The sequence below is a fragment of the Agathobacter ruminis genome, assembly GCF_002735305.1.
Lineage (GTDB): Bacteria > Bacillota > Clostridia > Lachnospirales > Lachnospiraceae > Roseburia > Roseburia ruminis.
The window spans coordinates 1-43,357 of record NZ_PDYG01000002.1 but is presented as its reverse complement, the minus strand read 5'-3'; the positions used below and the strand labels follow the sequence as shown (position 1 = coordinate 43,357).

Below are 43,357 nucleotides of genomic sequence, written 5' to 3'. Positions count from 1 at the left end.
ATTTCATATGCAAATCTCTGCGCATCCTCGCGGAGCGTTTATCTCAGTCGGAGATTGTAATCCCGACTGAGATAAAAAAACCGAAGACAAATGATTTCATTTATCTTCGGGTTTATACCAAATCATCCTGTAAACAAAAAAATCTGAAGCAAACCTGTTCGGTCAACTTCAGAGCATGATTACAACAATATGATTGTCTTATCGTTCTTCTCTCATCCAGACTATACTGTCGGCACAGGAATTGCACCTGTTCATGACTGCTATGCAGCCTCGCGGGCTTTACCGCCGGTAGGGAATCACACCCTGCCCCGAAGAATCATTCAATTGTATTTGTGTTTGAATACTTTTATACAGTATCGCACTCCTCTTCCAATGTCAAGGTGAATTTCCTTTTTCTAAATATTTTACCATTTCTGCAAAAAGTGATAGAATATATCAATAAATCTAATCAAACGAATCTGTGATATGGGAGGTATTCGTATGAAACATGAAATTACCATAAACGGACCGGAAGATATCGAAATCCAGCCTTATGAAAGAAAAGCACACTATCATGAAACCGATCAGATGGGCATCATTCACCACTCCAATTATGTGAAATGGATGGAAGAAGCCCGCATTGATTTGATGGATCAGATGGGTCTGAGCTACAAGCAGATGGAGGAAATGGAAATCATCAGTCCTGTATTATCCATCTCATTAAATTATTTAAGCCCGGTCCACTTTGATGATGAATTGATCATCGAAACCAAAATTCAAAAATATAACGGTGTCAAAATGGAGCTCGAATATAAGATGTATGATAAGGAAAGTCACGAAGTGCGCTGCACAGCAACCAGCAGTCACTGTTTCCTGTCCCGTTCCGGAAAACCGATTTCACTGAAGCGGTCATATCCGGAAATTGACACCAAATTCTTTGAGTATTCTTAAAAAACTATCACGGCTCACTGCCCGTTGCTCTCGTAATCCTCGAAAGTTCGGCGGACAGAACGGCCGTGATTTTTTTGCGTTTCTTTCTTATCCAAGTGCCACATCAAGTGTCATCATCAAACTGAATCCAATCATAAATGCCAATGTACCGATGTTGGAATGCTCTCCCTCTGCCATATCCGGCACAAGTTCTTCTACCACCACATAAATCATCGCACCGGCCGCAAAGCTAAGCAAATATGGCAAAACCGGCACAATCACACTCGAAAAAATAATGGTGATCAGACCTGCAATCGGCTCAACAATTCCAGACAGTACACCATACCACCATGATTTTGCTTTTGATACCCCTTGAGATTGCAGAGGCATGGATATAATCGCGCCTTCCGGGAAATTCTGAATTGCAATTCCAAGCGCCAAAGTAAAGGCTCCCATAAGGCTGATATTCTTGCTTCCGCCTACCCATCCGGCATAAAGAACTCCGACAGCCATTCCCTCCGGAATGTTATGTAATGTCACGGCCAAAACCATCATTGTTGTCTTTTTTAAATTTGCATGAGGGCCTTCTATCGTCTCATCAAGATGCATATGCGGTGTCACATGATCCAGTAAAAGCAGGAAAAGCATTCCCAGCATAAAACCGACAACTGCAGGGACAAATGCCAGTCGTCCCATATCTGCTGACTGATCCATTGCCGGAATCAGCAGACTCCAAACCGATGCTGCAATCATGACTCCCGCGGCAAAACCGCTCAACGTCTTGGTGAGCTTTGCGCTCAAATCTCTTTTCATGAAAAATACACAAGATGAGCCCAATACAGTTCCGAGGAATGGAATTAGCAGACCTTGTGTCACTTGTAATACCATTCGTAATACCTCCTATTAATCATTCGGTCTGCCTTTATCATAGAACATTTTCGTTTTCACAGCAAGTTTGCTTTTCCGTTCTCATCTCCATGAATTCCACTGCATGTTTGCGCGTCCAAATTGGATACAAATTCTTCTGGCATCGCTCGTTTTTGCGTTCCTGTATTGCTGTCGTTTCAAAAAAGATTTTCCATAATACTTCCATACGGTCATTGTTCTTTTCTATTTCCATGAGACGCTCCATCTCTTCGGCTGTCAAATCAACAAATTGATAAAATCCGTCTTTCGGATGGACAACAGCCATCCGATTCGTGAGATCCGCTATCATCCATGATTCGGAAGGCATCCGGTCCAGAAACACTTCTGCGAGCGCAGGGATTATCCGGCTGCGTGGCTCAATGATTGCCACATATCTGTGATTTACTTCATGAAACCGTGTGAATTCCCTGAAATGACTGATCTCATTTCCAATGCTGCATCTCATCTCCCTGAAACGCATGATATCTTTGTACTGCACCATTTCAAGCACATACGGTCCATATGCAAAGCCAAGCAGCAGCACACGAAACAGCACATCAGCCACATCCGGTGCTTCATACATCCCAACATGTGCAATCTCATAATAGAATTGCGGACTCAGCTTTCGATTCACTGCATCCACAACCTTTTCCGCCAACGCGGTATCCGCTTTTACATGGATATATTCGTCAAACAATGTGTACTGCACCACCGGTTCAAAAATCAATTGGATATTTGCCTGTCCCCGTTTCTGTGTCCATGCCTCATAGATGCAGGTCAGCACAGATTCCCAGTCTTTCTCACAACAATAATAGATCATGCCTGCCCCTCCATATGAAAATCACGAAACAGGTTCATCTGTTGATAGGTCACTGTATTGCCTTCTATCTTTGCAATCTCCACTCGATCCAGATCAGTCAGCTGATTGCGGATAAAATTCTGTGAAATTGGAATCGGATAAAGCATTTTCCCGTTGCATGTTATAAAATATTGTGCCCGTTTCAAAGCGATATGCATTTTTTTCAGCATGTCAAAGTTTACCGAGCCATACCTTCTTGCGCTCATGATTTTCTTGACTCCTGTCGGCCCGATTCCGGGCACACGCAAGAGCTGATCGTAAGACGCACGGTTGATTTCGACCGGAAAATCTCCCAAATGGCGCAAGGCCCATTCGCATTTCGGATCGATATGCCGGTCGAAAAACGGCTGCTCCTCTGACAATAATTCATTTGCATGAAAACCATAAAAGCGCATCAACCAGTCTGCCTGGTATAAGCGGTGTTCACGCAGCAGCGGAACCGGCGTCCCGATTTCCGGCAATGCGGTATCGTCATTAATCGGGATATATCCGGAATAAAAAACGCGTTTCAAATCAAATGACTGATATAATTGCTGACTCGTTCGTATCAGTTCAAAATCCGTCTCCTCCGTCGCTCCGATAATCATCTGTGTACTCTGTCCGGCGGGCGCAAAATCGCGATGTAACAGGGCATCCATCCGCTCTGCAGGATATTGGAATCGCATTGTCTGAAGACTCTGCGCTGCATTAGCCTCAATGCGTCGGCTTGTTTCGCCAAAGATGGAATTCTCCAGATGGCGGTTGATTCCGGCGCGATCAAGCCTTGCAGTTTTCCCATGTGCAATCCGGTTCACCGCAATCGTCTCTGAAATACAATTCATTGGCCGTATGATTTGATTCATATGTTTATTAGGACACAGTTTTCCCAAGCTTGCCTGTGTCGGCAGTTCCATATTCAGACTGATACGATCGGCAAGTAGTCCGGCCGAATAGAGCAATTCTGCCGAAGCCCCCGGAATCGCCTTTACATGAATATATCCGTTGAAATGATAGACCGTGCGGAGCAATCGCAGTGTCTGGCACATTTTTTCCATCGTCTCATTCGGATTATTCAACACTCCGGAACTCAAAAACAATCCCTCTATATAATTGCGACGGTAAAACTCTACTGTTAATTCGCAGATTTCCTGCGGCGTAAAGGTAGCACGCGCAATATCATTGGATTTGCGATTGATGCAATACTTGCAGTCATAGACACAATGATTCGACATCAGGATCTTCAATAATGAGATGCATCTCCCATCTGCCGCAAAGGCATGACATACGCCCGCAGCAACAGAATTGCCCAGCATCCCTTTCTGACCTCTGCGATCAGATCCGCTTGAGGTACATGCTACATCATACTTCGCCGCATCCGACAGAATCTTTAATTTTTCCTCTATACTTTTTTCCAAAGTAACCGCAGGTACCGATTGTCCCATCTCTATCACCATCCGAATGTTTGTTCGACTTTTGTTATTTTTATTATACGAACATTTGTTTGCTTTTTCAAGTCTTTTTTCAAAAATGCAAAACAAAAAATCTCTATATCATATCTGCTATGATATAGAGATTCTATTGATCAGATTTGCATGTACCGGTATTGCACATGTTCAATTGATTTCATATGATTCATATAATTCATATAATTAGTATAATTCGACCGGTTTCATATGCTTTTTCCCATCTGCACTATGCGCCAACTGGTTTGCGATGCGATAAAGCGCTTTTGCCACAATTCGTCTGATTGCGCATTTCCGTGGAATCTGCACCAAATTAGACACCCGCCAGATTTGCTCCAACGGATCCGTTATTTCGAGCCCCTCTGCTTTTGCCCAGGCCGGCACGCTTGCAGGCTGTAAGCAACTCGCGTGATTAAACAATTCCATTTTCATCATATCTTTCCTCCATATACATATGCCGTTTCCGTTGACATTTTCATCCTAACACAGGCAGATATGGATTCAAGCGATTCTGACCAACAGGTCAATTATTGGGAACAAGTGGTTTGTTTTTGCAGGTCATTTACAGATCCTCATATTGCACCTGTCCGTTTTTCAGGCGCGGATTGATTTTCCGAACGCGCAGACATTCGCTTTTATAGCCGTTAAAATTGGATACCAGATTTGATAATCTGATAATGGTCTCCTTATTTCGCTCGATTGCACGTCGCATAAATTGATCGGCAGGATCGTCAGAATGCGCCGTGTTATCATATTTTGCAACGCCTCTTTTTAAGCTTTCGATATCCTCTTTTACACAGGTCAGATGCATATCCTGATCCTCTGCAAGCATTCTCAAACACTCCTGTTTTGCATGCGCTTCATCTTTTGCGATAACCAGAAATTCGGAATCCAGTCCCTCTTTTAAATGAAAACTATTTTCCACCAGATAAATATTCAATCGTCCTTCCCCTTTTCCAAATCATTTATAGCTGCGCGAGGACCTGATTCAACGCCTCGAGATTTTCCTCAGTGGTCGACCAGGCTGTTGCGAACCGGATCACCGTATGCGTTTCATCATATTTTTCCCAGAAGCTTGTCACTACATGCTTCTCAAGCTGTCGCGCCTTCTCATCTTCAATTATAACAAACTGTTGGTTTGTTGGGGATTCCAAATAAAAATTCATGCCATGTTTTTTTAAGATTTCTTTTAATTTTTCTGCCATTTCAATTGCATGGCGGCTCACTTGCATATACAGGTCGTCTGTAAACAGCACATCATATTGCAATCCTGTCAGCCAGCCTTTTGCCAGCATTGCCCCGTGCTGTTTTGTCATCGTATAAAAATGCTTCGGCGCATTCGCATGTGTGAAAACCACAGCTTCTCCAAACAAAGCTCCCACTTTGGTTCCACCAATATAAAATACATCGCAATTTGCAGCCAGTGTCTCCAGCGTCAAATCGCTTTCCTTACTCGCCAGCCCGTATCCGAGACGCGCACCGTCCACAAATAACGGAATATCATATTGTTTGCATATTGCATGAATCTGCTCCATCTCATCCTTCGAATAAATGGTTCCGTATTCTGTCGGATATGAAATATAAACCATCCCCGGGAATACCATATGCGTATAATTATCATCCCCATAAAATCCGGCAATGTAATCTTTCAGCTCCTTCGCATCGATTTTTCCGTCATGTCCCGGAATGGTCAGCACCTTATGTCCGGTATATTCCACAGCGCCTGCTTCATGCGCATTGATATGGCCAGTGTCCGCAGATACAACACCTTCGTAATCAGCAAGCATTGCACCGATAATTGTCGAATTGGTTTGGGTCCCACCTACCAAAAAATACACATCCGCATCCTGGCAATGACAGGCATTCTTTATTTTTTCTTTGGCCTGCGCAGTATAATGGTCCGTTCCATATCCCGGCAGCAGCTCCATATTGGTTTCTTCAAGTTTCTTCAAGATTGCAGGATGTGCTCCGGCAATGTAGTCACTGGCAAAGTTCAGCATCTTTCTCTCCTTTGGGGACGGGGGTCAGCGGATAGTCGTGTGTCCCTAAAGGTATAGTACCCCGTCCCCAAAGGAGAGAAGGGTGTCCCCAAAGGCAAAAAAAATCGCGCCAAGTCACCGTCTGTTTTTTATTTTTTTGATAATATATGTCGATATTCCGGTTATTCTGGCCATCTGTTTGACTGGAATACCATGCTTCAGTATTTTTCTTATAATTTGATTTCTTTTCGTCATCGCAATCTGCTGCAATTGAGAAACAGAATCCAGTCCGGAAATTTCCAAAACTTTCGCAATTGCATCTGCATCCTCCAACCGTTTGGAAGATGTATATTCCATGCATTCTGCCTGCTCTTGCTCATGCAGATATTTCATACATTCCTTCTTGTTCTGAAAACAGTTCAATAATTCATATATATCCACGAAAGAGCTATCCATATTTTTCAATGCATGATAGCTGGACCATTGATAATCAGCGATTGAAGCAACCAGTTTTGCCTTATATGGATTTTGCAAAATATAACGAAAAACAGTTAAAAAATACGGAACATCATTTACCGGTTCGCTTTTAAACCGATCCTGAAACAAATATCCATATCGACGATATTTGAAATTATACCATTTCGCATAGTGTCCTGCAATTCTTGCAATAAAGGAATGTAATTCCATTTTCGTTTCCCCTACCAATAAATGGATATGATTATCCATCAAACAATATGCAAACAGTTTAAACCCACATTCCTCCTTATATAGTTTCAGCAATTCCAAAAACTTCTCATAGTCCTCCACAGTTTCAAAAATAATCTGTTTGTTATTTCCGCGTAAAATCACATGGTAAATACCAGTATACGCCTTCTCCCTTGCCTTTCTTGGCATTCTTAGATTCTCCTTTCTCTATTTAATTAACACCACATGAAAAATCGGATAGAAAAATATCCGGCGAAGCTGATCATCCTGTCGTAAAAGATGATTCGAATATGCATTGCAGATCCCTCATATTAAAAGAAGTATGTCGAATAAAAATACAGAAAATAATACTTTATGCTAGATTAGTATAACAACTTCTGATAAAATTGCAAGTGAACGAATTATTTTTTAGTATTATTTAATAAAAATGGATGGAGCATTTGCGGCTAGATTTTACCTTTAGGGACACCCTTCTCTCCTTTGGGGACGGGGTACTACACCTTTAGGGACACCTGACTATCCGCTGACCCCCGTCCCCAAAGGAGAGAAAATGCCAGTATTCGACTTCACATCAACCACCCCGGACAACCAGTCTGTTTGCACCTATACCACATTTCAGTCATCTGCGTCAATTGCAACTGCGGATGCGCCGATTATGGTAATCGATCATTCAAAACGAAAGTGGGCACATCATGCGAACGGAGTCTTTACCAATCCGGTCAAACGAACCTCGTTTGAATTTGAATTGGATGGAGAAGGCATGATATCTGCCGACATTTTGGAAATTGATATCAGATTTGTTGCACTTTTAAAATGGCTCGGTGAAAACCATATCCAGGTCAAGCTGTCGGGTGAAAATACCGACCGTGGATATGCGGTATATAAGATACGCGAGAATGCATTCAATGGAGGCAATAAGCTGTCGGCTTCCGATGGATTCCTGGAATTTATGATGGAAAGACTCCTGGCAAGCGATGCTCCGACAGATGATATGGAAGAGGACGATCCGGAGGCCGAAGGCGACGATATGAAGCTGACAAGCCTGCAAAGCATTACTGATTTTATCACATGCGCCGGGCGGACACTCCCGGACAATATCCGGCTGTGGGCACGCAGAAATCTGGCAGTTGCCAATTCTCATGAAGTCACTGTGGAGGAGCGTCGCCATGCACAGCGTGCGCTTTCAATGATGATGAATATTCAGTGGAAAAATAATTATTTTGAATCCATTGATCCGGTGGAAGCACGCCGGATTCTGGATGAAGAATTATATGGAATGGAATCCGTCAAGCAGCGCGTTATGGAGACCATTATTCAGATCAATCGCACCCATACGCTTCCGGCTTACGGACTATTGATTATCGGACCGGCAGGAACCGGAAAATCGCAAATTGCATATGCGGTTGCCAAGATATTAAAGTTGCCTTGGACCACATTGGATATGAGTTCCATCAACGATCCAGAACAGTTGACCGGAAGTTCGCGCATCTATGCCAATGCCAAGCCGGGAATCATTATGGAGGCATTCGCTTCTGCGGGCACTTCCAATCAGGTCTTTATCATCAACGAGCTGGACAAGGCCAATTCCGGAAAGGGTAACGGCAATCCGGCCGATGTACTTTTGACTTTGCTGGACAATTTGGGATTTACCGACAATTACATGGAATGTATGATTCCTACCAGCGGGGTCTATCCTATTGCCACTGCAAATGAAAAATCCATGATTTCCGCGCCTTTGATGTCGCGCTTTGCGGTAATTGAGATTCCGGATTATTCACCGGAAGAGAAGGCAATCATTTTTGAAAAATATGCATTTCCGAAAGTATTAAAGCGCATCGGCCTCTCCCCGGAAGAATGTGTTCTGACGAAGGACGGCATTGATGCCGTCATCGAAAAACATCGGAATCTGTCCGGCATCCGCGACCTTGAACAGGATGCGGAGCATTTGGTTGCCAATGCGCTCTATACAATTGAAACGGAAAAAATCGAGAAAGTCATTTTAGACCGCGCTCGTGTACTGAAAATATTACACTAATCTATCGTGCACAAATCTGCAGTACTGCGCACTGCCCATCTCATTTTGGTGGATTTTGCACGCGGATTCATACGACATTCCTGTGCGGAAGGTCGTATGACATCCCTGCAGATTTCTGAATAAATACCATTTTGGTATCCCTCTTTAAATGCCCGCTTCACCAGGCGGTCTTCTCCCGAATGAAATGTCAAAATCGCCACTCTCCCTCCCGGTTTCAAAACAGATGGAAGCTTATCCAAAAATGCATAAAGCACTTCAAATTCACTGTTTACATCGATGCGCAGTGCCTGAAAGGTTCGCTGGCATGACTTCTTGACAGCTTCGGCACGCTCGTCTTTTGACAAATAGACCAGCGCTGCCTCGATTGCCTCACGAAGTTCAGTCGTCGTATCCATTGCCGCACCCTTTTGCATTCGGAAGAATACCTTATCGGCAATCTCCTGTGCATAGGGCTCATCGGAGTTTTCAATCAGCATGCCTACAAATTCTTCCTTGGTAATCTCGCGCAGGCGCTGTGCCGCACTGCTGCCCTTGTTCGGATTCATCCGCAAATCAAGCGGTCCGTCAATTTTATAAGAAAAGCCGCGCTGTGGATTGTCAATCTGCATGGATGAAACCCCAAGATCCGCCAGGATGAAGTCAAACTTTCCAGCCTCAGAAGCAACCTCATCGATATTTGCAAAATTGGTCAAGCGGAATTGGAACCGGTTCTCATCAAATCCCAAATCACGCAATCGCTTCGTCGTCTTCTCCGACTCAATCGGATCGACATCCAGCCCGTAAATGCATCCATTTCCGTTCAGTTGTTCCAACATGCGCCTGGTGTGTCCACCATAACCGAGCGTCGCATCAAGCCCCTGCTGTCCCGGCTTTATCTGCAAAAAGTCCAGGATTTCCTGCACCATAATCGAGATATGCATTCCTGCAGGCGTGCTGCCTTTTTCTATGACATGCGCAATCGTATCCGCATATTTCTGTGGATTATGCTCTTTATATTTTTCCTCGAATTTCTTCGGATACTTTCCCGAATAATGAATTCTGCGCTTATGCTTTTGTTCTTCCATGGAACCATCCTTATTCTTATTTTATGGAACCTTTTTGAATATAATAAGTCTGATTGCACAACATCTCAATATCAATCGGATTATGAGAACTTAAAATGATTGTCTTGCCTTTATTGGCTTCCTCATTCAGACGATTGCGAAGCTTCTCCGTCATCTCTGCATCCAATCCGTTAAAAGGTTCATCCATGATTAATATAGCCGGATCCTCCATCAGAGTCTGTGCCACCCCAAGGCGTTGTCGCATACCAAGCGAATATTTGCGAATAGGGCGTCGATCACACGGATCCAATCCGACTGTATTCATACTATCATAAATATCCTGTTTCGAACACTTTTTATTAATCTGTGCGAGAATTTTTAAATTCTTATAACCGGAATAATATGGAATAAAGCCCGGAGTCTCTATAATTGCACCAATATTTTTTCTTTCTTCCTCCGTAGCAGGTTTTCCATCTAATACAATTTCTCCTTCATAAGAAGAAAAGAAACCGCAGATACATTTCATAATTAATGTCTTGCCGGAGCCGTTCGGACCGACAAGTCCGGTGATTTCTCCGCTCTTTGCAACCATGTCAATCTTGTTCAATAATTGTTTCTCTTTAATCGTTAATGATAAATCCCTTACCTCAATCACAATTCATTCTCCTTTAACCGATCCACATCTGTTCGCATGAATTTCAAATATGCCAGTACATGAAATGCAATCCCGACAATGATTAACAACGCCAGCGACAAATATGGATTAAAATAGTAGCGTTTAAAATACTTCTGATAATGTGTGCACAAAATCGAATGTGCCTGTGGAAAGTACCACTTCAATTGAATATCCAAAAATACCATTCCAATACCAACGGCCAGAATCACCATCTGTATCACGCTGAATATCTTTTTGCTGCCACAAGAGAATCCAAGCATTTGAAATCCCAACAGCATTTGTAAATAAGCCCATAACAACACAATACTAAATACAAGTGCCTGTAACGGCGGCATTTGATTATATAATTGAAATGGAATGTATTGAAGCAATCCCATCTGCTTTCCATAATCAGATATATTTAGGCTCCAGCCATTCGCGACAAATACAAGCGGAGCCATTCGAATCAGTACAAACGCAAATACCACTCCTATATAGGTCATAATTGCCAAAAAAGAAAATAGCATCTGCGAGATAAACCATTTTTTACGTCCACATCGCAGGATTAAAAAATACAGATTTGAATCCGAGGATGGATAATCCGACATAATGATTACAAAAACAATTGTGATAAAGAACAAAAACAATCCTGCATTTAATACAACAATTCCTGACTCATATACGCTAAATGGCTCATTTGTTCTCGCATATACGTTATAAAGCTTCGTAATCACAATTGAATTGATTAAAGCCATAAGCACAATTACAATCACATTTTTCGAATTTAAAATCCATTTACTATACAAATAATTTAACATTGCATCCACCGCCTATCCATCAAATATACCGCCGCCACATCTATAATCACTGTCATAATTAACAGTAATACTATCGGCAGATCTTTTGCATAAACAATGTAATTGATTAAAAATGTCAATGTAACCGTAATATAAGGATTCGCAGACAGTGATGCCACAAAGACCAATATTGCAGAAATCCAAAGTGCATACACCAATGAATAGGTGACTCCGACCAGAATCTCTCCATTTAATTCAGGCATAACCCCATTTCTTCTGAAAATAAGAAGCACGCTGATTACAAATATCGCATATGAAGCAATTAAGCAAATGATGGCATTCAGATGGTTTATAATAACCACATCCGCAATATATTTCTTCTTCCCGCTGCGTATCTTCACCATCTTGTAATAACCGACTCTAAGTTCATCACACCAATACGGAATCATGACAATTCCAATCGCAATGGGCAACACAAAATAAAACCAATCAAGAAAGCAGCTTGTAAAAGAAAAACTTTCTCCTACTTGCCTAATCGCTTTTGGATATTTAAAAAGTATCTCTATAAAAGTAATCGGTACCCCTTCCCTTACAATTGTGTCCATAAGGAAATAAGAAAAATATAGCAAACCTATCCCAACGAATAATTTCTTTCTATCAGTTCTCCTCCACATCTGTGCTATCCCCCTGTCCCATTCCATAGCCTTTGTCGCCCAGATTCGTATACACTTCGCCTGTAATCATATCAACATTAACATAAGCATATTCATTTGATTCCAGGATTCCATTCTCCAATTTGTTATCATCCGCACATTGAATCATAAAGGAATACACCGGACGCGTCTCAATCTGTCTTCCTGCCTTTAAATAATATGATGTCTCCTCCTTTTCATAAACCGGTCTCAACATATATAATGGTTCGATTTCAGCCACTTTTAAATCATGAAATGATGCAACTTCATTTTCAAAGATTCTAATTGCAGATGGAAAATCAATTATTCTATCGAATGGTTGTTGCTTTTCAATTTCAAACATTCCCATCATTGAAAAGGCAGCTATCTGACTAATTTTTTCAACAGTGATTTCGGAAAAAGTGCACATTGATTCTATCTGCATACTATCGACATTCTCTTTAATACAAACTCCATAGTAATCTAATATCATTCCATTATGGCTTATTTCATACTCAATTGTTACAACATCCTTCCCATCCGTATTCTTTCGAATGTAAATAGTCCTCGGCTCCAGGTCAAATGCTTTGTTATATTTTACTGATTTTATTGTCTCCGTCATTTGAATTAATAAATCATTGAGTAAAATGTCTCCATCGATCAAATGAATCGTCCGCTCAATTGAATCCCCTCTTTTCAGAAAAATCTTCTCGATTCCCTTAGATGAATCAACTTCACTTTTCTTTTGTTTTAAATACGCCATTTCTCCGCTTGGATTAATCCACATATAATCCTTTTCATCTTCAAATAGATCCGATATATCTCCGTCCCACACTCCTTGATCAACTTTCTTTTCAAGTTTTTTCATACCAAACAAATCCATATAGTATTCATCATATTTTGTATAATCTTTTACAAGGGAATAAGTGACATCATCTATCTCTTTTACTTTGGAGAAATCAACTTTTGTCGGATAAGTGATATTTTGATCTTTATTAGGTATAGAATCCATTGATGCTTTTCTTAAATCTTCGACAGAACAATATGATAGCTCATAGTCTGTTTTTGATTTATTCTCCCCATAATGACTCATATTCTCCTGAACTTTCTGTGGAACTGCATGACATGCAGTTATGCACATTACACAAAAAAACAATAGAGATATGACAGAAATATTTTTCTTTTTATGCATCCGCTTAACAACTCCTTACGATTATTGTATATAAGTGCAGACTAAAGATTGAATATCGCCTAATCTGCACTTATAAAAATCTATTATCGAAAATTAATATTTAAAAGTTCCTTTTGGATAATTAGTGCGATTTCCATTTTTCTTAAAAGTAACCTTCGCAAAAATATTCCTACCTTTCTTTGCTGGAGCAGATACATATATTCCAGAATGATCCGCATAAGCATCAATTCCACTCGAACAATACAGATGAACTTCTGCACCATCTGTTACTCGAGTCGTCGTCATTACAGTTGACGTTTCATTAGTTGTTACATCTTCGGACCATTGCCAAATACTATCTGATGCCAGACCACCTTTTACATAGCGAAGATTCCATGTATCAGTTGTATACGCTGCATACGTAGGAACTGCGTTATAACACAAAAACGAAATACTCAATGCAAAAACTACCCCTAGTTTTACTAATTTTTTAACCATAGCATTATCTCCTTTCGTATATATATGGTTATTCGTTACAATTTCACTCTAAACTTCTTAATCGTTTTCGTCAAGGTGGACAAATTTTAAGATTTTCTTAAGATTTATAAAATATATTCTATAAGCCAAAAAGGCTCTTCTATAACGAAAAAAGGCCTCTACACACTGTGTAGAGACCTTTATCATCAATTATTCTTTTAGACGGTAGGACCTGCAGAAACAAGTGCCTTACCAGCTTCATTGGTTGTATACTTCACGAAGTTCTTGTTGAATCTTGCAGCAAGATCCTTAGCCTTAGCTTCCCATTCAGAAGCATCTGCATAAGTGTCGCGAGGATCAAGAATTGCAGGATCAACACCAGGAAGCTCTGTAGGAACTTCAAAGTCAAACATAGGAATCTTCTTGGTAGGAGCCTTGTTGATATCTCCGCTTAAGATTGCATCGATGATTCCTCTGGTATCCTTAATGGTGATACGCTTTCCGGTTCCGTTCCATCCGGTATTTACAAGGTAAGCCTTTGCACCGGATTTCTGCATCTTCTTAACCAATTCTTCTGCGTACTTGGTCGGATGAAGCTCTAAGAATGCCTGTCCGAAGCAAGCTGAGAAGGTAGGAGTCGGCTCGGTAATTCCACGCTCGGTTCCTGCAAGCTTTGCAGTAAATCCTGAAAGGAAGTAGTACTGAGTCTGTTCCGGAGTCAGGATAGAAACCGGTGGCAATACACCGAATGCATCTGCTGAAAGGAAGATTACGTTCTTTGCTTCCGGAGCAGAAGAAACCGGCTTAACAATATTGTTGATGTGGTTAATTGGATAAGAAACACGAGTATTCTCGGTTACGCTCTTGTCATCAAAGTCAATCTTTCCGTTTGCATCAACGGTAACATTCTCAAGAAGTGCATTTCTCTTGATTGCATTGAAGATGTCCGGCTCAGACTCTTTGTCAAGTCCGATAACCTTTGCGTAGCAACCACCTTCAAAGTTGAATACGCCGTTGTCATCCCAACCATGCTCATCATCACCGATCAAAAGACGCTTAGGATCGGTAGAAAGTGTTGTCTTACCTGTTCCGGAAAGACCGAAGAAGATTGCGGTATTCTTTCCGTCCATATCGGTATTTGCTGAGCAGTGCATAGAAGCGATGCCCTTAAGTGGGAGGTAGTAGTTCATCATAGAGAACATACCCTTCTTCATCTCTCCGCCGTACCATGTGTTGATGATAACCTGCTCACGGCTGGTGATATTGAAAGCTACACAAGTCTCAGAATTCAATCCAAGCTCCTTGAAGTTTTCAACCTTAGCCTTAGAAGCGTTGTAAACAACGAAATCAGGCTCAAAGTTTGCAAGCTCATCCTCTGAAGGAATGATGAACATGTTCTTTACGAAATGTGCCTGCCAAGCTACTTCCATGATGAAACGAACTGCCATACGGGTATCCTTGTTTGCACCACAGAATGCATCTACTACAAAAAGTCTCTTTCCTGAGAGCTCTTTCTTTGCGATATCTTTTACTACAGCCCATGTGTCTTCTGACATCTCATGGTTGTCGTTTGGATATTCAGGAGTGTTCCACCATACGGTGTCCCTTGAATTTGCATCCATAACGATGTATTTGTCTTTTGGAGAACGGCCAGTGTAAATACCGGTCATGACATTTACTGCACCAAGCTCGGTGTCAACGCCAACTTCGAATCCCTCGTTTGTAGATTTTACTTCCTCATCGTATAAAGCTTCAAAAGAAGGATTATAAACGATCTCGGTAGTTCCAGTAATGCCATACTTTGTTAAATCAATGTTTGCCATCTTTCTGTTCCTTTCTCTATATATGTATTTATTTTGATACAAAACCGATTTGCTTCCTATGATACTTTATATCGGTTTCAAGGTCAATAGAAACGCGTGAAAAAATTAACAAGCTTACTCATTTAATTGTATCGTAACATGTTTTATACGAACCTTCAATTATAATTGTGACGGATTTTCCGCCCGTGGCAGGCATTTTTATTGTAATTATCCCCACGGACCTCCATATTCGCAATCGCAAAATTAAATTTTGCAAAATTTATCTTGACACAACTAATTTAATTGTGTACAATGCAATCATAAGGAGGACAAACATATGGTTAATAAACTTTCACAAAATGATTTTTCATCTGCAATCGCGAATGGAGTTAGCGTTGTAGATTTCAATGCAACCTGGTGCGGACCATGCAAAATGCTCGGACCTATCCTTGAAGAAGTTTCAAACGAGATGGACGGTGTTAATTTCTACGCAGTAGACGTAGACGAGAATCCGGATCTTGCAAAAGAATATAAGATCATGAGTATTCCTGCTGTTGGCGTCTTTAAAGATGGCAACCTCCAGGAAATGAATGTTGGTCTTGTTCCAAAGGATGCACTTGTATCTTTCATCAACAACAACAAATAAAAACAACCCAATTATCATAAACAACAAGAAAAACCACCCATTACTCTCTCTTTGAGAATAACGGGTGGTTCTTTTTACAGAATCGTTCTTTTATAAAAGATTGTATTTTTTACATCTTTCAAGCTGTTCGCTTGTTAATTTTTCTTTATGCAAATTAATATATCCGGTTATAAATTGTATTGCGTAAATTTGATCAACCTCATCCAAATTATCAATCCGATCATAGGCATCCAACAATTCATCTACCGAATCTTCACGAGAAGATAATTCTTTGAACTCATCATATTCTTCTTCTAAATGTTCCACCCCTGACTCCATGTCGTTATAAGAAAGCAAATTCACTAAATTGGAACTATCAAGCACCTTGTCAACCACTTGTTTTGTGCTCTCAGTGGCCTTTTGATTATGGTATATAAATATCCCGCCACCTACGGCAACAATAACCAAAATCAACACGATGCCAATCAGCTTTTTCTTCATAGATTATACCTCCATCATTGTAAATACCCCATGAATTAATTTTACAACTACATTATATTCTTAAAAAAAACGAAAAAATAGATGTACTAATTACTCATATTATAAGACTCTCGTCGTCCAGTGGCTGCAGTCCCACACATCGGTGGCAAGTCCTTCATAAAAATCCGGTTCATGGCAGACCATCAGGATGCTGCCCTTATAGTCTATCAGAGCTCTCTTTAATTCCTCTTTCGCATCCACATCAAGGTGGTTTGTCGGCTCATCCAATAAAAGGATATTGGTATCCTTGTTGATTAATTTGCACAGGCGTACCTTTGCCTGTTCTCCTCCGGAAAGGACACGCACCTGACTTTCGATATGTTTGGTGGTCAGTCCGCACTTGGCCAGGGCGCTTCGCACTTCAAACTGGCTCATTCCCGGAAATTCTTTCCAGATTTCTTCGATACAATTGTTGGTCACAGACTGATCCATCTCCTGCTCGAAATAGCCGATTTCGAGGTAGTCGCCCCGCTCTACCGAACCGCCAAGCGGCTGAATCAGTCCCAGAATACTCTTGAGCAGGGTCGTCTTTCCGATTCCGTTTGCTCCTGTCAGAACAATTTTTTGTCCACGCTCCATCGAGAGATTCAATGGTGTGGAAAGCGGATCATCATAGCCAATCACCAGATCATGTGTCTGGAAAATATAACGCGACGGTGTTCTTGCTTCGCGGAATTCAAATTCCGGCTTTGGCTTTTCGCGATCGAGTTCAATCAAGTCCATATTATCCAGCTTTTTCTGGCGTGACATTGCCATATTTCTGGTTGAGACACGCGCCTTATTGCGTGCCACAAAATCTTTCAGCTCCGCAATTTCTTTCTGCTGCTTGTTATAAGCAGCCTCCTGCTGTGCCTTCTTCATCTCATAGACTTCCATGAATTTATCATAATCGCCGACATAACGATTCAACTGCCGGTTGTCCATATGATAAATCAAATTAACCACACTGTTTAAGAACGGAATGTCATGTGAAATCAAAATGAAAGCGCTCTCATATTCATTCAGATAGCGCTTCAGCCATTCAATATGCTCCACATCCAGATAGTTGGTCGGCTCATCCAGCAAAAGGATATCCGGCTTTTCCAAAAGAAGCTTTGCCATTAAGACTTTGGTACGCTGTCCGCCGCTTAATTCCGTCACATCGCGGGATAATCCAAGCTCCGCGATTCCAAGTGCACGCGCAACCTCGTCCACCTTCGCATCGATCATATAGAAATCATGCATGGTCAGCAGATCCTGCAGTGTTCCCGCCTCATCCATCAGACGGTTCATCTCATCCTCATCCACATCGGCAAGTTTTGCATAGATTTCATTCATCTGGTTTTCCATCTCATATAAGAAGTCAAATGCGCTATGCAGCACAGACTCGATGGTCATCCCTTTTTCCAGTACAGTATGCTGATCCAGATAACCCACGCGGACATTCTTTGCCCATTCAATCTTGCCTTCATCCGGCATGAGTTTGCCGGTGATGATATTCATAAAAGTCGATTTACCTTCCCCATTTGCGCCTATCAGGCCGATATGCTCGCCCTTGAGCAGACGGAAGGACACATCATCAAAAATCGCACGGTCGCCAAAACCGTGCGTTAAATGTTCTACATTTAAAATGCTCATAATTCACCTAATCCGATTTTTGTACTTATCCTGAAACGAATCCTATTCTATCATGAGTTTTTCTCAGTTGCAAGCGATGATTTGATCATCAAAAATGCACCAAGATTGCCCCTTTTGCCATGGCTGGCACGGTGCGAAAATAACAATTTCGGATTGCAGCAGGTACAAAGCTGTGTCGTCTCGATTCGCTCCGGTCTGACTCCTGCAGTGGTCAAAACAATCTCATTGGAACGCCACAGATCCAGCAGATATTTCTGCTCAATGTTTACCTCTGCATTCAGCGGCCAAACGACTTCACTGCCGAATTCCTGCACGAAGCGCATTGCAACATCCTCACTGACCTCATAACAGTCTTTGCAGATGCTTGGTCCGATGGCTGCATAGACATCCTGCGGCTGTGTTCCAAATGCATCATGCATTGCCTCCAGTGTCACCTGCCCCATCCGGCTGACCGTGCCTCTCCATCCGGAATGTGACAATCCGATTGCCTGATGCACCGGATCCACCAGATAAATCGGCACACAATCCGCAAAAAAGGTTGCAAGACAAAGTCCCGGGACATCGGTAATCAGCCCGTCAACATCCGTATAATCTTTTGGACATACCACACCCTTTCCCGCGTCTTCCTCCGTCACGCGGCGCACATTGACCGTATGCGTCTGGTCAGAGCAGACAACATGGTTGCTGTCTGTTCCAAGCGCCTGCAGGATACGCCGGTAATTCTCGCGGACGTGCTGTTCCTTGTCACCTCTGGTGAAACTTAAATTCATCGTTGAAAAAATGCCTTCGCTCACACCACCCATGCGTGTTGAAAAGCAATGCGACACAAAATCCAACTGCTTCAACGACGGGAATAAAAGGAGCGGAAGGCTCCCGCAATCCAAAACAGGTTCCCAGCTTACGGGAACCTGTTTTGACAATTGATTTGTATGATATTGATATTCCATTCTTACTGCACCTGCTTGATAATCATATCTGCAATTCCTTTCATGGTACCGTCCTCAAACGGAGTTCCGACACCAATTCTTTCGAGGGTTTCCTTGTATCCGTCTCCCTCGCCGGCGCGGACAATATCCATATAGGTCTTGCAGGCTTTGTCAAAATCGGTCTGTGCAATTTCCCATACCTCAAGTGCAGGTACTACGGAAACCGCATAACTGATATAATAGAGCGGAGACTCAAAATTGTGTGATACCATCACCCAAAGCGTATCTCCCTTTCCTTTTGTATATTCACCTTTAAAATATTCATCCGCAACCTCTACAAAGATTGCATTGATTTTGTCGGTAGAAACACTCGCCTCATCCAGTTCATAGACTCTTCTCTGGAATTCATCAAACATGCAGCCTTCGAGTACACTGTCTACGCGCTGATAAAGTGTATATTCAGAAGCTGCATCTCCAAGCCCTTCGCCGAGCATATCCCCGTAGAAATTGGTGTACAGCAATTCCAAAGCCTGTGATGCAATCTCCGCCAGATCAAGATTCTGCACGGACTGACTCGCTTCTTTGACATTGACACAGAAGGAATTGAAATGTCCGAATTCATGAATCAATGTCATAAAATCATAGAAACTGTCCGACGGCTGACTGTACAGGAACGGTTCATTATAAACCGGAATAAAGGTGGTAAATCCGCCATCGCTCTTCTTCTTGTCATATTCGACATTATAAAGATGAAACTTCTTCATATAGTCAAAATTGGATTCCAAAACCGGATCCACTTTGGCAAGATACTTGCGAATCGTTTCAAGCTTATCGTCCACGCTTTTTGAATTTGACCACATATCCAGCTGCGTGCTTGCCATCGAATTCATATTTTGGGTCAGTGTATGAAATGCCGGAACCATCTCTTTCTTGACCACATCGCAAAATTCCTGCGCATCCTTCGGTGTATAGTCACGGTCATAACTGTCCTTATATGCATATTCATTGTAATTCTCATATCCGGCTTCTGTCGCAATTTTCATACGCACCTTTACGAGATCCACGTAAATCGGTGCAAGCGTATCGGCCATTGCGTTCATACAGCCATAATAGCCTTCGACATACTGGTCATAAGTGATGTTGCCTGCATATACGGCATCAAGCAGACTGTCCATTGTATATGCCTGATTGTTGATGGTATAGGTAAATTCCTTGACTGCAGCCTTATTGTAATCATTCTCCAGGCTCTGTTCCTCTTTGCGAAGCTTCTTTTGATTGTCGGTCATCGCCTGATAATTTTCAAAGAGGTCCACATCATCCTCATCCCACGCGTCTCTTAACACATCCGCGCAAGGTGATTCCAGTGCATCTTTGCCGAGGATGCAATACTGGTCTCTGATTTCATCATATACTTCCGTGATATAAACGAGTTCATCCTGGTAATATTCATCATTTGCATCCAGAGAATTGTATAATTGTGCAAGCGAATACGAGGCTTCCATTACTGCGAGCTCATCTTCGATTGATTCAAAATCCTTTACAATCTGTTCTGCGTTATCCGCATCCTCCATATCCTTGCGGATTCCTTCCATTGTCTTCTTTACCGCGGTCGGATCGAAATGTTCATATTTCATTTCCGAAAAATCGGTACTTCCGAGAATGGTATCACTTAATTCGTATTCTTCATATGAGGTTTCAAAAAAAGAGCATCCCGTATTCAAAAGAAGAACCGTGCAAAGCAGCACCGCCATAATTTTCTTTTTCATTTTCATTCTATAACTCCTTATCCATTTTCTTATCTAACAGTTTAACAGAAAACCCCTGAATAGAAAACCTCCAATTAAAACAGAACAGGCACCTGATGAATCCTCTTGATTACATCAGGTGCCTATTCCTTCGAAATATTCAATTATCCGTTACCTCATCCTTCTTTATCTTCTTTTTACTTCTCATCCGGTTTCCTGTTCTTCATTTTTCTTAGTGGATGGTTGGTGCCAATGTGTTTCATTGCCCATATTCTTTTGTTTGATTAACCACTGTTTTTGAATCATTCTTCCGGGATCAAAGGGGTTGCTTCTTACCAATTCTGAACTATCCCAATGGACTGTACCTCCTTATTGGATTCCTTTTGTTGAGTTTAATATAACATGTCGCCCGTCATTTGTCAAACATTTCTTTTAATTTGTTATAATTGTCAATCTATTAAAGCGTAAAACCGCATTATGTTGCTACAATTTTACAGTAAATATGACATGCCTAATCACAAAAACGGCCGACAATTGTCGGCCTTAGCTTTTGTCCGTATGTACAGAAATTATTTTTGAATATTGCCATGCGCATTCGGATCCGGTTCAAACGGCGGTCGATCAAATGCAGCATATGGTGCTTTGAGTTCTTTTAAATTGGTAATGGTTCCCGCCGGCTGAGCCTGCGTCTTAATCTCAGTGGAATGCTCGAGTTTGCCTGCCCAGCGCAGTCGTGAGCGCTCCATCTCTTCTTTTGTATAATGCATTTCCAGGCGTCCATCCACAATTTCAAATGTGCCATGACTTCCGCAAACAACACAGTCTGCAGTCTTCTTATCATGCGCAATCTGAATCAGACGCGTATGGCAAACCGGACAACATCCTTCTTCATCACCACGCCATTTGATGCGTTCTTCTTCGGTAGTTGCCTCAAGTGAAGCGACAATATTCTGTCCCACCTTTGTCATGCGGTCCATCATCTCCGGATAACCAAGCACAGATTCATGTGCCATCGCGCCCCAATATTCTACGGTATCGATGACATCGATGCCCATCGGGAAAGTGAATTCGTACATCATCGGCATGGTCAATGCAATCCAGTTCTCGGTCATAGCACCGCCGACCGAAATCAAAGCTGCCGTTCTTGGCTTCAGGCAACGCTTATCAGGGAGCTGTTCTTCCGGAATTCCTTTTGCTTCGCCTTCCTCAATTGCAACTTTGCGAAAACTGAAATCATGACTCGGTCCAATACGGTCACAAATGGTCTTGAAGCGGCCGGTGACGGATGTCTCATATGTCGGGCATGCAAGGATGACCGCATCCGATTGCATGATGCATTCATCGAGGATATCAAAATCATCATGCTGTACACAATACCCTCTGCCGCGTCCGCTCATAATACCGATCACGCAGGCAATACAACCTGTACAATTGTTGATTTTCAAATCATCCGCACGAATAAAAGCGGTCTCACAGCCTGCTTTCTCACATTCCATCAGGGCATGTTTTACCATGATGTCGCAATTGCTCATTTTTCTTCCAAAGGAAATTCCAAGAACTTTCTTTGACATATTAATTCTCCTTCTCTCTCTTATTCAATTGCTCTTCTTAAGCATTCCTGGTGACGGCGTACCTGCTCAATGGAATCCACATCAGTATATACACGCAAGTGCTCTCCACCTTCATATTCTGAGCTTAAGAATCCATCATATCCGGCCTTCTTAAATGCTGCAACAACTTCAGGAACGGCAACTGCTGTCTCTACATAATCCTCTGATACATTGTAAAATTTTGCATGGCAATGTGTGATATATTGAATATTGTCAATGATATCCTGCGGTTCTGACCAGGAATAGGTGAAAGAAGATCCTGCATACATCTTGTCTGCATCATTTCCGCCGGCCTTTTCAACCGCTTCCATCATCTCTCTCATTCCGTTTGCCATACGATATTCCATATTGGCTTTTCCAAGATCCAAATCGTATTTGATCTTTACAAATCCGTCAGATACACGTTTTGCATACGCATCATCCACGATTTTGATACATTCTTCATGTGCACCCAGCTGACGTGCCTTATCACGCAATACATCCGGAATATTCCTGCAGAAGATTCCCATATCCGGAATGAATCCGAAATATTTGGTACCGGTGCGGTTGATCATCTCCAGATATCCATCTGCCCATCCCGAATTCAGTGAGAATGGCGCATGTACTTCCAGACCAATCTTAACACCAAGCTCTTCCGCATATTCCAGACTGCCCTCGATGACATCCATCGGTGTGGATACTAGGGTACGGATTTCCGGGAAGCCAAGCAGCTTTGCAAGGCGAAGATCTCTCTTCATCATATTGACCTGCTCTCCGACAGAAAGCATACGATTGCCAAAAATGCGATTCTCCAAAAATGCATCATAGCAGCTTGGGGTCAGATTGTATTTTTTTAATAAAGCAAACCATTCCTCACGGAATTTTTCATCCTCGATTGGATTCGGGAAATGCTTGATCATCTGCTCTGCAAGGAGTTCTACACCGGTTGCTCCTGTCTTTGCAGTCTCCCGAAGGCATCCTTCGAGATCTAATTTTCCTAAATAATATTCATCCTGATAGCTGTATAAAGATACGCTTCGTTTTACCTGACTCATCTCGTTCCTCCTAAATCTCAAAATCGGTCTCGCAAACTGCATCAATCGGGAAAGGCATATAAGACGGTTCAATATGCTGCAAAGCATTGATATGATGTTTACCCTTTGCCAGTCCGCCGTCACGCAAAACGGTCACAGTCGCATATTCTCCGAATTCCCAGCGATAATCCGGATCGATTACCGTAGACATCTGATCCAGAGTAAAAGTCTCTCCATTTACCGTAAAGCGGAGATTCTCACGAGGTTCATCCACGCCATCCACATTTACTTTCAGATCGCGCACGATTGATAATGTCACGCCTCTGTAATATTGTGCCTTAAATTGGAATTGATATCCAATCACTTTTCCATCTTTTTCGACATTGCAAAATCCATCCGGATTGTAAATCGGTCTTGCTGCCATCACTTGTCCTCCTGTTTCGCTTAAATCACAAAATTGCTCATATATCTCTTTGAAAGGCGCAGAGAATCCAATACTTTCTCCTGAGAACCTTCAAAGAATTTATCTTCTATTTCAATACATGTAAATCCGTCATATCCGATATCTGTCAAAGCGGATACATATTTGCCCCAGTCGACATCGCCATATCCCGGAAGCTTCGGAGACATGAAGTCAAGCGGATATGCCATGATACCCACCTGATTTAACTTGTCCGGATAAACCTTGATATCCTTATAATGAACATGGAAAATCTTATCTTTGAATTCATATAACGGCTTGATGTAATCAATCATCTGCCATACGAAGTGGCTTGGATCATAATTGATTCCGAAATTCTTGCTTGGCAGAATCTCAAATACCTTTTTCCAGATTGCAGGAGTGGTAAACAGGTTCTGTCCGCCCGGCCACTGATCCGGTCCGAAAAGCATCGGGCAGTTTTCAATTGCCACTTTTACATTCTGCTCCTCCGCAAGCTTGATGATCGGAGGCCAGATCTCTTTCACCAGTTCCAGGTTTTCTTCTACGGTCTTGGTCTGGTCACGACCGATGAATGTGGTCACCATGCCAACGCCGAGTTTGTTGCTGGCTTTGATCAATGCCTTCAAATGTTCTACTGCTGCATTTCTCTTTTCCAAATCTCCATCCATTGTATTCGGATAGAATGCAAGTGAAGAAATCTGAACCCCTTTCTCCTTCGCATAATCTACAATATGTTTTGCGTAAGCATCATCCTCAAGGACGCGCTCTGCATCAATATGGGAAACACCTGCATAGCGGCGCTCAGCCTTTCCCTGTGGCCAGCATGCCACTTCCACGCACTCGAAACCCATTTCCGATGCAATATCCATCATTTCTTCGTAATTATTCTGATCTAAAATTGCACTGACAAATCCTAATTTCATATCTGAACCCTCCTAGATTCTCTTCTTTTTTCATCTCTGTTACCATTATATGGCTATCACATAAATGATTCTTTTCTGATTTTTCCCAAATTATGATGATTTTTTAACCTTGCTATGGTTCAAAACAATAATTTTTGTCCTCGAAAATAATAATCTTATCTCTTTTTTCGCACCAATAAAAGTTGCAAGCCACCCCGATTCTGTGGCACAATGTCAAAAAAGGATTAAAAAGGCAGGTTTAAACTATGAATGCACCTACAATCCGTGCAGTCCTCTTTGATCTGGACGGCACGCTCATCGATACCGAAAAATATTATCGTCTCGCATGGCCGCAGGCCATGGCACATTACGGATATTCCATGACCGACAGCCAGGCGCTGGATATGCGCTCACTTGGCCGCCCTTATGCGCCGGCTCATCTGAAAGAGCTCTCCGGCGATCCCGATTTTGATTATTTAAAAATAAAAGCCTATCGTGTGAAATTGATGGAAGACTATCTCAAAGACGGCATAGAATTAAAACATTATGCCCGTGAAATTTTAGAAAAATTACGCGCCCGCAATATCATCACTGCAGTAGCCACAGCCAATGATTACGAGCGCGCAAGCCGCTTTTTGAAGCGTGTCGATCTGTTTGATTTGTTTGACGAAATCATCTGTGCAACCATGGTGGAACATGGCAAACCGGCACCCGATCTGTATGCGTATGCTGCAGCGCAGCTGCATCTTAATCCGTGTGAATGCATCGCCGTAGAAGATTCTCCGAACGGTGTCAAAAGTGCCGTTGCGGCCGGTATCCCGACCGTCATGATTCCCGATTTATCCGAGCCGGATGAAGAATTGAGTGCCATGTTGTGGCATTGCTATCCGGATTTGGAGCAATTTTACCAGGATTGTTTTTGCAAATAGGTTAATCGATAAATAATACGCCAAGTGTTCCAGGTCCGCAGTGGCTGCATACCACCGAACCTGCATGCGTCTCGATGATCTCATCAAAATGATGCAGCGATTCCAGATAGGAACGAACCGATTCCACGATTGCAGGATCGGTTCCGGAATGCGTAATAAAGACGCGATCCGGCTTGGCACGGAGCAATTGCTCCTCCATATCCTTTGCATAATTCAATGTTACCGCGGGCAGTTTGCCGCGGTATTTTTTATCCACGAGCATGGCGCCGTCCTTGACAACAATCTTCGGATGCAATTTGAGCATGCCTCCCGCAAGTGCTGCCATGCCGCTGCAGCGACCGCCGCGATGAAGATATACCAGTGTGTCGATAACAAAACTCGCACGCACGCGTGGACGATAGTCCAGAACTGCTTTTTCAATTTCATCCAAAGATGCACCTTTTGCCGCCAGAATGGCAGCTTCCACAACCAGATGTCCGACACCGGTCGACAGGTTCATCGAATCGATGACACGCACCTTGTCCGATGCACCGATCTCTTCTGCCGCAAGGCGCAATACATTGTTGGTTGTCGACATTCCTGCCGAAATGGAAAAAGCCACAATTCCATCATAGTTCTCGAGGATTTCTGCAAATGCAGTTGATGCATCCTCCATGGAAACGGCCGATGTCTTTGGTGTTGTTTTGTTTTTGTCTGCCCATGCATAAATCTCATCGGGTGTGATATTTCTGCCGTCGAGATATTCCTCTGTTCCCAGCAATACATGAAGCGGAATCACTTCAATCTGATAACGCTCCACAAGTTCCGGTGAAAGGTCACAGGTACTGTCCGATACAATTTTGATCATATCCTCTGTCCTCTGTTCTGATGAATCATCCTGATTATAATTCTCTTTCGATTGCGCTCAGCAAATCTTCATAGGATTCGAAAGCTTCCAGCTGCGGATATTCCTTTTTGATTGCATCCGTGCTTCGGAACAAAAATCCCGCTTTTGAATTCAAAATCATTCCAAGGTCATTGAAACTGTCTCCACTTGCAATTGTCTCAAATCCCATTGCCTGTAAATGTTTAACGGTTGTCAGCTTTGACTGTTCGCAGCGCATACGAAATCCGGTAATGGTCCCGTCTTCTGCCACTTCGAGCGTGTTGCAAAAGATGGTCGGCCATCCAAGTTTTTTCATCAATGGTTTTGCAAACTGCTCAAATGTATCACTGATAATCAAAACCTGTGTGCGCTCGCGCAACGCATCCAAAAATTCCTTTGCTCCCGGCATCGGATCGATGGTTGCGATGGTATCCTGAATCTCTTTTAAACCAAGCCCGTGTTCCTTCAAAATAGCCAGTCGATAGTTCATCAACTTATCATAATCCGGCTCATCGCGCGTGGTCTTCTTTAACTCCGGAATTCCGGTTGCTTCCGCAAATGCGATCCAGATTTCCGGTACCAATACACCTTCGAGGTCCAAACAAACTACATTCATGCTGATTTCCTTTCCATAATCTATTAAACTGTTACAAAATTACCGTATTTAATACTACCATTCCTCCGGCGGTGCGGCAAGTTATTCCGCGCTTCCGGCATATTTTTCTTCACAATATTTGCAGCGGTATACTTCCTTTTCCTCATCTGTCAGGATAAAGATATGGTCCAGTTCCTGCTCTATCGAGGTAATGCAGCGCGGATTTTTGCATCGGATGACATTCTTAATCTGCTTTGGAAGTGCCAGCGGCTTTTTCTCCACAATCTTATCTCCTTTGATGACGTTGACCGTGATATTGTGATCGATAAATCCGAGGATATCGAGGTCAAGTGCCTCAATCGGGCATTCCACTTTGATGATATCCTTCTTTCCCATCTTGTTGCTCTTTGCATTCATAATGATTGCGACGGTGCAATCAAGTTTGTCCAGTTTCAGGTCATGATATATCTGAAGCGAACGGCCGGACTTGATATGGTCCAATACAAATCCTTCATGAATTCCACTGATATTTAACATACACTCTCTCCTCTATTCTTTCTCAACATCAATTCCAAGCAGTGTCAAAATCAAAGCCATGCGGACATATACGCCATACTGTGCCTGTTTGAAGTATGCCGCACGCGGGTCATCATCCACCTCAACAGAGATTTCATTGACACGCGGCAATGGATGAAGCACCATCATATCCGGCTTTGCCCGGTTTAATTTTTCCTGGTTCAGTACATAGAAATCTTTTAAACGGACATAGTCCTCCTCATTGAAGAAACGCTCACGCTGCACTCTTGTCATATAAAGGATATCCAACTGCGGGATTGCTTCCTCGATTCGCTCAAGTTCCACAAATTCAATGTTGTTCGCCTCAAGTACATCCTCTCTGATGTAGCTTGGGATGCGCAGTTCTTCCGGCGAAATCAATACAAATTTGACATTCGGATAGCGGATCAGCGCATTGATCAGTGAGTGAACCGTGCGTCCGAATTTTAAGTCTCCGCAAAGACCGATGGTCATATTGTCCAACCGTCCTTTGAGTGAATAAATGGTCAGCAAATCCGTCAGAGTCTGTGTCGGGTGCTGATGGCCGCCGTCACCGGCATTGATTACCGGAATCTTGGATTTCTGCGAAGCCACAAGTGCTGCGCCCTCCTTCGGGTGACGGATTGCACAGATATCGGCATAACATGAAATTACGCGAATGGTATCGGAAACGCTCTCTCCTTTTGCAGCGGATGAAGAATTCGCACTGTGGAATCCCAAAACATTACCTCCGAGATTCAACATTGCAGCTTCAAAACTCAATCTTGTTCTGGTACTCGGTTCATAAAAACAGGTTGCCAGCTTTTTGCCCTCACAGGCGTGTGCATACTTGTCCGGATGCTTCTCGATATCCTGCGCCAGCAGAAGCAGCTCCTGTAATTCTTCCACTGTAAAATCAAGCGGACTCATCAAATGTCTCATATCATACCTCCTGAAATAAATCAAACAAAAGGGACCCTTCGTCCGAAGACGATGGTCCCTTAGAAATCAAATAATATAAAAGATAAAATGAGAAAAAAGCGTCATATGCATATACTGTTTTGGATTCGAAATAGGCATTGTGACAATTCTCCTTTGCATTCATCTTAAGGTATTATAAATTGTTTTTGTATCGGTTTCAAGATGATTCTCCATAAATACATGGAATTCCGTTTTCTTCAAAAAATTTCAGCCATGCAGCATCCGGTTTTTCATCAGTTACAACCATATCCAAATCGCATGGATCACAGATTTTTGAAAATGCCACCTTGTCAAATTTGGTCGAATCCACAACCAGAATTTTTTTCATTCCCGAATTCAGCATTGCCTGCTTTACCTGCGAAAACAATTCATTTGCGTCCGTCACGCCCTTTTGCATATCAAATCCTTTGCAGGACAAAATCACTTTGTCCGCATTCATGGCTTTGATGCCGTCAAGTGCACGCGGTCCTACCAGTGCAAGATATTTGCCGTTGAGATAGCCGCCGGTCGACATAATCTCCCAATCACTCTGGTCGCTTGCTTCCAGCAATACTTCGAGAGAATTGGTGATAATGGTCAGGCCTTTTTTGCCTTTTGCCTGCAACGCATTTACAATGGCAAGACTTGTCGTACTCGGGTCAACAATGATATGCTCGCCGTCTTCCACCATCTCGCTGATGAAATTGGCAATTTTGTTTTTCCCTTCCATATTCTTTTTTCGACGCACCATAAATGGCATCTCGACACCCGGAGTCTCGCATAAAGTTGCTCCACCGTATGTCTTCTTGCAAAGACCTTCCTTTTCGAGTTTGTCGAGGTCTCTGCGGATTGTCTCTTCCGAAACTTCAAATTGTGCGGATAATTCTCCGACAATCACGGATTTTTCGTCCTGTAATTTTTCAAGAATCAGATTTCGTCGCTCTACTGCTAACATGATTCACCGTCCTGTATGGATTTCCTAGACGATGGTCTTGATCAACCTCTCGTCCGGATGAGCAATTACCGAATCACTCAAAAACATACCGGTATCTGCGATTTCTTTTTTTGCTTTTGCGATTGCAGCTTCGCAGGCTGCGACCTCTCCTGTTAAAAGCAGATAACTTTTTCCGCACAAACCTTTGGCGAGGCGTAGTTCAAGCAATTGTATCGCAGCAGTCTTTGCTGCAATATCCGCAGCGACAATGATGGATGCCACATCATAGGTCTCCAAAATGCCCAGCGCATGAATGTCCGTATTCTCAACACATCCGTATATTGCAGGGAAAATGGCTTCATCCGGATTTCCCAGCAAAAAACTGTCAATATAATCTTCACTTCGTGTGTTGCGACCTGCTTCCACAGCAGCTTTTACGGCGCTCAAACTTCCGCAAATCAAAGCAATATATTTTCCCGGACAAACGGCCTGGGCTTCGAGCAGTTCGACATCGGCGGTCTTGACCATTTTGTCGGTTGCCGTAATGCCGGAAGCAATGCTCTTAAATTCAATCAATCCGATTGCTTTTTGCATAATCAATCTCCTTTCGATGCAGCAATGACAACTTCTGCATCGGTTACTTCCCTGACTGTCCCTGAAATGGATGCATGAATATTGACTGATAATCCGGATTGAGCCTCACCGATCATTTGTCCGGCCTTTACTGAATCTCCGACAGCCACGACTGGCTTCGCCGGTGCTCCGATATGCTGAGACATGCGAATCTTTGCGATGTCGCATGCACATCCGGTCTCCTGTAATTCGGCCTTACTATCATATTGCCTCAATCCGAGTCTGATTACAAGTCTTTCTTCCGGAATCCGATGATATTCCCGATGAATCGATACGGGTTTTGCCTCCACTTCCGGCGGCTTCACGCCGCTCTTTCGCAGTCCGTTTTTGAATTCTGCCATAATGCTGCGCGGCGACAGTCCCTGTGGGCAGGCATACATTTCGCAGACATTGCACGAACTGCAAAACAGTGTATTGATATATGGTGCAACCGACTGTGTGTCCGCATTGCTGCATGCTCTCATAAACAAATGCGGCTCAATCGGATGTCCGAGATTATGTCTCGGGCACAAATCCGTACAGGTTCTGCATTGGCAGCAGCTCGACGCAGACCGCCTGATTGCGATTGCGATATTCGGTTTTTTGCGATATACCAGCGGATGATTTTGCGGCAATACAATGATGGCGCTTGTCGTCTTGGTAATCACACCGAATTCATTTCCAAAATTTCCCATCATCGGACCGCCGAGCAGATAAACCGGATCTTCGGTTGTCACGCCCCCGGCCAGCTGAACCACATCATGAATCGACATACCGATTGGGACACGCAGTGTCTGCGGCTCCTGGACTTCTCCTGCGATGGTGACATACTTTTCCGTCACCGGCCGGTTTTCGTATACTGCACGATAAATATTATATAATGTCTCTACATTAAAGACACAAACGCCCTGTTCGATTGGCAGGCCGCCCGGTCTGACCACGCGTCCGGTTGCCTCATAGATAAGGACGACTTCGTCCCCCATCGGATAGGCTCCCGGAAGTTTATGCATGGAAATCACCGGATAGGCTTTCATCGCTTCTTCACAGGCCGCGATTGTATTCGTATATTCTTCTTTAATCCCTATGATTGCCTGCTTTGCAGACAATACAGATGCCACAAGGGCAAATGCCTTTAAAATTTCGGATGCATGCCGGCACAGAAGCTGACGGTGCAGCTTCAAAAGTGGCTCACATTCCGCACAATTCAGCAGAATGATATCGGCGCGCTCACTGAGTTTTCCATAGGTTGGGAACCCTGCGCCACCCGCGCCGACAATTCCGTTTTGTTTTAGTATTTCACTTAATTCTGAAAGATTCATAGATTATTTTTCCAGCTTTCCAATGTCATCTATAATACCAACAATTGCCGCATCAATCGGAGAATCCTGCATGCCACAGCCGATACGGGCCGCAGATCCCTGCGCAACCAATACATATTCGCCGATTCCGGCGCCGATATTATCAATTGCCACAACCTGTGCATTGCTTCCCTTCATGCTGCTGATTGGCTCAACAATCATGAATTTATTGCCGATTAAGTTATCCTGTTTGCGTGTGGAAACGATACTTCCGGTTACTTTTCCTACAATCATTTCGACACCCTTCCTTCCTGTGAACGATTATGCTTTTCGCACAATTTTTACTTTATTGCCGGTACTGATTTCGGCCGCATTGGCTTCATCCGTATCGATATGCATTTCCAAAGTAAAGCTTTCATCGACACGAATCTTCACTTTGTCAAAAGTGGTTCCACGCTCATTGTCCACTGCAACACTTACGTAATCTCCATCTGCCAGTCCCGCCATTTTGGCATCTGCCGGTGACATATGGATATGACGAGCCGCGATGATGCAGCCTTCCTTGCAATAAACGGCGCCTTTTGGTCCGACAATTGCAATTGGTGCCGATCCTTTGATATCGCCCGATTCACGCACTGGAACCGTAATTCCAAGCTTACGCGCATCCGTCTGTGCGATTTCCACCTGCGTTGCCGAACGCGCCGGTCCAAGCACGCGCACATTCTCGATGGCACGCAACTTCAATCCGACAATGGTGCAACATTCTTCACATGCAAACTGACCACCCATCAATTCCTTTTTTGGTGTCAGGACATGGCCTTCGCCAAACAGAATCTCCACGTCCTTTTGTGACAGATGGATATGCCGGTTGCTGACACCGACCGGCACTTCAAAGCCGGTATTGTCTGTGCTCTGTTCCTGTAAACTGGCGAGCACTAATTTTGTAATTGTTTCAATTTCCTGTCTTTCCACTGCGAATTCCTCATCGATTTTTGTGAATCCCGTAATCTCGCACTGCCGGCTTTCCCGGCAGTGCACAAACAATCTGCTTATTTAATCTTTGGTAAGATTGCTTCCACATCGGTATGTGGTCTTGGGATTACATGGCTTGCAACGAGTTCGCCGAGACGTTCTGCATTCTGTGCGCCGGCTTCCACTGAAGATTTCACTGCTCCGACATCTCCGCGTACCATTACGGTTACAAGGCCGGATCCGATTTTCTCAGTGCCGACAAGGGTAACATTTGCGGCTTTGCACATTGTATCTGCTGCCTCAATTGCTGCTACCAAACCTCTTGTTTCTACCATTCCTAATGCTTCCTGTGCCATAATTTTGTCCTCCTGCTATTTTTTCTTTGGCTTTTGTTTTTGATCTGACTTTTTGTGTTCTGTTTTTTTCGTCTCTGTTTTTTTCGTCTCTGTTTTTGGGGTTTCCGGTTCCTCAGGTGCGATGCGCTTTCTTGAAAGTGCAACCATCTTGCGGGTCTCTTCCGCCGGAGCTGCAATCACACCGCTTGATGCAAGGATATGCCGGTTGGCGGCACAGATTGCGCTTGCGGCCTCCACAGCCGCCTTACAATCTGCCACATCACCTTCCACAATCAGTGTGACCAGGCGTCCGCCCAGTTTGCGTTCCCAGGTAACGAGGGATACCTCTGCCGCTTTACACATTGCATCCAGTGAATCAATTGCCGCAACCACACCGGAAACTTCAATCAGTCCATATGAAGTTCCCATACGCATTTACTTTGCAGCCGGGAATCCCGGTAAAATTTTCTCAACATCGGTATGTGGTCTTGGGATGACATGCTCTGCAACCAGTTCTCCAAGTCTCTGTGCACTCTGTGCGCCGGCTTCTACCGATGCCTTCACTGCTCCGACATCTCCGCGAACCATTACGGTTACGAGTCCGGATCCGATTTTTTCTGTTCCGACAAGTACAACTTCTGCTGCCTTTGTCATTGCATCTGCAGCCTCAATTGCTGCGGTTAATCCTCTTGTTTCAATCATTCCCAATGCTTCCTGTGCCATAATTGTTTTCCTCCTTTTAATTCACATCAAATCCGCTGATTCCCAGCATTTTCAGGGTATGTTCCGTAGGTCTTGGTATCACATGACTGGTCACGACTCCGGTGAGTGCTTCCGCGGTTGCGCGTCCTGCTTCGACTGCTGCCGTCACATCATCGACAGTCCCACGGAATTTAATTGTGACCAGAAGCGGTACCGGAAGGCTGTCCGCATTCGCAGGTTTATTTTTATCAAACGGTTCCAGCGTCACATTGGCTGCCTTGCAGCCGCTGTCCGCCGCCATAAATGCACAAACCAGACCATATACTTCCAGCATTCCCACTGCTCTTTCATCCACCATAAGAATTCTCCTTATGCCAAATCTTCACGCATCACGGCGATCTTGAGTCCAGTCATGGATGCCGCTTTCTTGAAGGCTTCGTCAATCCGACTGAGCGGATATTTGTCGGTGATCAGTTCCTTCATCGGCAGGCCGATTGCCTTTGCGCTCTTTAAGAAATCAAATGTGGTCACATAATCTCTTAAGGTATATACCCAGCTTCCCACTTCGGTGATTTCTTTTGAGCAGATATCAAAATGCGGATTGATGGTTGCATCTCCGCCATTGATGAAAAATCCCAGCTCGCAGAGTCCGCCGCCGTTGCGAATGAATTTGTACACATTCGCATGTCCTGCCGGTGAACCCGTACATTGAAATGCAAAATCCGCAAGATGTCCGCCAAAGGCTTCTTTGACTGCATTCGCAAGATTTTCGATTCCATCATGCTGTGTGAAATTCACATGACCGCTTGCGCCAAGTCTGTGTGAGAATTCCATTCTCTGCTCATTACCATCCACAGTAACAATATTCTGAATTCCCATAGTCTTTAATACTGCCACGCAAATCAGTCCGATTGGTCCGCATCCCTGTACCACAACACGGCTGTTGAATCTCAGAATTCCAGTCGTCTTTGCACGCTCAACTGCGTGAATCAAAACCGCACACGGCTCAATCAGGATGCGTGAGTCCAAATCCAGATCGCTGACATTAAAGAATGTAGATCCCAGTCCACCACGGACCAGAATATAGTCCGAAAACCATCCGTTTGCATGAACTTCATCATCCGGAAGCAATCCGTATACATCGGCGCCACCAACATTCTTTTTGTTCAGGTCAAACATCGTGATATCCGGATCGTCCTTAAAAATCATACAGGTTACAATCTTATCTCCGACTTTGACCGGTTTGCCTGCGCTGTCTGTCTTTACATTTTTTCCCATTTTGACGATTTCTCCGGTGCCTTCGTGTCCGAGTGCAACCGGAATCAATGAGAATGGGTCTCTCTTGTATTCATGAGAATCTGTTCCACAGATGCCGCATCCTTCCACACGCACCAGCAGGTCATCATCACCAACCTGCGGCATCGGGAATTCTTTGACTTCCATCTTGCCGAGTTCTGTCAGCATTCCGACCTTTACGGTTTGCGGAATCTCTGCAGACGGCGAAGATACAGACGGAATTCCGGATACATTTGACAATACCTGTTTCACGATCTCCTCAATCTGAGAAGCATTCATCTCCATCTTGTTTCCTCCTTTTTAGCGGATGCACAAACTATCCGACATTGTACATCTGCGTCTCTTTGTAAATGTTGCAGCACTGGTCAGTCCTTCTCCGGTACGGCTTGCAATCGTAAAGGTCGGGAAGCCTTCGCCTCCGAATCCCAATGCGGCATAGCTTGGTCCGTTCTTGACCAGAATTGCGGTATCCATCTCCCTTGCATAATAAGTGATGCGATCCACATTCTTGGAATGGATATGTGCGCTATGGCGGTTGCCATGCTCAAGCCATACAGCCTGTTCTACTGCATCTTCAAAATTCTTTGCGCGAACCACACCAAGAATCGGCATCATCAGTTCCGTTGCAATCAACGGATGCTCTTTTGGTCCTTCAAATGTGATGCAGCGGATGTTGTCCGGTACCTCAATGCCCACCATTGCAAGCAATGCCTTGGCGCTGCGTCCGACGCATTTGCGATTGAGGCGTCCTTTTTCATCCATCACAGTATGCACAAGCTTATCCTGCACTTCTTTGGAAGCGAGATAACATCCCTGTTCCTGTACCATATCACGCATCAGTTCGTCGCAGATACTGTCTACTGCAACTACTTCCTTTTCGGCAATACATGGCAGGTTGTTGTCAAACGTACATCCGTTGACGATATCTGCCGCAGCCTTTGCGATATCCGCCGTCTCATCCACAAGCGCCGGTGGATTTCCTGCGCCTGCTCCGATTCCTCTCTTGCCGCTGGATAAAACTGCGGTGACCACGCCAGGTCCGCCGGTTGCGACAATCAACGGAATATCTTTGTGTTTCATCATGATCTCGCTTGTCTTTAAGGTTGGCTGCTGTACCGTCACTGCAATGTTATCCGGCCCGCCGGCTTCGAGCGATGCTTCATTCAACAGATTGATTGCAAACATCGATGTACGGATTGCCTGCGGATGCGGATTGAAGACCACGGTATTGCCTCCTGCGAGCATTCCCATCGTATTGCATAATACGGTTTCCGAAGGGTTGGTACATGGTGTGATTGCACCGATGACGCCGAATGGTCCCATCTCAACAAGTGTCAGTCCACGGTCTCCCGACCACGCCTCTGTCCGAATATCTTCCGTACCCGGTGTTTTTTCTGCGACAAGCATATGCTTTAAAATCTTGTCGCCGACATTGCCCATTCCGGTTTCCTCCACGCCCATTCTGGCGAGGGTTTCTGCATTTTCTTTGATTTTGCGGCGAATGATGGAAATAATCTTTTCACGCTGATCCATCGACAGGACACGCACCTGTTTCTGTGCCCTCTTGGCCTGCTCAATTGCCTCGTTCATATCCGAAAAGATACCATGCATATTTCCGGTATCTTCACCCAGCTGCATCTTTGCCATCACTGCACCGACTATGCTTTTAATCTGACTTTCGGTAATTTCCACGATATGCTCTCCTCTATTTCATTTCTGCGATGACTTTCTTTACAATCTCTGCAATTGCATTCTCTTCACTTCCGCAATTGCCGCAAGAGCTGCCTCCGCCAAAGTTGTACTGATAACCCGGCATTCCTGCATACTCGTCTGCGCAGGATCCGCAATTGTGGCAGTTCATCTTCTCGGTCTTGTTCAGACATACATTTGCCGGATGCTTACCCGGCATGCCAAACTTCTGACGAATCTCATACAGTCTCTTGATATTCTTCTCATCAAATTCCTTCGGTCCGCCGAGCATCTTTGACTGATACAGAAGCTGTGCATAGAATTCTACGGATTCCATCTTGTGATATGCAGCAAGCAAATCGGTGCTCCAGGTTAATGCACCATGGCTCTCAAGCAATACTGCATCGAAATATGGCAGATACTTTTCCAGATTGTCCGGAATTTCGTTGGTCGATGGTGTACCGTATTCTGCAATCGGTACACATCCGAGCGCAATGACTGCCTCCGGCATAATCGGCTGTGTCAGTGGAATTCCTGCGATTGCAAATGAGGTTGCATAAACAGGATGTGCGTGAACGACAGATCCGACATCCGGTCTCTTCTGATACACACGCATATGCATCTTAATTTCGGAAGATGGCTTAAATCCCTTGTTTGCCTGCAATACATTTCCGTTTTCATCTACCTTGCAGATGTATTCCGGAGTCATAAATCCTTTTGACACACCGGTTGGTGTACAAAGAAATTCATGATCGTTCAATTTAACAGAAATATTGCCATCGTTTGCCGCTACCATGTTGCGGTTATAGATGCGCTTTCCGATCTCACAAATTTGTTTTTTGATTTCCAATTCATTTACCATAAAAAATGTCCTCCTGCTGTATATGAATTTCAATTACTGACTCTGTAAATAATCAAGGATTTCCTGAATCCCGACGCCATGCTTGGAATCGACATGAAAAATTGTTCTGCAACCTGCATTGCGAAGCCATCTGTCTGCGAGTGGCACATTGGCATTCGGCAGATCAATTTTGGTCACGATTCCGATGCATTCCCGATTGGCCTGACTGGTACAATTCGGGGAAAAAATTGAATATGGTTCGGTCGCCGAACAAAGGATTCCGACCACATCCGCCTCATAGGTATAAAGCGCAAGCGCTTTTGCCAGGCGGTGACTCTGCGCATATTCTCCCGGTGTATCAATGACGCTTTCGTAATGTTTGACATCCTGCGTCTTGTAATACCGGATTTCCTCACCGCGCAAGGCCTGCGTCAATGTCGTTTTTCCAGCCATGCTCCGTCCCATCAGAATTAATTTTTTCATGTCTTTGTAATCGGGCAGACAGTATATCCGAGTTTTTCCCTGACATAGTCCTCCATCGCTTCCATTGCTGAAAGCACTTCGCTGACTGTGCCGGTGATGATGAGCGAACCGCTGAAGCGGTCCACAAAACCAAGTGTCACACCGCTTGCCTTCAATGCGATGTCAGCCATGATGATGGCCGTCTCCGACGGTACCACGGTGCTGACTCCGATGGCAGCTTTTGCGTAATCGATTCGCGGATCCAGTCCGAGTTTCTCATAGAGGATTTCATCCGGACTGGCAATCACATGTGCCAGCGTCACCTGTCGACCCGGAACACTTTCCTGTATAATCCTTGTCCTGTTGTCGAATTGTTCCAACTCTGACATTTCAACCTCCTATCCGGCAGTCCAATCCTGAGACTGATTCCACCGTTTTTTTCAACATTTCCATTTTTTCCTGATCCGGTGGAAGGATTTCTCCCATCTCGTATTTCCTGCCGAGCCATTGATATTTGTCCTGCCCGAGCCTGTGATACGGAAGCAAATGCAGCCTCGTCACATTCGGCAGTTTATCTGCGAATTCCGCGATGGCTCTGATTTCTTCCACCGTATCGTTGAAGGTTGGAATCACTGGGGTCCGGATAATCAGATTTGTTTGTCCGGATTGGGCAACCTTTCTGGCATTTTCAAGCATCAGTTCATTGGTTCTGCCGGTGAATGCCTTGTGCTTTTGCGGATTCATATGTTTGATATCCATCAGATAGGTATCCAGATAAGGCAAAACAGATGCAATCACCTCATAATCCACACATGCCATACTCTCAAGCGCTGTTCCGATTCCATAATCCTTTGCAGCCATCAAAAGGCCTTTTGCGAATTCCGGTTGCAGTAGACTCTCGCCTCCCGACAGGGTCAGTCCGCCTCCGCTCCTGCGGTAATAATCCGCATCGCGCATCACGGTTTCCATCACCTGTGCCACGGTCACATCTTCTCCGTAAATTCGGGTTTTGCCATTTGCATTTACCGTCTGGATGTCATATTCCTGTGACTCCGGATTGCAGCACCACCTGCATCTGAGCACACATCCCTTTAAAAAGACAATGGTCCTGATTCCCGGCCCGTCATGAATGCTGTATCTTTGAATATCAAAGATACGCCCCCGAATCAGATTGTAATCTTCGATAAGCCTCACATCCTTTCCTGTTGTACAGTCCCTGCTATAGTCCCTGCTCGGTTCTGCTGATGATGTCATCCTGCAGACTCTTCGAAAGACCTGTAAACAATGCACTGTAACCTGCCACACGGACAATCAGTCCTTTATAATTTTCCGGATGTTGCTGCGCATCCAAAAGGGTCTCACGCGAAACCACATTGAATTGCATATGCATGCCTTTCCGGTCAAAGAATGTGCGGATCAGATCGATAAATTTAATCAATCCTTCCTGTCCCGCCAATGCTGTCGGATGGAATTTCTGATTGTACAGCGTACCGTTTGATGCGATTCCGTGATCCAGCATCGCAACGGAATTGGCTGCCGCCGTCGGTCCGTTTACGTCGCGTCCCTGTGAAGGGGAAACTCCGTCAGCCACAGGCTGTCGGGCCAGGCGTCCGTCCGGCGATGCGCCGGATGTGAATCCAAGCGGTACATTGGCAGATACCGGATATAAGCCGGCCTGGAATATTCCGCCGCGCGGATTCCTGTATTGCAGGAGCGGCCTGGTATAACAGTAAGCCGCTTCGCGACCGATTTCGTCCACTTCCGGAATGTCATTGCCGAATTTCGGCAAATCCAGAATCATCTCATAGATTTCTTCCATTCGTTTTCTGTCCTGCTCCGATACCGATGCAATCACCTGCTGAGTGGTTTTTGCAACCAGCTCCGGTTCCGGTGTCACATGCTGTGCCAGGAAACTGTTTGTCACATCTCCTGCAATCTGCGCGACAATAAATGGATTGATTTCTTTTCCGAAATTGTATCGTAATGCCTGCTTTAATTCTGCAAGCGTACATCTGTGATCTTCAAAGACCAGCTTCTTGACGGTGTAGAGCGAATCTGCAATATTCGCCACGCCAAATCCCTGCGGTCCCGTGAAATTGTAAATTGCGCCGCCCTGTTCCGGCGTCTTGCCTCTCTTGATGCAGTCGTCCATCAGAGTCGAGATAAAGGCAAGCGGTGCGCGTTCTCTATGTGCAAGATCCACAGCGTTGTCCGCATTGACCAGCAACCCGATAAAGTAATTCATCTGCTCCTGATATGCATCAAAGAATTCTTCGAACGATTGCATTTCTTCCACCGGTTTGGTCTTTGGTCCGATCTGTTCTCCCATATCCACGCCACCGGTAAATACCAGTTCCATCGGGCGAACCATATTAAAGAATGCCGCATCATGCCATCCGAGTGTCTTGCCCATCACCTGCGGTTCCACACATCCGATAATGCTGTAATTTCTGGCCTCTTCCAATGGAATTCCCCGACTCATCAGGGATGGAATAATCACTTCGTCATTGTAATAAGCCGGCAGTCCGATTCCCGTTCTCGTCAGTTCCGCCGCCCGCAACAACAATTCCTGCGGACTTTGATTCCAGACACGAATCGAAAGCGATGGCATCGGCAGAAATACATGCATGGAAGCGTCGATGCACATAAAGGACAAATCGTTTGTCGCATCGCGTCCCTGCTCATCCTGTCCTCCGACAATCAGATTCTGAAACAGACTGTATCCGGCAAATCCTTTTGCCGATTCCGCATCTCTGCATTTGTTTAAATCATTTAATTTCACCCAGATGCAGTCGAGCAATTCCTGTGCATCATCATGATTGATTACTCCCGCTTCGAGATCTGCCCGATAATACGGATACATATATTGGTCGAATCGTCCCGGCGAAATCGAATGTCCGGATGATTCCATCTGAATCAGCTGCTGTACGAACCAGAAGCTTTGGCATGCTTCATAAAAATTGCGTGCCGGCTTTTCAGGAACCTGTGTGCAATTCTCTGCGATGCGAAGCAGTTCCTCTTTGCGTGTTTTGTTCGTCTCCTTTGCCGCGAGTTCCTTCGCCAGCGCTGCATAACGGTTTGCATATCGAATAATACCGGCACAGGCAATCAGACACGATTCGAGCATACGGCTCTTGGTTCCGTAATCTGCATCGGACGGTTTCACGGTATCCAGTTCCGCCTTGACTTCGCGCATGATTCCCTCAATGCCAAGTTCAAGCACCTTCCAATACTGCACGGTGAAATGTCCTACACCATTGTAAAAATAATTGCCGACCGTAAAAATGTTATGGTTTTGCGCCCGAATCGCTTCCGGCGACATGTAGCTGAGCGCCAAATCGCTGGTCGTGCGTCCTTTCCAGTATTTGTCAGCTTCATGTAATTGTTTTTTTGTCTCTTCCGCAATAAAAAAAGGATCTGCCTCACGATTCGCGACCGTGTCAAATTCCTGCTCGAGCCATTCAAATGAAAATTCCGGAAAAGTCTGGCATCCTCTCGGCGCCAATGTCGAACTTCCGACAATCAGTTCATTTGGGCGGATAATAATCGGAATCTGATCCAGCACATGCGCAAACGCTTTTGCTTTGCGCAGCACCATCGGCTGGTTCTCGGTCTGTCGGAATGATTCTGTATAGAGCACTGCTCTTGCAGATTCGATTTCCGGCATCTTCGCGTACAAATCCTCTACCAATCTTGCAATTCTCTCCGTCTTCGGAGATCTTGATAAATCAAAGTTTTTCATTTTTACAACCCCAAAATGTCATATAAAACAACATTTTCCAACACATTCATACAACTTTAATGTTATTATAGTGTGGCTTTTTGTGGATGTCAAGTCTTTTATGTGGTTTTATGTGGTTTTTTATTGTGGGATTGTGTTTTTTTGTTAAAAAACGCGTTCATGGCGCGCAAACAAAAAAGAGGACATATCATAATTGATATGTCCTCAAACATTTAAATCTTATATCCATGCCATGCAGAATAATATTTCTTTCCATTCACAACCTTATAGGTTCGAATTCTGACATAATATTTCTTTTTAGCCTTTAATCCGGTCACAGTTTTAGAAGTGGTTTTGGTTCCTTTTACGGTCAATGTTTTCACATTGCTCGCATAAGTCTTACTGGTTGAATACTGAATCTGATATCCGGTCACTTCCGCAGTCTGCTTTTTCCAGGTAATTTTGTATCCTCCGCGGATTGCTTTGACCTTACTGATATCAGTCGCTTTCGGCAAAATCTTAAATGTTTTCTTAACGGTACCTGAATATTTTCCGCTGAATTTAACAGTAACCGTTGCAGTTCCAACCTTTTTATTATTTGTATATGTTACCTTGTAGTTCTTGCTGCTAATGGTTTTACCGTTTGCATCCTTAACCGTAACGGAAGGAGTCTGACTCTTTCCGTTATAGGTCACACTGGTCTTAGAAAGTGCAACGGATTTAATCTTCTTAATCACAACGGTCTTTGTACTCTTATCACCATTATAAGTCGCTGTATATACGATTTTACCATTGCTCTTTGTTGTTGCAGCTGTAACCTTTTTCGTCACTTTTGCCGGATAAGTTACAGTATGATCTGCATCATTTGTACAGGTATAAGTCACGGTACATTTGCTATAATCACTGCTCCATTTAAATACCGGATTTGCAAAGGTATGCGTATGCACTGCATAATCTCCGGTTCGATACAATGTCACATCATCAAATGAGCCCCAAACACCGGCTGTAGTATTTGCCAAAGATAATGTCACAGTAAGAACTGTCTGATCTTCTGTAACCAAAATATCATTCACTGTTGGATTTGACCATACCTTCCAACCGGACAAAACTGCATCACTATTGGAATAAACCTCATCTCCAACGGTTGCAGAAACAGTGATGACATCCACATTCTCTGTGCTTCCGCCGCCCTGAACAAAAGCTGATAAACGATAGATTCCCGCATCTACAGTCACCTGGTAGGTTGCAGTCATTGTAGCACCTGCATCTGCAGTATAGAAATGCATGCAACCTCTTCCCGTACGCGAATTAGATGAAGCATCCGAAGTATTAAAACCTGTTACTGACCAGCCATCCAATCCGGACTCAAAGCTTCCGTTTTCGATCAGATTATTTGGTGTAATTGTCAAATTCAATACCACATCAAAATTTTTATTCAATGCAGTGACACTACCTTTTATCTGATAGGTTCCGACTCCGCTTGCAATTGCTGCCTCGAGTGCACCCTCTTCCCATGTCACAGCAACACTTTCTGTCGTTCCTGTACTATAGGTAACAGTTGCTGTCTCAGGAAGTGCCAACTCCGATGCATCTCCGATTTCGATTGTGATATCATCCACCTTAACAGAGGATACATTCACCGGTGTTGTTGCTCCGGTTCTGATCAAATGATAGATTGAGGCGGTTACAATCGGATGTCCCGTGAAATCAAACCAAGCCTGATTATCCACTGCCGAACCGC

47 protein-coding genes and 1 riboswitch are annotated in these 43,357 nt (G+C 44.0%); of the genes, 4 read left to right on the top strand and 43 right to left on the bottom strand.

From position 1 onward, the window contains the following. Positions 1-200 precede the first annotated feature (200 nt). A riboswitch (FMN riboswitch) is annotated at positions 201-320 on the bottom strand. Between the two features lie 160 nt (positions 321-480). Then, positions 481-930 carry an acyl-CoA thioesterase gene (locus CSX02_RS00760; RefSeq protein WP_031546433.1) on the top strand — a complete coding sequence of 150 codons (450 nt, stop codon included), beginning with the start codon at positions 481-483 and terminating at the stop codon, positions 928-930. 87 nt (positions 931-1,017) lie between these two features. Here the strand turns inward: CSX02_RS00760 and CSX02_RS00755 are convergent, their stop codons facing one another. From CSX02_RS00755 to CSX02_RS00720, 7 genes are all read right to left on the bottom strand, one after another. Beyond that, positions 1,018-1,797: a ZIP family metal transporter gene (locus CSX02_RS00755; RefSeq protein WP_099385262.1), complete on the bottom strand. Its 780-nt coding sequence runs from the start codon at positions 1,795-1,797 to the stop codon at positions 1,018-1,020. Positions 1,798-1,834: 37 nt separating this feature from the next. Further along, complete coding sequence (locus CSX02_RS00750; protein WP_099385261.1) at positions 1,835-2,635, bottom strand: TIGR03915 family putative DNA repair protein; 801 nt, start codon at positions 2,633-2,635, stop codon at positions 1,835-1,837. Continuing rightward, on the bottom strand, positions 2,632-4,095 hold the full coding sequence (locus CSX02_RS00745) for a putative DNA modification/repair radical SAM protein (protein WP_099385260.1): 1,464 nt from the start codon (positions 4,093-4,095) through the stop codon (positions 2,632-2,634). The genes CSX02_RS00750 and CSX02_RS00745 overlap by 4 nt, the downstream gene beginning before the upstream one ends. A gap of 207 nt (positions 4,096-4,302) precedes the next feature. After that, positions 4,303-4,551, bottom strand: a complete 249-nt coding sequence (locus CSX02_RS00735; RefSeq protein WP_099385258.1) for a hypothetical protein — start codon at positions 4,549-4,551, stop codon at positions 4,303-4,305. A gap of 127 nt (positions 4,552-4,678) precedes the next feature. Further along, positions 4,679-5,056 carry a hypothetical protein gene (locus CSX02_RS00730; RefSeq protein ID WP_099385257.1) on the bottom strand — a complete coding sequence of 126 codons (378 nt, stop codon included), beginning with the start codon at positions 5,054-5,056 and terminating at the stop codon, positions 4,679-4,681. Positions 5,057-5,081: 25 nt separating this feature from the next. Beyond that, entirely contained in the window at positions 5,082-6,116 is a 1,035-nt protein-coding gene (locus tag CSX02_RS00725) for a threonine aldolase family protein (protein ID WP_099385256.1), read from the bottom strand. A 114-nt stretch (positions 6,117-6,230) separates the two neighbouring features. Further along, positions 6,231-6,989, bottom strand: coding sequence for a transposase (locus tag CSX02_RS00720; RefSeq protein ID WP_099385255.1), 759 nt, complete (start codon positions 6,987-6,989; stop codon positions 6,231-6,233). Between the two features lie 361 nt (positions 6,990-7,350). Between CSX02_RS00720 and CSX02_RS00715 the strand changes: the two genes are divergently transcribed. Continuing rightward, a complete protein-coding gene (locus tag CSX02_RS00715) occupies positions 7,351-8,835 on the top strand; it encodes an AAA family ATPase (protein WP_099385254.1) in 1,485 nt (494 codons plus the stop codon). Here the strand turns inward: CSX02_RS00715 and rsmH are convergent. The 7 genes from rsmH to pckA form a co-directional block, all read right to left on the bottom strand. Continuing rightward, positions 8,832-9,899 carry a 16S rRNA (cytosine(1402)-N(4))-methyltransferase RsmH gene (rsmH, locus tag CSX02_RS00710; RefSeq protein ID WP_099385253.1) on the bottom strand — a complete coding sequence of 356 codons (1,068 nt, stop codon included), beginning with the start codon at positions 9,897-9,899 and terminating at the stop codon, positions 8,832-8,834. The two genes, CSX02_RS00715 and rsmH, sit on opposite strands and share 4 nt — an antisense overlap. Before the next feature lie 16 nt (positions 9,900-9,915). Further along, positions 9,916-10,533: an ABC transporter ATP-binding protein gene (locus tag CSX02_RS00705; RefSeq protein WP_242970384.1), complete on the bottom strand. Its 618-nt coding sequence runs from the start codon at positions 10,531-10,533 to the stop codon at positions 9,916-9,918. Next, positions 10,530-11,351 carry a hypothetical protein gene (locus CSX02_RS00700; protein ID WP_099385252.1) on the bottom strand — a complete coding sequence of 274 codons (822 nt, stop codon included), beginning with the start codon at positions 11,349-11,351 and terminating at the stop codon, positions 10,530-10,532. The genes CSX02_RS00705 and CSX02_RS00700 overlap by 4 nt, the downstream gene beginning before the upstream one ends. Continuing rightward, a complete protein-coding gene (locus CSX02_RS00695; RefSeq protein ID WP_189281253.1) occupies positions 11,345-11,935 on the bottom strand; it encodes a hypothetical protein in 591 nt (196 codons plus the stop codon). Before CSX02_RS00695 ends, CSX02_RS00700 begins: the two co-directional genes overlap by 7 nt. Before the next feature lie 52 nt (positions 11,936-11,987). Beyond that, on the bottom strand, positions 11,988-13,193 hold the full coding sequence (locus tag CSX02_RS00690; protein WP_099385250.1) for a hypothetical protein: 1,206 nt from the start codon (positions 13,191-13,193) through the stop codon (positions 11,988-11,990). Between the two features lie 93 nt (positions 13,194-13,286). Next, positions 13,287-13,670: a hypothetical protein gene (locus CSX02_RS00685; RefSeq protein ID WP_099385249.1), complete on the bottom strand. Its 384-nt coding sequence runs from the start codon at positions 13,668-13,670 to the stop codon at positions 13,287-13,289. 197 nt (positions 13,671-13,867) lie between these two features. Continuing rightward, positions 13,868-15,472, bottom strand: coding sequence for a phosphoenolpyruvate carboxykinase (ATP) (pckA, locus tag CSX02_RS00680; RefSeq protein ID WP_099385248.1), 1,605 nt, complete (start codon positions 15,470-15,472; stop codon positions 13,868-13,870). Positions 15,473-15,788: 316 nt separating this feature from the next. On the opposite strand from pckA, the gene trxA reads away from it, so the two are divergent. After that, positions 15,789-16,097, top strand: a complete 309-nt coding sequence (gene trxA, locus CSX02_RS00675; RefSeq protein ID WP_099385247.1) for a thioredoxin — start codon at positions 15,789-15,791, stop codon at positions 16,095-16,097. A gap of 90 nt (positions 16,098-16,187) precedes the next feature. Here trxA and CSX02_RS00670 read toward each other — a convergent pair whose 3' ends face one another. From CSX02_RS00670 to CSX02_RS00635, 8 genes are all read right to left on the bottom strand, one after another. Continuing rightward, positions 16,188-16,577, bottom strand: a complete 390-nt coding sequence (locus CSX02_RS00670) for a hypothetical protein (protein WP_099385246.1) — start codon at positions 16,575-16,577, stop codon at positions 16,188-16,190. A 99-nt stretch (positions 16,578-16,676) separates the two neighbouring features. Then, positions 16,677-18,233, bottom strand: coding sequence for an ABC-F family ATP-binding cassette domain-containing protein (locus CSX02_RS00665; protein WP_099385245.1), 1,557 nt, complete (start codon positions 18,231-18,233; stop codon positions 16,677-16,679). 50 nt (positions 18,234-18,283) lie between these two features. Next, a complete protein-coding gene (gene pgeF / locus CSX02_RS00660; RefSeq protein WP_099385244.1) occupies positions 18,284-19,180 on the bottom strand; it encodes a peptidoglycan editing factor PgeF in 897 nt (298 codons plus the stop codon). 2 nt (positions 19,181-19,182) lie between these two features. After that, positions 19,183-20,925 carry a gluzincin family metallopeptidase gene (locus tag CSX02_RS00655; RefSeq protein ID WP_143248108.1) on the bottom strand — a complete coding sequence of 581 codons (1,743 nt, stop codon included), beginning with the start codon at positions 20,923-20,925 and terminating at the stop codon, positions 19,183-19,185. 548 nt (positions 20,926-21,473) lie between these two features. Further along, a complete protein-coding gene (locus CSX02_RS00650) occupies positions 21,474-22,475 on the bottom strand; it encodes a flavodoxin family protein (protein ID WP_099385242.1) in 1,002 nt (333 codons plus the stop codon). Between the two features lie 20 nt (positions 22,476-22,495). Beyond that, entirely contained in the window at positions 22,496-23,548 is a 1,053-nt protein-coding gene (locus CSX02_RS00645) for a sugar phosphate isomerase/epimerase family protein (protein ID WP_099385241.1), read from the bottom strand. A gap of 10 nt (positions 23,549-23,558) precedes the next feature. Next, positions 23,559-23,951, bottom strand: coding sequence for a C-glycoside deglycosidase beta subunit domain-containing protein (locus CSX02_RS00640; RefSeq protein WP_031546380.1), 393 nt, complete (start codon positions 23,949-23,951; stop codon positions 23,559-23,561). A gap of 20 nt (positions 23,952-23,971) precedes the next feature. Beyond that, complete coding sequence (locus CSX02_RS00635) at positions 23,972-24,892, bottom strand: sugar phosphate isomerase/epimerase family protein (RefSeq protein WP_031546378.1); 921 nt, start codon at positions 24,890-24,892, stop codon at positions 23,972-23,974. A gap of 245 nt (positions 24,893-25,137) precedes the next feature. Between CSX02_RS00635 and CSX02_RS00630 the strand changes: the two genes are divergently transcribed. Beyond that, positions 25,138-25,800 carry an HAD family hydrolase gene (locus tag CSX02_RS00630; protein WP_099385240.1) on the top strand — a complete coding sequence of 221 codons (663 nt, stop codon included), beginning with the start codon at positions 25,138-25,140 and terminating at the stop codon, positions 25,798-25,800. Position 25,801: 1 nt separating this feature from the next. Here the strand turns inward: CSX02_RS00630 and CSX02_RS00625 are convergent, their stop codons facing one another. From CSX02_RS00625 to CSX02_RS00525, 21 genes are all read right to left on the bottom strand, one after another. Next, complete coding sequence (locus tag CSX02_RS00625; RefSeq protein WP_031546373.1) at positions 25,802-26,647, bottom strand: DegV family protein; 846 nt, start codon at positions 26,645-26,647, stop codon at positions 25,802-25,804. A 34-nt stretch (positions 26,648-26,681) separates the two neighbouring features. Continuing rightward, a complete protein-coding gene (gene thrH, locus CSX02_RS00620) occupies positions 26,682-27,281 on the bottom strand; it encodes a bifunctional phosphoserine phosphatase/homoserine phosphotransferase ThrH (protein ID WP_031546370.1) in 600 nt (199 codons plus the stop codon). 81 nt (positions 27,282-27,362) lie between these two features. Further along, positions 27,363-27,797 carry an aspartate carbamoyltransferase regulatory subunit gene (locus CSX02_RS00615; RefSeq protein ID WP_031546368.1) on the bottom strand — a complete coding sequence of 145 codons (435 nt, stop codon included), beginning with the start codon at positions 27,795-27,797 and terminating at the stop codon, positions 27,363-27,365. A 12-nt stretch (positions 27,798-27,809) separates the two neighbouring features. After that, positions 27,810-28,736 (bottom strand): aspartate carbamoyltransferase, encoded by a 927-nt coding sequence (gene pyrB / locus CSX02_RS00610; RefSeq protein ID WP_031546365.1) that lies wholly within the window; start codon positions 28,734-28,736, stop codon positions 27,810-27,812. A 196-nt stretch (positions 28,737-28,932) separates the two neighbouring features. Continuing rightward, positions 28,933-29,709: a DeoR/GlpR family DNA-binding transcription regulator gene (locus CSX02_RS00605; protein ID WP_099385239.1), complete on the bottom strand. Its 777-nt coding sequence runs from the start codon at positions 29,707-29,709 to the stop codon at positions 28,933-28,935. Positions 29,710-29,733: 24 nt separating this feature from the next. Then, positions 29,734-30,282, bottom strand: a complete 549-nt coding sequence (locus CSX02_RS00600; RefSeq protein ID WP_099385238.1) for a BMC domain-containing protein — start codon at positions 30,280-30,282, stop codon at positions 29,734-29,736. A 2-nt stretch (positions 30,283-30,284) separates the two neighbouring features. Beyond that, positions 30,285-31,619, bottom strand: coding sequence for an SLBB domain-containing protein (locus tag CSX02_RS00595; protein ID WP_099385237.1), 1,335 nt, complete (start codon positions 31,617-31,619; stop codon positions 30,285-30,287). A 3-nt stretch (positions 31,620-31,622) separates the two neighbouring features. Continuing rightward, positions 31,623-31,892 (bottom strand): EutN/CcmL family microcompartment protein, encoded by a 270-nt coding sequence (locus CSX02_RS00590; RefSeq protein ID WP_031546349.1) that lies wholly within the window; start codon positions 31,890-31,892, stop codon positions 31,623-31,625. Positions 31,893-31,919: 27 nt separating this feature from the next. Further along, positions 31,920-32,570 (bottom strand): phosphate propanoyltransferase, encoded by a 651-nt coding sequence (pduL, locus tag CSX02_RS00585; RefSeq protein ID WP_031546347.1) that lies wholly within the window; start codon positions 32,568-32,570, stop codon positions 31,920-31,922. A gap of 77 nt (positions 32,571-32,647) precedes the next feature. Next, entirely contained in the window at positions 32,648-32,926 is a 279-nt protein-coding gene (locus tag CSX02_RS00580) for a BMC domain-containing protein (RefSeq protein ID WP_031546345.1), read from the bottom strand. 15 nt (positions 32,927-32,941) lie between these two features. Beyond that, the gene (locus tag CSX02_RS00575; protein WP_099385264.1) at positions 32,942-33,334 is read right to left on the bottom strand and encodes a BMC domain-containing protein; all 393 of its coding nucleotides are present in this window, start codon (positions 33,332-33,334) and stop codon (positions 32,942-32,944) included. 6 nt (positions 33,335-33,340) lie between these two features. After that, positions 33,341-33,628 carry a BMC domain-containing protein gene (locus CSX02_RS00570; RefSeq protein ID WP_031546341.1) on the bottom strand — a complete coding sequence of 96 codons (288 nt, stop codon included), beginning with the start codon at positions 33,626-33,628 and terminating at the stop codon, positions 33,341-33,343. Positions 33,629-33,644: 16 nt separating this feature from the next. Further along, positions 33,645-33,965 (bottom strand): BMC domain-containing protein, encoded by a 321-nt coding sequence (locus tag CSX02_RS00565; protein WP_031546339.1) that lies wholly within the window; start codon positions 33,963-33,965, stop codon positions 33,645-33,647. A gap of 11 nt (positions 33,966-33,976) precedes the next feature. Then, complete coding sequence (locus CSX02_RS00560; RefSeq protein WP_099385236.1) at positions 33,977-35,188, bottom strand: zinc-binding dehydrogenase; 1,212 nt, start codon at positions 35,186-35,188, stop codon at positions 33,977-33,979. A 15-nt stretch (positions 35,189-35,203) separates the two neighbouring features. After that, on the bottom strand, positions 35,204-36,595 hold the full coding sequence (locus CSX02_RS00555; protein WP_099385235.1) for an aldehyde dehydrogenase family protein: 1,392 nt from the start codon (positions 36,593-36,595) through the stop codon (positions 35,204-35,206). A gap of 13 nt (positions 36,596-36,608) precedes the next feature. Next, positions 36,609-37,454, bottom strand: coding sequence for a class II aldolase/adducin family protein (locus CSX02_RS00550; protein WP_099385234.1), 846 nt, complete (start codon positions 37,452-37,454; stop codon positions 36,609-36,611). Positions 37,455-37,487: 33 nt separating this feature from the next. Then, positions 37,488-37,916, bottom strand: coding sequence for a EutP/PduV family microcompartment system protein (locus CSX02_RS00545; protein ID WP_031546335.1), 429 nt, complete (start codon positions 37,914-37,916; stop codon positions 37,488-37,490). Further along, positions 37,913-38,284: a BMC domain-containing protein gene (locus CSX02_RS00540; protein ID WP_031546334.1), complete on the bottom strand. Its 372-nt coding sequence runs from the start codon at positions 38,282-38,284 to the stop codon at positions 37,913-37,915. Before CSX02_RS00540 ends, CSX02_RS00545 begins: the two co-directional genes overlap by 4 nt. Position 38,285: 1 nt before the next feature. Beyond that, positions 38,286-39,080: a glycyl-radical enzyme activating protein gene (locus tag CSX02_RS00535; protein WP_099385263.1), complete on the bottom strand. Its 795-nt coding sequence runs from the start codon at positions 39,078-39,080 to the stop codon at positions 38,286-38,288. A 34-nt stretch (positions 39,081-39,114) separates the two neighbouring features. Then, positions 39,115-41,637, bottom strand: a complete 2,523-nt coding sequence (locus tag CSX02_RS00530; RefSeq protein WP_099385233.1) for a glycyl radical protein — start codon at positions 41,635-41,637, stop codon at positions 39,115-39,117. A 212-nt stretch (positions 41,638-41,849) separates the two neighbouring features. Beyond that, a partial coding sequence (locus CSX02_RS00525; RefSeq protein ID WP_189281249.1) for an Ig-like domain-containing protein occupies positions 41,850-43,357 on the bottom strand: 1,508 nt, incomplete at its 5' end.

Coding starts and splice junctions, on each gene's coding strand:
- CSX02_RS00760 (WP_031546433.1), top strand. CDS start 481: ATGAAACATGAAATTACCATAAACGGACCGGAAGATATCGAAATCCAG.
- CSX02_RS00755 (WP_099385262.1), bottom strand. CDS start 1,797: ATGGTATTACAAGTGACACAAGGTCTGCTAATTCCATTCCTCGGAACT.
- CSX02_RS00750 (WP_099385261.1), bottom strand. CDS start 2,635: ATGATCTATTATTGTTGTGAGAAAGACTGGGAATCTGTGCTGACCTGC.
- CSX02_RS00745 (WP_099385260.1), bottom strand. CDS start 4,095: ATGGGACAATCGGTACCTGCGGTTACTTTGGAAAAAAGTATAGAGGAA.
- CSX02_RS00735 (WP_099385258.1), bottom strand. CDS start 4,551: ATGATGAAAATGGAATTGTTTAATCACGCGAGTTGCTTACAGCCTGCA.
- CSX02_RS00725 (WP_099385256.1), bottom strand. CDS start 6,116: ATGCTGAACTTTGCCAGTGACTACATTGCCGGAGCACATCCTGCAATC.
- CSX02_RS00720 (WP_099385255.1), bottom strand. CDS start 6,989: ATGCCAAGAAAGGCAAGGGAGAAGGCGTATACTGGTATTTACCATGTG.
- CSX02_RS00715 (WP_099385254.1), top strand. CDS start 7,351: ATGCCAGTATTCGACTTCACATCAACCACCCCGGACAACCAGTCTGTT.
- rsmH (WP_099385253.1), bottom strand. CDS start 9,899: ATGGAAGAACAAAAGCATAAGCGCAGAATTCATTATTCGGGAAAGTAT.
- CSX02_RS00700 (WP_099385252.1), bottom strand. CDS start 11,351: ATGTTAAATTATTTGTATAGTAAATGGATTTTAAATTCGAAAAATGTG.
- CSX02_RS00695 (WP_189281253.1), bottom strand. CDS start 11,935: ATGGACACAATTGTAAGGGAAGGGGTACCGATTACTTTTATAGAGATA.
- CSX02_RS00690 (WP_099385250.1), bottom strand. CDS start 13,193: ATGCATAAAAAGAAAAATATTTCTGTCATATCTCTATTGTTTTTTTGT.
- CSX02_RS00685 (WP_099385249.1), bottom strand. CDS start 13,670: ATGGTTAAAAAATTAGTAAAACTAGGGGTAGTTTTTGCATTGAGTATT.
- pckA (WP_099385248.1), bottom strand. CDS start 15,472: ATGGCAAACATTGATTTAACAAAGTATGGCATTACTGGAACTACCGAG.
- trxA (WP_099385247.1), top strand. CDS start 15,789: ATGGTTAATAAACTTTCACAAAATGATTTTTCATCTGCAATCGCGAAT.
- CSX02_RS00670 (WP_099385246.1), bottom strand. CDS start 16,577: ATGAAGAAAAAGCTGATTGGCATCGTGTTGATTTTGGTTATTGTTGCC.
- CSX02_RS00665 (WP_099385245.1), bottom strand. CDS start 18,233: ATGAGCATTTTAAATGTAGAACATTTAACGCACGGTTTTGGCGACCGT.
- pgeF (WP_099385244.1), bottom strand. CDS start 19,180: ATGGAATATCAATATCATACAAATCAATTGTCAAAACAGGTTCCCGTA.
- CSX02_RS00655 (WP_143248108.1), bottom strand. CDS start 20,925: ATGAAAAAGAAAATTATGGCGGTGCTGCTTTGCACGGTTCTTCTTTTG.
- CSX02_RS00650 (WP_099385242.1), bottom strand. CDS start 22,475: ATGTCAAAGAAAGTTCTTGGAATTTCCTTTGGAAGAAAAATGAGCAAT.
- CSX02_RS00645 (WP_099385241.1), bottom strand. CDS start 23,548: ATGAGTCAGGTAAAACGAAGCGTATCTTTATACAGCTATCAGGATGAA.
- CSX02_RS00640 (WP_031546380.1), bottom strand. CDS start 23,951: ATGGCAGCAAGACCGATTTACAATCCGGATGGATTTTGCAATGTCGAA.
- CSX02_RS00635 (WP_031546378.1), bottom strand. CDS start 24,892: ATGAAATTAGGATTTGTCAGTGCAATTTTAGATCAGAATAATTACGAA.
- CSX02_RS00630 (WP_099385240.1), top strand. CDS start 25,138: ATGAATGCACCTACAATCCGTGCAGTCCTCTTTGATCTGGACGGCACG.
- CSX02_RS00625 (WP_031546373.1), bottom strand. CDS start 26,647: ATGATCAAAATTGTATCGGACAGTACCTGTGACCTTTCACCGGAACTT.
- thrH (WP_031546370.1), bottom strand. CDS start 27,281: ATGAATGTAGTTTGTTTGGACCTCGAAGGTGTATTGGTACCGGAAATC.
- CSX02_RS00615 (WP_031546368.1), bottom strand. CDS start 27,797: ATGTTAAATATCAGTGGAATTCATGAAGGATTTGTATTGGACCATATC.
- pyrB (WP_031546365.1), bottom strand. CDS start 28,736: ATGAGACATTTGATGAGTCCGCTTGATTTTACAGTGGAAGAATTACAG.
- CSX02_RS00605 (WP_099385239.1), bottom strand. CDS start 29,709: ATGTTAGCAGTAGAGCGACGAAATCTGATTCTTGAAAAATTACAGGAC.
- CSX02_RS00600 (WP_099385238.1), bottom strand. CDS start 30,282: ATGCAAAAAGCAATCGGATTGATTGAATTTAAGAGCATTGCTTCCGGC.
- CSX02_RS00595 (WP_099385237.1), bottom strand. CDS start 31,619: ATGAATCTTTCAGAATTAAGTGAAATACTAAAACAAAACGGAATTGTC.
- CSX02_RS00590 (WP_031546349.1), bottom strand. CDS start 31,892: ATGATTGTAGGAAAAGTAACCGGAAGTATCGTTTCCACACGCAAACAG.
- CSX02_RS00580 (WP_031546345.1), bottom strand. CDS start 32,926: ATGGCACAGGAAGCATTAGGAATGGTAGAAACAAGAGGTTTGGTAGCA.
- CSX02_RS00575 (WP_099385264.1), bottom strand. CDS start 33,334: ATGGGAACTTCATATGGACTGATTGAAGTTTCCGGTGTGGTTGCGGCA.
- CSX02_RS00570 (WP_031546341.1), bottom strand. CDS start 33,628: ATGGCACAGGAAGCATTGGGAATGATTGAAACAAGAGGATTAACCGCA.
- CSX02_RS00565 (WP_031546339.1), bottom strand. CDS start 33,965: ATGGTGGATGAAAGAGCAGTGGGAATGCTGGAAGTATATGGTCTGGTT.
- CSX02_RS00560 (WP_099385236.1), bottom strand. CDS start 35,188: ATGGAGATGAATGCTTCTCAGATTGAGGAGATCGTGAAACAGGTATTG.
- CSX02_RS00550 (WP_099385234.1), bottom strand. CDS start 37,454: ATGGTAAATGAATTGGAAATCAAAAAACAAATTTGTGAGATCGGAAAG.
- CSX02_RS00545 (WP_031546335.1), bottom strand. CDS start 37,916: ATGAAAAAATTAATTCTGATGGGACGGAGCATGGCTGGAAAAACGACA.
- CSX02_RS00540 (WP_031546334.1), bottom strand. CDS start 38,284: ATGTCAGAGTTGGAACAATTCGACAACAGGACAAGGATTATACAGGAA.
- CSX02_RS00530 (WP_099385233.1), bottom strand. CDS start 41,637: ATGAAAAACTTTGATTTATCAAGATCTCCGAAGACGGAGAGAATTGCA.